Annotated in this window: 47 protein-coding genes, 9 pseudogenes and 1 riboswitch (2 of these 57 running past the window's edge); of the genes and pseudogenes, 37 read left to right on the top strand and 19 right to left on the bottom strand. The window is 64.1% G+C overall.

Annotated elements, in window-relative coordinates; all coding sequences use genetic code 11:
- From groL to ABFB10_RS05230, 8 genes and pseudogenes are all read left to right on the top strand, one after another.
- A pseudogene (gene groL / locus ABFB10_RS05265) lies at window positions 1-1,182 on the top strand (chaperonin GroEL) (it extends 463 nt beyond the left edge of the window).
- Between the two features lie 487 nt (window positions 1,183-1,669).
- Entirely contained in the window at window positions 1,670-1,981 is a 312-nt protein-coding gene (locus ABFB10_RS05260; RefSeq protein ID WP_347165700.1) for a hypothetical protein, read from the top strand.
- Window positions 1,982-2,037: 56 nt separating this feature from the next.
- A pseudogene (rnhB, locus tag ABFB10_RS05255) lies at window positions 2,038-2,668 on the top strand (ribonuclease HII).
- A gap of 89 nt (window positions 2,669-2,757) precedes the next feature.
- Window positions 2,758-3,855 carry a site-specific DNA-methyltransferase gene (locus ABFB10_RS05250; RefSeq protein WP_347167938.1) on the top strand — a complete coding sequence of 366 codons (1,098 nt, stop codon included), beginning with the start codon at window positions 2,758-2,760 and terminating at the stop codon, window positions 3,853-3,855.
- 186 nt (window positions 3,856-4,041) lie between these two features.
- The gene (locus ABFB10_RS05245) at window positions 4,042-4,944 is read left to right on the top strand and encodes a DMT family transporter (RefSeq protein WP_347165698.1); all 903 of its coding nucleotides are present in this window, start codon (window positions 4,042-4,044) and stop codon (window positions 4,942-4,944) included.
- A gap of 756 nt (window positions 4,945-5,700) precedes the next feature.
- Window positions 5,701-5,751: pseudogene (locus ABFB10_RS05240) on the top strand (hypothetical protein); the annotation flags it as partial.
- 138 nt (window positions 5,752-5,889) lie between these two features.
- Complete coding sequence (locus ABFB10_RS05235; protein WP_347167937.1) at window positions 5,890-6,504, top strand: methyl-accepting chemotaxis protein; 615 nt, start codon at window positions 5,890-5,892, stop codon at window positions 6,502-6,504.
- On the top strand, window positions 6,425-6,979 hold the full coding sequence (locus ABFB10_RS05230) for a methyl-accepting chemotaxis protein (RefSeq protein ID WP_347165697.1): 555 nt from the start codon (window positions 6,425-6,427) through the stop codon (window positions 6,977-6,979). Before ABFB10_RS05235 ends, ABFB10_RS05230 begins: the two co-directional genes overlap by 80 nt.
- A 140-nt stretch (window positions 6,980-7,119) precedes the next feature.
- Here ABFB10_RS05230 and aroC read toward each other — a convergent pair whose 3' ends face one another.
- Window positions 7,120-8,220 (bottom strand): chorismate synthase, encoded by a 1,101-nt coding sequence (gene aroC / locus ABFB10_RS05225; protein ID WP_347165696.1) that lies wholly within the window; start codon window positions 8,218-8,220, stop codon window positions 7,120-7,122.
- Window positions 8,221-8,315: 95 nt separating this feature from the next.
- A riboswitch (TPP riboswitch) is annotated at window positions 8,316-8,470 on the top strand.
- Between the two features lie 44 nt (window positions 8,471-8,514).
- Here aroC and ABFB10_RS05220 point away from each other — a divergent pair.
- From ABFB10_RS05220 to ABFB10_RS05210, 3 genes and pseudogenes are all read left to right on the top strand, one after another.
- On the top strand, window positions 8,515-9,492 hold the full coding sequence (locus ABFB10_RS05220; protein WP_347165695.1) for a thiamine ABC transporter substrate-binding protein: 978 nt from the start codon (window positions 8,515-8,517) through the stop codon (window positions 9,490-9,492).
- Window positions 9,468-10,975, top strand: a pseudogene (locus ABFB10_RS05215) (thiamine/thiamine pyrophosphate ABC transporter permease ThiP); the annotation flags it as partial. The gene ABFB10_RS05220 and the pseudogene ABFB10_RS05215, both read left to right, overlap by 25 nt.
- Window positions 10,967-11,665 (top strand): thiamine ABC transporter ATP-binding protein, encoded by a 699-nt coding sequence (locus ABFB10_RS05210; RefSeq protein WP_347167936.1) that lies wholly within the window; start codon window positions 10,967-10,969, stop codon window positions 11,663-11,665. The pseudogene ABFB10_RS05215 and the gene ABFB10_RS05210, both read left to right, overlap by 9 nt.
- A 238-nt stretch (window positions 11,666-11,903) precedes the next feature.
- On the opposite strand, the gene ABFB10_RS05205 is transcribed toward ABFB10_RS05210, so the two are convergent.
- The 3 genes and pseudogenes from ABFB10_RS05205 to petA form a co-directional block, all read right to left on the bottom strand.
- Entirely contained in the window at window positions 11,904-12,680 is a 777-nt protein-coding gene (locus tag ABFB10_RS05205; protein WP_347165694.1) for a cytochrome c1, read from the bottom strand.
- An 18-nt stretch (window positions 12,681-12,698) separates the two neighbouring features.
- A pseudogene (gene petB, locus ABFB10_RS05200) lies at window positions 12,699-14,040 on the bottom strand (cytochrome b).
- 12 nt (window positions 14,041-14,052) lie between these two features.
- Window positions 14,053-14,652: a ubiquinol-cytochrome c reductase iron-sulfur subunit gene (gene petA / locus ABFB10_RS05195; protein ID WP_347165693.1), complete on the bottom strand. Its 600-nt coding sequence runs from the start codon at window positions 14,650-14,652 to the stop codon at window positions 14,053-14,055.
- Between the two features lie 282 nt (window positions 14,653-14,934).
- Here petA and ABFB10_RS05190 point away from each other — a divergent pair, with 282 nt between their 5' ends.
- Window positions 14,935-15,519 carry an outer membrane protein gene (locus ABFB10_RS05190; RefSeq protein WP_347165692.1) on the top strand — a complete coding sequence of 195 codons (585 nt, stop codon included), beginning with the start codon at window positions 14,935-14,937 and terminating at the stop codon, window positions 15,517-15,519.
- A gap of 168 nt (window positions 15,520-15,687) precedes the next feature.
- On the opposite strand, the pseudogene ABFB10_RS05185 reads toward ABFB10_RS05190, so the two are convergent.
- From ABFB10_RS05185 to ABFB10_RS05175, 3 genes and pseudogenes are all read right to left on the bottom strand, one after another.
- Window positions 15,688-16,294: pseudogene (locus ABFB10_RS05185) on the bottom strand (glutathione S-transferase).
- A gap of 100 nt (window positions 16,295-16,394) precedes the next feature.
- Entirely contained in the window at window positions 16,395-17,318 is a 924-nt protein-coding gene (locus tag ABFB10_RS05180) for a tyrosine recombinase XerC (RefSeq protein WP_347165691.1), read from the bottom strand.
- A gap of 83 nt (window positions 17,319-17,401) precedes the next feature.
- Window positions 17,402-18,109, bottom strand: coding sequence for a DUF484 family protein (locus ABFB10_RS05175; RefSeq protein WP_347165690.1), 708 nt, complete (start codon window positions 18,107-18,109; stop codon window positions 17,402-17,404).
- A 194-nt stretch (window positions 18,110-18,303) separates the two neighbouring features.
- Between ABFB10_RS05175 and ABFB10_RS05170 the strand changes: the two genes are divergently transcribed.
- A complete protein-coding gene (locus ABFB10_RS05170) occupies window positions 18,304-18,621 on the top strand; it encodes an antibiotic biosynthesis monooxygenase family protein (protein ID WP_347165689.1) in 318 nt (105 codons plus the stop codon).
- Here ABFB10_RS05170 and ABFB10_RS05165 read toward each other — a convergent pair.
- Window positions 18,563-19,342 (bottom strand): response regulator transcription factor, encoded by a 780-nt coding sequence (locus ABFB10_RS05165; protein WP_347165688.1) that lies wholly within the window; start codon window positions 19,340-19,342, stop codon window positions 18,563-18,565. The two genes, ABFB10_RS05170 and ABFB10_RS05165, sit on opposite strands and share 59 nt — an antisense overlap.
- Before the next feature lie 337 nt (window positions 19,343-19,679).
- Here ABFB10_RS05165 and ABFB10_RS05160 point away from each other — a divergent pair, with 337 nt between their 5' ends.
- From ABFB10_RS05160 to ABFB10_RS05140, 5 genes are all read left to right on the top strand, one after another.
- On the top strand, window positions 19,680-20,231 hold the full coding sequence (locus tag ABFB10_RS05160) for a hemerythrin domain-containing protein (RefSeq protein WP_347165687.1): 552 nt from the start codon (window positions 19,680-19,682) through the stop codon (window positions 20,229-20,231).
- Window positions 20,232-20,417: 186 nt separating this feature from the next.
- Entirely contained in the window at window positions 20,418-21,398 is a 981-nt protein-coding gene (locus tag ABFB10_RS05155) for a family 8 glycosyl hydrolase (RefSeq protein ID WP_347165686.1), read from the top strand.
- Between the two features lie 114 nt (window positions 21,399-21,512).
- Complete coding sequence (locus ABFB10_RS05150) at window positions 21,513-21,656, top strand: hypothetical protein (RefSeq protein ID WP_347165685.1); 144 nt, start codon at window positions 21,513-21,515, stop codon at window positions 21,654-21,656.
- Window positions 21,657-21,762: 106 nt separating this feature from the next.
- Window positions 21,763-22,686, top strand: coding sequence for a biotin/lipoyl attachment domain-containing protein (locus ABFB10_RS05145; protein ID WP_347165684.1), 924 nt, complete (start codon window positions 21,763-21,765; stop codon window positions 22,684-22,686).
- Window positions 22,686-24,665, top strand: a complete 1,980-nt coding sequence (locus tag ABFB10_RS05140; protein WP_347165683.1) for a glycosyltransferase — start codon at window positions 22,686-22,688, stop codon at window positions 24,663-24,665. Before ABFB10_RS05145 ends, ABFB10_RS05140 begins: the two co-directional genes overlap by 1 nt.
- Window positions 24,666-24,670: 5 nt before the next feature.
- Here ABFB10_RS05140 and ABFB10_RS05135 read toward each other — a convergent pair whose 3' ends face one another.
- From ABFB10_RS05135 to ABFB10_RS05120, 4 genes are all read right to left on the bottom strand, one after another.
- Entirely contained in the window at window positions 24,671-25,123 is a 453-nt protein-coding gene (locus tag ABFB10_RS05135) for a hypothetical protein (RefSeq protein WP_347165682.1), read from the bottom strand.
- Window positions 25,124-25,302: 179 nt separating this feature from the next.
- Complete coding sequence (locus tag ABFB10_RS05130; protein ID WP_347165681.1) at window positions 25,303-26,508, bottom strand: cache domain-containing protein; 1,206 nt, start codon at window positions 26,506-26,508, stop codon at window positions 25,303-25,305.
- Between the two features lie 309 nt (window positions 26,509-26,817).
- Window positions 26,818-27,201, bottom strand: coding sequence for a hypothetical protein (locus tag ABFB10_RS05125; RefSeq protein ID WP_347165680.1), 384 nt, complete (start codon window positions 27,199-27,201; stop codon window positions 26,818-26,820).
- Between the two features lie 348 nt (window positions 27,202-27,549).
- On the bottom strand, window positions 27,550-28,416 hold the full coding sequence (locus tag ABFB10_RS05120) for a LysR family transcriptional regulator (protein WP_347165679.1): 867 nt from the start codon (window positions 28,414-28,416) through the stop codon (window positions 27,550-27,552).
- A gap of 105 nt (window positions 28,417-28,521) precedes the next feature.
- Between ABFB10_RS05120 and ABFB10_RS05115 the strand changes: the two genes are divergently transcribed.
- Window positions 28,522-29,196 carry an RraA family protein gene (locus ABFB10_RS05115; protein ID WP_347165678.1) on the top strand — a complete coding sequence of 225 codons (675 nt, stop codon included), beginning with the start codon at window positions 28,522-28,524 and terminating at the stop codon, window positions 29,194-29,196.
- A gap of 249 nt (window positions 29,197-29,445) precedes the next feature.
- Window positions 29,446-29,880, top strand: a complete 435-nt coding sequence (locus ABFB10_RS05110) for a response regulator transcription factor (RefSeq protein ID WP_347165677.1) — start codon at window positions 29,446-29,448, stop codon at window positions 29,878-29,880.
- A 159-nt stretch (window positions 29,881-30,039) separates the two neighbouring features.
- Here ABFB10_RS05110 and ABFB10_RS05105 read toward each other — a convergent pair.
- Window positions 30,040-30,492: pseudogene (locus ABFB10_RS05105) on the bottom strand (aldolase/citrate lyase family protein); the annotation flags it as partial.
- 449 nt (window positions 30,493-30,941) lie between these two features.
- Here ABFB10_RS05105 and ABFB10_RS05100 point away from each other — a divergent pair.
- The 8 genes and pseudogenes from ABFB10_RS05100 to catB all read left to right on the top strand — a co-directional run bounded on the left by ABFB10_RS05100 (window position 30,942) and on the right by catB (window position 39,228).
- Complete coding sequence (locus ABFB10_RS05100; protein ID WP_347165676.1) at window positions 30,942-31,667, top strand: proline iminopeptidase-family hydrolase; 726 nt, start codon at window positions 30,942-30,944, stop codon at window positions 31,665-31,667.
- Window positions 31,664-32,494 (top strand): carbon-nitrogen hydrolase family protein, encoded by an 831-nt coding sequence (locus tag ABFB10_RS05095; protein ID WP_347165675.1) that lies wholly within the window; start codon window positions 31,664-31,666, stop codon window positions 32,492-32,494. The genes ABFB10_RS05100 and ABFB10_RS05095 overlap by 4 nt, the downstream gene beginning before the upstream one ends.
- Before the next feature lie 123 nt (window positions 32,495-32,617).
- On the top strand, window positions 32,618-33,472 hold the full coding sequence (locus ABFB10_RS05090; protein WP_347165674.1) for an alpha/beta hydrolase: 855 nt from the start codon (window positions 32,618-32,620) through the stop codon (window positions 33,470-33,472).
- The gene (locus tag ABFB10_RS05085) at window positions 33,469-34,560 is read left to right on the top strand and encodes an ABC transporter substrate-binding protein (protein ID WP_347165673.1); all 1,092 of its coding nucleotides are present in this window, start codon (window positions 33,469-33,471) and stop codon (window positions 34,558-34,560) included. Before ABFB10_RS05090 ends, ABFB10_RS05085 begins: the two co-directional genes overlap by 4 nt.
- 167 nt (window positions 34,561-34,727) lie before the next feature.
- Window positions 34,728-36,353, top strand: coding sequence for an ABC transporter permease (locus tag ABFB10_RS05080; protein ID WP_347165672.1), 1,626 nt, complete (start codon window positions 34,728-34,730; stop codon window positions 36,351-36,353).
- Window positions 36,346-37,419 (top strand): ABC transporter ATP-binding protein, encoded by a 1,074-nt coding sequence (locus ABFB10_RS05075; RefSeq protein WP_347165671.1) that lies wholly within the window; start codon window positions 36,346-36,348, stop codon window positions 37,417-37,419. Before ABFB10_RS05080 ends, ABFB10_RS05075 begins: the two co-directional genes overlap by 8 nt.
- 10 nt (window positions 37,420-37,429) lie before the next feature.
- Window positions 37,430-38,059, top strand: a complete 630-nt coding sequence (locus ABFB10_RS05070; protein WP_347165670.1) for a GntR family transcriptional regulator — start codon at window positions 37,430-37,432, stop codon at window positions 38,057-38,059.
- A gap of 532 nt (window positions 38,060-38,591) precedes the next feature.
- A pseudogene (gene catB, locus ABFB10_RS05065) lies at window positions 38,592-39,228 on the top strand (type B chloramphenicol O-acetyltransferase).
- A gap of 538 nt (window positions 39,229-39,766) precedes the next feature.
- Here catB and ABFB10_RS05060 read toward each other — a convergent pair.
- The 5 genes from ABFB10_RS05060 to ABFB10_RS05040 all read right to left on the bottom strand — a co-directional run bounded on the left by ABFB10_RS05060 (window position 39,767) and on the right by ABFB10_RS05040 (window position 45,217).
- The gene (locus ABFB10_RS05060) at window positions 39,767-40,741 is read right to left on the bottom strand and encodes an AAA family ATPase (protein WP_347165669.1); all 975 of its coding nucleotides are present in this window, start codon (window positions 40,739-40,741) and stop codon (window positions 39,767-39,769) included.
- Between the two features lie 41 nt (window positions 40,742-40,782).
- A complete protein-coding gene (locus tag ABFB10_RS05055) occupies window positions 40,783-41,469 on the bottom strand; it encodes a hypothetical protein (RefSeq protein ID WP_347165668.1) in 687 nt (228 codons plus the stop codon).
- Window positions 41,470-41,586: 117 nt separating this feature from the next.
- Entirely contained in the window at window positions 41,587-43,056 is a 1,470-nt protein-coding gene (locus ABFB10_RS05050) for a hypothetical protein (RefSeq protein ID WP_347165667.1), read from the bottom strand.
- Window positions 43,053-43,625, bottom strand: coding sequence for a hypothetical protein (locus tag ABFB10_RS05045; protein WP_347165666.1), 573 nt, complete (start codon window positions 43,623-43,625; stop codon window positions 43,053-43,055). The genes ABFB10_RS05050 and ABFB10_RS05045 overlap by 4 nt, the downstream gene beginning before the upstream one ends.
- Before the next feature lie 467 nt (window positions 43,626-44,092).
- Complete coding sequence (locus ABFB10_RS05040; RefSeq protein WP_347165665.1) at window positions 44,093-45,217, bottom strand: AAA family ATPase; 1,125 nt, start codon at window positions 45,215-45,217, stop codon at window positions 44,093-44,095.
- 1,026 nt (window positions 45,218-46,243) lie between these two features.
- On the opposite strand from ABFB10_RS05040, the gene ABFB10_RS05035 reads away from it, so the two are divergent.
- The 6 genes from ABFB10_RS05035 to ABFB10_RS05010 all read left to right on the top strand — a co-directional run bounded on the left by ABFB10_RS05035 (window position 46,244) and on the right by ABFB10_RS05010 (window position 53,562).
- A complete protein-coding gene (locus ABFB10_RS05035) occupies window positions 46,244-47,641 on the top strand; it encodes an ATP-binding protein (RefSeq protein WP_347165664.1) in 1,398 nt (465 codons plus the stop codon).
- A gap of 90 nt (window positions 47,642-47,731) precedes the next feature.
- Window positions 47,732-48,292 (top strand): hypothetical protein, encoded by a 561-nt coding sequence (locus ABFB10_RS05030; protein ID WP_347165663.1) that lies wholly within the window; start codon window positions 47,732-47,734, stop codon window positions 48,290-48,292.
- 85 nt (window positions 48,293-48,377) lie between these two features.
- Window positions 48,378-50,489 (top strand): Z1 domain-containing protein, encoded by a 2,112-nt coding sequence (locus ABFB10_RS05025; RefSeq protein ID WP_347165662.1) that lies wholly within the window; start codon window positions 48,378-48,380, stop codon window positions 50,487-50,489.
- Window positions 50,467-51,444: a PD-(D/E)XK motif protein gene (locus ABFB10_RS05020; protein WP_347165661.1), complete on the top strand. Its 978-nt coding sequence runs from the start codon at window positions 50,467-50,469 to the stop codon at window positions 51,442-51,444. Before ABFB10_RS05025 ends, ABFB10_RS05020 begins: the two co-directional genes overlap by 23 nt.
- Complete coding sequence (locus ABFB10_RS05015) at window positions 51,431-51,667, top strand: hypothetical protein (protein WP_347165660.1); 237 nt, start codon at window positions 51,431-51,433, stop codon at window positions 51,665-51,667. The genes ABFB10_RS05020 and ABFB10_RS05015 overlap by 14 nt, the downstream gene beginning before the upstream one ends.
- Window positions 51,610-53,562, top strand: coding sequence for an AIPR family protein (locus tag ABFB10_RS05010; protein ID WP_347165659.1), 1,953 nt, complete (start codon window positions 51,610-51,612; stop codon window positions 53,560-53,562). Before ABFB10_RS05015 ends, ABFB10_RS05010 begins: the two co-directional genes overlap by 58 nt.
- Before the next feature lie 63 nt (window positions 53,563-53,625).
- Here ABFB10_RS05010 and ABFB10_RS05005 read toward each other — a convergent pair.
- A pseudogene (locus ABFB10_RS05005) lies at window positions 53,626-54,735 on the bottom strand (DNA cytosine methyltransferase); the annotation flags it as partial.
- Here ABFB10_RS05005 and ABFB10_RS05000 point away from each other — a divergent pair.
- From ABFB10_RS05000 to ABFB10_RS04990, 3 genes are all read left to right on the top strand, one after another.
- Window positions 54,688-55,011, top strand: coding sequence for a hypothetical protein (locus ABFB10_RS05000; RefSeq protein WP_347165658.1), 324 nt, complete (start codon window positions 54,688-54,690; stop codon window positions 55,009-55,011). The pseudogene ABFB10_RS05005 and the gene ABFB10_RS05000 sit on opposite strands and share 48 nt — an antisense overlap.
- A 125-nt stretch (window positions 55,012-55,136) precedes the next feature.
- Window positions 55,137-55,622, top strand: a complete 486-nt coding sequence (locus ABFB10_RS04995; protein WP_347165657.1) for a very short patch repair endonuclease — start codon at window positions 55,137-55,139, stop codon at window positions 55,620-55,622.
- A 458-nt stretch (window positions 55,623-56,080) separates the two neighbouring features.
- Window positions 56,081-57,490, top strand: partial view of a TniQ family protein gene (locus ABFB10_RS04990; protein ID WP_347165656.1) — the 5' portion only. Its footprint extends 459 nt past the window's final position; only the first 1,410 of its 1,869 coding nucleotides appear in the window; the start codon lies at window positions 56,081-56,083; the stop codon falls past the right edge of the window.

Genomic DNA, 57,490 nt, shown 5'->3' with positions numbered 1-57,490 from the left:
AGGCCGAAATCGGTCGTCAGATCGCCGACGCGATGCAGAAGGTCGGCAACGAAGGTGTCATCACCGTCGAAGAGAACAAGGGCCTCGAGACCGAGACCGATGTCGTCGAAGGCATGCAGTTCGACCGCGGCTACCTGTCGCCCTACTTCGTGACCAACCCCGACAAGATGGTCGCTGAACTCGAAGACTGCATGATCCTGCTGCACGAGAAGAAGCTGTCCTCGCTCCAGCCGATGGTTCCGCTGCTCGAGCAGGTGATCCAGTCGCAGAAGCCGCTGCTGATCATCGCCGAAGACGTCGAAGGCGAAGCACTGGCGACCCTCGTGGTCAACAAGCTGCGTGGCGGCCTGAAGATCGCAGCCGTCAAGGCACCGGGCTTCGGCGATCGCCGCAAGGCCATGCTGCAGGACATCGCGATCCTGACCGGCGGCCAGGTGATCTCGGAAGACCTCGGCATGAAGCTCGAGTCCGTGACCATGGACATGCTGGGCACCGCCAAGAAGGTCACCATCACCAAGGATGAGACCACCGTTGTCGACGGCGCAGGCGAGAAGGCCGAGATCGAGGCACGCGTGTCCCAGATCCGCACGCAGATCGAAGAGACCACCTCGGACTACGACCGCGAGAAGCTGCAGGAACGTGTGGCCAAGCTGGCGGGCGGCGTTGCCGTCATCCGCGTCGGCGGCATGACCGAAGTCGAAGTGAAAGAGCGCAAGGACCGCGTCGATGACGCCCTGAACGCGACCCGCGCGGCACGTTCAGGAAGGCATCGTGGTCGGTGGCGGCGTTGCCCTGGTTCAGGGTGGCAAGGCTCTCGACGGTCTGACCGGCGCCAACGCCGACCAGAACCGCGGCATCGACATCGTGCGCACCGCGCTCGAAGCGCCACTGCGTCAGATCGCGCAGAACGCAGGCGTCGACGGTTCCGTCGTGGCTGGCAAGATCCGCGAATCCGGCGACCTGAAGTTCGGCTACAACGCCCAGACCGACGAATATGGCGACATGTTCAAGTTCGGCGTCATCGACCCGGCCAAGGTTGTCCGCACCGCGCTCGAGGATGCCTCCTCGGTTGCCGGCCTGCTGATCACGACCGAAGCCATGGTTGCCGACAAGCCCTCCAAGGAAGGCGCAGCCGCCGGCGGTGGCATGCCCGACATGGGCGGCATGGGCGGCATGATGTAATCACCCTTCCCTCTGGGAAGCGTGAGGGTGGCTCTTGCGAGCCACGCCGCAGAAGCCAAAGCAAAGGCGCCCCCGGGGCGCCTTTGTCACGTTCGGGGGCATGGGCCGCGACCACACTGGCATCCCGGCCCGATGGGAAAACGCCCGGCCCGCCCGGCGGGATGTCGGCGACGGACACCGGGGAAGGGCCGTCGTCGGCACCGGCCCCGGCACCGGTGGCGCGGCCACGGTGCCACCCATAGGTCTAGATCGCGTGCAGCGCGTCGGTGGTCGCGTCATGGCCCATGGCAGGCTGCCTTCGCCCTGAACGGCAGGCGCAGGATAGCGCGCCATGTCCGGGATGCGGCCAGGTCGGTGATTTCAGGCAGGGCAGGGGGCGGCCTGCGGGGGCTTCACGGGCGCGCCATTGCGGGCAGGGCGCCTTTTGCTGTCGCTTCCCGGGGCAGGGTCGCGGTAGGGTGCCGCCGTAGTGCTGTCAGGGACCCCCATGAGCCGACGCGACCCCAGAAAGGCCCTGGCCCTCGCCATTCCCGGACCGATGCGCCAGGCGCTGGTGCGCACGACCGCCGCGCATCTGCCGCTGGCCTACCTGCTGCGCCAGAGCCTGCGGCGCGCATTGGATGCGGGGCGGGGCTGGGAGACGACGGTAGAGCCCGGCGGCACCCGGGCGATCCTGCTGCAACTCTCTCCGGAAGAGCAGGCGCGTCTGGATATGTGGCGGACCGCCCGCGATGTTCCGGCGGATGTGGCAATCCTGTCGCTGGTGCAGCGACAATTGCAGGACGAGGGCCTGCTCTGACGCATTCCGGCAACCGAATCCTTGCGACTCGGCAGGCTTTGCGCTTTCACCGCCGCATGGCACTGGGACTGGACCTGGAAGAGGCGCTTTGGGCGCAGGGCGCGACGCGGGTCGCGGGCGTCGACGAGGTCGGGCGCGGGCCGCTGGCCGGGCCGGTGGTGGCTGCGGCGGTGGTGCTGAACCGCGAGTCGATCCCCGAGGGGTTGAACGACTCCAAGAAGCTGACCGCCGGGCGTCGTGCCTTCCTTGCGCCGCTGCTGCGGCAGTCGGCAGAGGTTTCGGTCGGTGTCGCCTCGGTCGAGGAAATCGACCGGCTCAATATCCTGCAGGCCAGCCTTCTGGCGATGCGCCGCGCGGTCGAGGGGCTGCCCCATGCGCCGGACCACCTGCTGATCGACGGCAACCGGGTTCCACCGGATCTGAGTTGCCCGGCGACAACCGTCGTGGGCGGCGACGCGCGGTCCCCGTCGATCGCGGCGGCCTCAATTGTGGCAAAAATCTGGCGGGATGATGTCATGCAGGAGGCGGCGACACAGTGGCCGGGATATGGTTGGGAGACAAACGCCGGATATCCGACAAAGTGTCACAAATCTGCCCTCCGAGATCTGGGGGTGACCCCTTTCCATAGACGTTCGTTCCGTACCGGTGCGCGATATCTTGTGGCAAGGTGAAATCGCAAGTGACTGATTCAATTTAATAATTGACCGCGATTCCCGCATGAATCATCCTCTACTCAACCAATGAGTGCCAAAAAGGCACCGGGACTGAGGCAGATGATGAAGACAAAGACCAAAACGGGCGCAGCAACCACGCTGCCGCTCAACCAAATTGTTGCGGGTGACTGCATCGAGGTGATGAACAGCCTTCCCGAAGGCTCCGTCGACCTTATCTTTGCGGATCCGCCCTATAACCTTCAGTTGCGGGGTGATCTTCATCGCCCCGACAACTCTCGCGTGGACGCGGTTGACGACCACTGGGACCAGTTCAGCAGTTTCGCGGCCTATGACAAGTTCACCCGGGACTGGCTGAAGGCGGCGCGCCGCCTGCTCAAGCCCGACGGGGCGATCTGGGTGATCGGCTCTTACCACAACATCTTCCGGGTCGGCTCCGCACTTCAGGATGCGGGCTACTGGATCCTGAACGATGTGGTCTGGCGCAAGGCCAACCCGATGCCGAACTTCCGCGGCAAGCGCTTCACCAACGCGCACGAGACGATGATCTGGGCCTCGAAGGGCGAGGGCGCGAAATATACCTTCAACTACGAGGCGCTGAAGGCCCTGAACGAGGGCATCCAGATGCGCTCGGACTGGGTTCTGCCGATCTGCAACGGCGGCGAGCGTCTGAAGAACGAGAACGGCGACAAGGCCCATCCGACGCAGAAGCCCGAGTCGCTGCTGCATCGCGTGCTGGTCGGATCCACCAACCCCGGCGACGTGGTGCTCGATCCCTTCTTCGGCACCGGCACCACAGGCGCCGTGGCCAAGATGCTGGGCCGTGACTTCATCGGCATCGAACGCGAGGCCGCCTATCGCAAGGTCGCGGCAGAGCGCATCTCGCGCGTGCGGCCCTTCGAGAAATCCGCGCTGGAGGTCACGCAGTCCAAGCGGGCCGAACCGCGCGTGCCCTTCGGCCAGCTGGTCGAGCGCGGCATGCTGCGCCCCGGCGAGATGCTGATGAACGCCCGCGGCCAATCCGCCAAGGTGCGCGCCGACGGCACGCTGATCGGCGACGACATCAAGGGCTCGATCCATCAGGTCGGCGCCCATCTGGAAGGCGCACCCAGCTGCAACGGCTGGACCTACTGGCACTTCAAGCGCGAGGGCAAGGTTGTGCCCATCGACGTCCTGCGCCAGCAGATCCGGTCCGAGATGTAAGCGCGCCTCCCGCAACCCACTACAAAGTTCCTGAACGGACACCGCCGGTGCCCTTGCAGGCTTATGCCGCGGGCACCCTACTGGCCCCGTCTGCGCTGGTCGCAGGCGGGGCATTTTGCCTGTGGGCGCAGGACGGCCCTGAAAAACGCGCTTTCGTCCGGCGCCGTTTGAAAATATGCCTTTGGCATGGATATGCGCGCGATCTTGATGGGGCTGGCCTTCGCGGCCATGTGGTCTTCGGCATTTACCTCGGCGCGGATCATCGTCGCCGCCGCGCCGCCACTGGGGTCGCTGGCCCTGCGCTTCCTGATCTCGGGGCTGATCGCCGTCGCCCTAGCAAGGGCAATGGGCCAGACATGGCGCCTGACGCGCGGCCAGTGGCGGGCGACGATCCTCTTCGGCATCTGCCAGAATGCGCTGTACCTCGGCTTCAATTTCGTCGCCATGCAATGGGTCGAGGCCTCGCTGGCGGCCATCATCGCCTCGACCATGCCGCTGGTGGTGGCGCTGGCGGGCTGGCTGGTGCTGCGCGAGCCGCTGAAGCCGGTGGCCATGGCGGGCCTTCTGGCGGGGGTCGTGGGGGTGGCGATCATCATGGGCACCCGGTTCGGCGGCGGCATGGACCCGCTGGGCGTCCTGTTCTGCACCATCGGTGTCATCGCCCTGGCGGTGGCGACGCTGTCGCTGCGGGGCGCGACCTCTGGCGGGAACTTCATGATGGTGGTGGGGCTGCAGATGCTGATCGGCTCCGCCGCGCTCTGGCCCTTTGCGCTGGCGCTCGAGGTGCCGCACCAGCCCGAGATCCTGTGGTCGGTCGAGCTGGTTCTGGCCTTCCTCTATACCACGCTGGTGCCGGGGCTGGCGGCAACCCCGGTCTGGGTGATGCTGATCGACCGCATCGGCGCGGTGCGCGCCGCGACCTTCCATTTCCTCAACCCCTTCTTCGGGGTGGCCATCGCGGCGCTGCTGCTGGGCGAGAAGCTGCACGCATGGGATGCCCTGGGCGTTGCTGTCATTGCGGCGGGCATCCTTGCGGTGCAACTGGCCAAGGTTCCCGCGACAGCGCCTAAAACTGTCGGAAACCCTTAGGCATTTGTGACCCTGCCTCGGTAGGGTTTGTTTACCTGCTCTGCCTATTTCCTGACCCCGAAGGGTCGGGCGCGTGGTCCGGCCCCGGATGATCGAGGTCGAGATGAGCAGGTTTTCCATCCGGGCGCAGGTTTTCTTTCTGACGGGGGTATTCGTTGCGGCACTGGCTGTCACGGGCATGACATCCTGGCTGGTGAAACGCGACCTTGCCGCCAGCTATGCGCTTCAGGCGGCGACCAGCGCGGAAAACGCGCAGCTGATGGCGGTGATCCAGGATCTCAATGCAGCCGAAACCCACCTGCTGCTTTTCGCCCTGGGCGACGAGGCTGAGTGGCAGGGTTTCGAAGCAAAGCTGGCCTCGGCGCTTGGGGCGCTGGACAGCGGCGCGGCGGTCTTTGATGGCCAGTCGAATCGCGCCCGGGCCGCGCTGCGCGCGGAACTGGCCAGCCCGGCGCCGCCGCTGCGGGATCTGGAACAGCATTACGACAATGCCCACAGCGAGGCGCTCTTCGGGCAATACCAGTCGATCCGGAACGCCTTCCTGCCGGCGCTGGCCAAGACCCGCCACAAGATCACCGATCTCGGCGCCCGCCTGCGCGCGCGCGCCGAAACGGCCACAGCCCGGGCGCAGGCCAAGGGCCAGCGGGCAGACCTGATCCTCGGGGGCGTCTACATCGGCTCGATCCTTCTGGCGCTGGGGCTGGCCTATGTCGCGGGGGGCTGCTGTCGCGTCCGGTCCGCGCTGTCGCGGAGGCCGTGTCGCGGCTGGCGGAGCGGGATTTCGCCGTCGAGATCACCGGCACGCAACGGCGCGACGAGGTCGGCCAGATCGCCAGCCGGGTTGCGGCGCTGCGCGATCAGCTTGCCGCCGCCGACGCGGCAGAGGCCCGCGCGAAACGGGAAAACGGCCTGCGGGTCGATCTCTTCCAGGCCCTCGGGCTGGCCATGAGCCAGCTGAAATCCGGCGATCTTTCGCACCGCATCAAGGTGGGGGACTGGGGGGACCTGGGCGAGAGCTATGCAAAGCTCTGCCATGATTTCAACGCGCTGGCAGAGGCGCTTCAGGGTCTCGTATCCTCGTTGCGCGGCAGTGCCGAGACGGTCGAGACCAGCGCCGCAGACCTGTCCGGCATGGCATCCGACATGTCGCGCCGGGCCGAGACACAGGCCGCAACGCTGGAGCAATCCGCCGCCGCGCTGGACGAGCTGTCCGAAAGCGTGCAGGCAGCGGCGGCGCGGGCGAAATCCGCGGACGAGGCGGTTTCCGACGGGCGTCGCCGCGCCGAAGAGGGGCGCGAGATCATGGAGCGGGCGACTTCGGCCATGGCCTCTATCGCGAAAAGCTCCGAGCAGATCACCCAGATCATCGACGTCATCGACGACATCGCCTTCCAGACCAACCTGCTGGCGCTCAATGCGGGGGTAGAGGCGGCGCGCGCGGGCGAGATCCGGCAAGGGCTTCGCGGTTGTCGCCTCGGAGGTGCGGGGGCTGGCGCAACGGGCCGCCGCCTCTGCGACCGAGATCAAGGACCTTGTCTACGGCAGCACGCGGCAGGTTGAGGACGGCGAGGACCTTGTCAGGCAAACCGGGGAACGGTTGAGCGCCATCGTCGAAAGCGTCAGCGGCGTGTCCGAAATGGTCTCTGACATCGCCGCATCGGCGCTGTCTCAGGCCGCCGGGGTCAGGGAAATCAACGTCGGCGTGGCGGAACTGGACAAGGTCACCCAGCAGAACGCGGCGATGGTCACGCAGGCCAGCACGTCAAGCCGGCAGCTCAGCGCCGAGGCGACCCGCCTGACGGACCTGCTGGAGGCCTTCGGCGCCGGGCGCAGCCCCGCCGCCGAAACCATCCCGGCGGCCGAGCGCGACAGGCTCTTGCATGGCAGCTGGGAAGGCGAGGAACCCGCCCCCGAGCCGATGCTGATCGAGGAGGCGACGCTGTCCGGCACGGCATGGCCCGAGGCAGGGCCGCCCGATCCGCCGATGCCCCGGCGGGCGTTGGGGCAGGACGGGCCGGTCTGGGACGAGTTCTAGCGCAGCCGGTCTGTGGCCAGCGCCGCTGACGTGCTGGCCCGGTGGTGTTGAAGGCCCCGGGTTGACGCGGACACAGGCAGCCCCCCGAGGGGGCGGAAGGTGCCGAAGGGGGCAGGCGCTTTTGCCGAAGGCCCGGTGCGTCAGCCGATCACGCCGCCTGCATCGCCGACCTGACCACGGTGCAACAGCAGGTGGTCGAGGATCACGCAGGCCATCATCGCCTCTCCGACCGGGACGGCGCGGATGCCGACGCAGGGGTCGTGGCGGCCCTTGGTGACGATCTCGGTCTCTTCGCCCGCCACGGTGATGGTCTTGCGCGGGGTCAGGATCGACGAGGTCGGTTTGACGGCAAAGCGGCAGACGATTTCCTGCCCGGTCGAGATGCCGCCAAGGATGCCGCCCGCGTGGTTCGAGCTGTAGACCGGGCCATCGGGGCCCATGGCGATCTCGTCGGCGTTCTCGACGCCTGTCAGGGTGGCCGAGGCGAAGCCGTCGCCGATCTCGACCGCCTTGACGGCGTTGATCGACATCATCGCGGCGGCGATATCGGTATCCAGTTTGCCGTAGACCGGCGCACCAAGGCCTGCGGGCACGCCGCGCGCCACGACCTCGATCACGGCCCCGACCGAATTCCCGTCCTTGCGCAACTGGTCGAGATACGCGGCCCAGTCCTCGGCAGCCACGGCATCCGGCGTCCAGAAGGGGTTCTGGTCGATCTGGGCGCGGTCAAAGCGGCTGCGGTCGATGGCCTTCGGTCCCATCTGCACCATGTAGCCCTGCACCTCGATCCCCGGCGCCAGATGCGCCAGCGCCGCGCGGGCAAGCCCGCCCGCGGCGACCCGCGCCGCCGTCTCGCGCGCCGAAGAGCGCCCGCCGCCGCGATAGTCTCGCAGCCCGTATTTCTGGAAATAGGTGATGTCGGCATGGCCGGGCCGGAACTTCTGGGCGATGTCGCCATAGTCCTTGGACCGCTGGTCGGTGTTCTCGATCATCAGCTGGACCGAGGTGCCGGTGGTCCGCCCCTCGAACACGCCTGACAGGATCTTCACCGCATCGGGTTCCCGCCGCTGCGTGGTGAACTTGTTCTGCCCCGGCTTGCGCTTGTCCAGCCATTGCTGGATCTGCGCCTCGTCGATCGCAACGCCCGGCGGCACGCCGTCCACCGTTGCCCCCAGCGCGGGACCGTGGCTTTCGCCCCATGTGGTGACGCGAAACAGATGTCCGAAGGTGTTCAGGCTCATGGCGGGCTCCCCTTGATCGGGCAGGGGTTACCGCGCGTCGTGCCGCGCCTCAAGGGGTTTCCGGCTTGCCACTGTCCGGCCCCAGCCCTAGGGTGCCGCTTACCTCGGGGTGGCAGGGCGCCGGCCTCGACCCGGCGGGTCCGTTCCGCCGGTCTGGCCAAGCAAGACCTGCCTGAGATTTGCGTAAGCGCATCAACCCGTTGAACCTGAACCGGTTAACACCGGCGGAGGGAAGGTGAGCGCCGCGCGACAGCGGCCAAGCTGATCCCTCTCGCCGCAAATCTGGAGGATGCCATGAAGGCACCGATATTTGCCGCGGGACTGTTTCTTGCCACGGGCGCACTGGCGCAAGACAATGTCCTGACCGTCTATGCGGGCGACTACGTCGTGTCCGAATGGGGCCCCGGCCCGCGCATCGAGGAGCTCTTCGAGGCGCAATGCGGCTGCGACCTGCAATTCAAGCCCGGCGACCTCTTGCCCCGGCTGATGCTGGAGGGCGAGCGGACAGAGGCCGACGTGGTCTTTGGCCTGAACACCGACGTGACCAAGCAGGCCCGCGAAAGCGGCCTTTTCGCGCCGCACGGGGTGGACCTTTCGGAGCTGATCCTGCCCATCGACTGGACCGACGACGTCTTCCTGCCGTTCAACTACGGCCACACGGCTTTTGTCTACAACGCTGAGCTGACCCAGCCGCCCGCCTCTTTCGACGCGCTTCTGAACGCGCCCGACGATCTGCGGCTTGTGATCCAGGACCCGCGCACCTCGATCTCCGGCCTTGCGCTGGTGCTCTGGGTGCAGTCGGTCTACGGCGACGGGGCGCAGGCCGCCTGGGAAAAACTGGCACCGAAGATCGTCACGGTGACAAAGGGCTGGTCGGAAAGCTACGGTCTGTTCACCGACGGCGAGGCGGACATGGTGCTGTCCTACACGACTTCGCCCGCCTATCACATCATCGCCGAGGAGGACACGACCAAGAAGGCGGCGATCTTCCCCGAAGGCCACTACTTCATGGTCGAGCTGGCCGCCAAACTCGCGGGCACCGACCAGCCCGAACTGGCGCAGCAGTTCATGGACTTCATCCTGACCGAGGACTTCCAGTCGATGATCGCCACCGGCAACTGGTCGATCCCCGCAGCCCTGCCCAAGGAGAAGTGGCCCGAGGGCTTCCAGCAACTCGACCTACCGGAGAAGGTGCTGTTCTATTCCGAGGACGAGGCGGCGGATCTGCGGGACGAGGCCATCGAGGCATGGCGCGCCGGTCTGTCGCAGTAGTCGCGGGCGCGGCCCTTGCGGCACTGACGCTGGGGCCGATCGCGCTGGTGCTTTGGCGCGCCGGGGGGCTGGGCGCGCTTGGCCCCGGCGACTGGCTGGCGCTGCGCTTCACGCTGGTGCAGGCGGTGCTTTCCGCCGGGGTCTCGGTCGCGCTGGCGGTGCCGGTGGCCAAGGCCTTTGCCCGCCAGCGTTTTCCGGGGCGCGGGCTGCTGGTGGCGCTGATGGGGGCGCCCTTCATCCTGCCGGTGATCGTCGCGGTCATGGGGCTGATCGCGGTCTTCGGGCGCAACGGGCTGGTGAACGGCGTGCTTTCGACGCTGGGCCTGCCGGTCTTCGACGTCTACGGGCTGCATGGCGTCGTTCTGGCGCATGTCTTTTTCAACCTGCCGCTGGCGACGCGCATGCTGTTGCAGGGCTGGCTGGCGATCCCGTCAGAGCGGTTCCGGCTGGCCGCCTCGCTGGGCCTTGGGCCGCGCGCGCGGGCGCGGGTGCTGGACTGGCCGATGATCCGCCGGGTCGCGCCGGGGGCCTTCGCGGTGATCTTCGTGATCTGCCTGACCTCCTTTGCCGTGGCGCTGACGCTGGGCGGGGGGCCGCGCGCCACGACGGTGGAACTGGCGATCTACCAGTCCATGCGCTTCGACTTCGACCTTGGGCGCGCGGCGGCGCTGGCATTGGTGCAACTGGCGCTGGGGCTGGGCGCGGGTGTGCTGGCGCTGAAAGCCAGCCGCGGGACGGGTTTCGGCACCGGGCTGGACCGGCCCCTGCCGCTGTCGGCGGGGGGCTTGGCACTCGGGCGTGGGACGCGGGTTGGCTGATCCTCGCGGCGGCCTTCCTGCTGGTGCCGCTGGCCACGGTCGTGCTGCGCGGGCTGCCGGGGTTGACCCAGCTTGGCCCCGACACATGGCGCGCGGCGGGGCATTCGCTGATGCTGGCGCTGGGATCGACCGCGCTGTGCCTGCTCTGGGCCTTGCCGCTGGCGACGCGCCGGGGCGAGTTGTGGGCGCTGTCCTCGATTGCCATCTCGCCGCTGGTGCTGGGCACGGGGCTGTTCCTGATGCTGCGGCCCTATGTGAACCCTTTTTCGATGGCGCTGCCCGTCACGGGGCTGATCAACGCGTTGATGGCGCTGCCCTTCGCCCTGCGCATCCTGACGCCAGAGGCCGAAGCGGTGGCGCGCGACTATGGCCGCCTCAGGGCCAGCCTGCGGATGACACCGCTGGCCCGGCTGCGGCTGGTCTGGCTGCCGCGCCTGCGCCGCCCGCTGGGCTTTGCCGCCGGGCTGACGGCGGCGCTGGCGATGGGAGACCTTGGCGTGATCGCGCTGTTTGCGGACCCGGACCGGGCGACGCTGCCCTTGCAGGTCTACCGGCTGATGGGGTCCTACCGGATGGAGGCGGCGGCGGGTGCGGCGCTGCTGCTGCTGATGTTCAGCCTCGGGCTGTTCTGGATCTTCGACAGGGAGGGCGCGTCGGTGCTGAGACTTGAGGACATCCGCCTGCCCATGGACCGGGGCGACCTGAGCGCGGATCTGGCGCTGGCCCCCGGCGCGCGCGTGGCCGTTCTGGGGCCGTCGGGGGCGGGCAAGTCGACCTTGCTGGACGGGATCGCCGGGTTCCGGGCGCCGGTCTCGGGCCGCATGACATGGGAAGGCCGCGACCTGACCCGCACCCCGCCCGAGGCGCGGCCGGTCTCGATCCTGTTTCAGGACGGCAACCTCTTTCCGCACCTGAGCCTTTTGCGCAACCTGACGCTGGCGCTGCGCCCCGATGGCCGCCGCCCCGGCGCCGAAGAGCGCGAGCGTGTCACGGGCGCGCTGAGGCGCGTCGGGCTGGAAGGCATGGCCGATCGCCTGCCGGGCACGCTGTCCGGTGGCCAGCAAAGCCGCGCGGCGCTGGCGCGGGTGCTGCTGATGGCGCGGCCCATCCTGCTGCTGGACGAACCCTTCGCGGCGCTGGGGCCGGGGATGAAGCGCGAGATGCTGGCGCTGGTGCAGGAGGTGGCCGAGGCACTGGGCGCGCTGACCCTGATGGTCACCCATGACCCCGAGGACGCCCGCGCCTTTGCCCGCGCGGTGGTGCTGGTGGCCGGGGGCAGGGCGCATCCGCCGGTGAAGACCGGGGCCTTCTTCGACAACCCGCCAGAGGCCTTCCGCGCCTATCTGGGCCAGTAGTCCGCCATTGCGCTTTGTCCGGCAGGGGCGGCGGACAGGATGAGAGCGGCAGGCTCCGCTCAACCGAGCGGGGCCGACAGGCCCGCCCGGCAGGGCGAGAGAGGCAGGGCGCTACCAGCAGGGAAGGACCGGCGAAGGTGCCGCAGGGCAGGACCCACCGGCACGCCCCCCAACAGGCCCGAACACGAAAAAGCCCCGCCGGATTGGCGGGGCTTTTCCTGTTTCGAAGCAGCGGAGCTTAGTCCTTGCGGTGCTTGATCGGGTACCAGAGGCGCTTGTTGACGAGGTACAGCAGCACCGACAGGACGACGAGGAAGAACACGCCGACGAAACCGGCCTGCTTGCGCTCCATCATCTTGGGTTCGGCGGTCCACATCAGGAAGGCCGCAAGGTCGGCGGACTCGTGGTGCAGGTCGTTGGCGTGGCCGTCGTCAAAGTCGACGTCCTCGCCCGCCAGCGGCGGCGCCATCGAGATCCAGCCGCCCGGGAAGGCGGTGTTCTCGTAGAGCGTTGCGCCTGCCTCGGTCTTGGTCTCGCCGGTGTAGCCGGTCAGCAGCGAGGCGATGTATTCCGCGCCGCCCATGCCGTTGAACAGCTGGCTGAGGCCGGTGCCGTAGGGGCCGTGGAAGCCCGCACGCGCCTTGGCCATCATCGACAGGTCCGGTGCGCCGACGCCGTTGTTTTCCGGGAAGTGGTCGGTCGGAACCGCCGTGCGGAAATCGTCCAGCTCGTCGTCGAAGACTTCGAACTGGCTGGCGTAGGCGATGACCTGCTCTTCGTTGTAACCCAGCGCTTCGAGGTCGCGCAGGGGAACGTATTTCAGGCCGTGGCAGGCCGAGCAGACCTCGGTGTAGACCTTGAGACCGCGCTGCAGCTGCATCTGGTCATAGGTGCCGAAGGGGCCTTCGAACGAAAACGCGAAGTCCTCGATGTGGGCTTCCCCTCCGGCGGCATAGGCGCCGCCGGTCATCAGGCCAAGGGCCGTCAGGGCCGAGAGGGTGAGTTTCCTGAACATCTCAAACGGTCCTTTCTCTTACTCGGCCGGGTTGACGGCGGTCTTGGTGCCGCCGGACTTCGCGTAATGCGCGTCGAAGTCGGCCTCGATGGTGTCGGGCTGGGCCAGCGGTTTCTCGATCACGCCAAGCAGCGGCAGGATCACCGAGGAAGTAGGCGAACCAATAGGCCGAGGCGATCAGCGAGAAGGTCGCATAGGGCTCTTCCGCGGGCATGGCACCCAGCCACATCAGCGCGAAGAAGTCGATGACCAGCAGCCAGAACCACCACTTGAACATCGGGCGATACCGGCCCGAACGCACCGAGGAGGTATCCAGCCAGGGCGCCAGCGCCATGACCGCGATCGCACCGAACATCGCCAGCACGCCGAAGAACTTGGCGTCGATGATGCCGCCGGTCACGAAGGACGCGATCTGCACGACCCAGACGTCACCGGTGAAGGCGCGCAGGATGGCGTAGAAGGGCAGGAAGTACCATTCCGGCACGATGTGCGCGGGGGTCACCAGCGGGTTCGCCTCGATGTAGTTGTCGGGGTGGCCCAGGTAGTTCGGCATGAAGCCGACGATGGCGAAGAAGACGGCCAGGATCACCGCAAGGGCGAAGAGGTCCTTGATCACGTAGTAGGGCCAGAACGGAACGGTGTCCTTCTCGGCCTCGGCCTTCGAGCCGCGACGCACTTCGACACCGGTCGGGTTGTTGTTGCCCGTGGTGTGGAAGGCCCAGATGTGCACGGCAACCAGCGCCGCGATCACGAAGGGCAGCAGGTAGTGCAGCGAGAAGAAGCGGTTCAGCGTGGCGTTGTCCACCGCCGGTCCGCCCAGCAGCCAGGTCTGGATCGGCTCGCCGACCAGGGGGATGGCGCCGAAGAGGCCGGTGATCACGGTCGCGCCCCAGAAGGACATCTGACCCCAGGGCAGAACGTAGCCCATGAAGGCGGTGCCCATCATGCAGAGGTAGATCAGCATGCCGATGATCCAGGTGATCTCGCGCGGGGCCTTGTACGAGCCGTAGTAGAGGCCGCGGAAGATATGCGCGTAGACCGCGACGAAGAACAGCGAGGCGCCGTTCATGTGCAGGTAGCGGATGAAGTGCCCGCCGTTCACGTTGCGCATGATGTGTTCGATCGAGGCGAAGGCCAGATCGACATGCGGCGTGTAGTGCATCACGAGGATGATCCCGGTGATGATCTGCAGGGCAAGGCAGAAGGTCAGGATGATGCCCCAGATCCACATCCAGTTCAGGTTCTTGGGTGTGGGGATCATGATGGTGTCATAGAGAAGACCAACCACCGGAAGGCGGGTGTGCACCCACTTCTCGATGCCCGACTTCGGTTCGTAATGATCGTGCGGAATACCGGCCATTGTGCGCGCTCCTTAACCCAGAAGGATGGTCGTATCGTCGAGGAACTCGGCAGGCGGAACCGGCAGGTTCTGCGGCGCGGGTCCGCGACGGATGCGGCCAGCGGTGTCGTAGTGCGAGCCGTGGCAGGGGCAGAACCAGCCGCCCTGGCCGCTGTCCAGCGCGAAGTCGCCGGCATTGCCGATCGGCACGCAGCCAAGGTGGGTGCAGACGCCCATCATGACCAGCCAGGGGCTGTCGGCGCCCGGCTCTGCGCCCGGCGGCAGCAGGCCGCGGTTCGCATCCGAGGCGTCAGAGCCCGCGGGAATGTTGGCGTTGCGGGCATCTGTATCGACCAGCTCGGACATCTCGACGCCCTTGGCGGCCTCGATTTCCTCGGGGGTGCGAAGGCGGATGAAGACCGGCTTGCCCAGCCACTTGACCGTCAGCTGCGTGCCTTCGCCGATGCCCGAGACGTCGACGCGGATCGTCGACAGGGCGCGCACGTCGAGTAAGGGGTTCATCTGATTGACGAGCGGCCAGACCGCCGCGCCCGTGGCGACTGCCCCGGCGCCTGCGGCGGCATAGTAGAGGAAGTCCCTACGGGTGCCTTCGTGGGTATCTGCGTTTGACACGAGGTTCTCTCCGTTTTTCTTGGGGCGCGTGAGACCCACAACAAAACCTGTAGCCGCAGAGAGATTCTGCGACCCGTTCCGGTGCCGGTGTGTAACGGCACGCTTGTATGTGGTAAAGAACACAAAAGCCTCGCTTTGGGCGCAGCGCGGATGTGTCGCGGTTGAAACACCCCCATGCGAGTGATTATGTCCGCGTGACACTCACTGGAGCGCCCTTCATGCGCAAACTGATTCTGACTTCGGCGCTTGTCGCCGCCTGCGCCGCCCCCGCGGCGCGCCGAGATGGAACTGTCGTTCTATTCCGGCTGGCAGACCTCGCCGCACAGCCGCGCCACCGGCACCTTGCCGGGCGGCGGCGACTACAATGCGCTGATCGGCTGGGAAGGCAATTCCTTCGAGATGCCGCCCTACTACGGCGTGCGCGGCACCTGGTGGCGGAGCGAGACGCTGGGCTTCGGTCTCGAATTCACCCACGCCAAGGTCTATGCCGACAAGGGCGACCGCGAGGCTCTGGGCTTCTCGGCGATGGAATTCACCGACGGCCACAATATCATCACCGCCAACGTGATGCGCCGCTGGCCGAACCAGTGGGGCGCCGCGACGCCCTATGTCGGCGGCGGCATCGGCTTTGCCATGCCGCATGTGGACGTGGAGCATCCGAACGGCAAGACCTTCGGCTATCAGGTCACCGGACCGGCGGCACGCGCCACGGCGGGTGTGAGCTATCCGATCAACGACCGCTTCTCGGTTTTCGGCGAATACCAGTTCACCTATTCGTGGAACGAGGCGGATCTGGACGGCGGCGGCTCTTTGAAGACCGACATCAAGACCAACGCGGTCAACTTCGGCCTGTCGCTGAACTTCTGACCGGGCGGGGCGCGCGCGCCCTGTGATGTGACGCCGGGGCGCGGGCCTCGGCGCACGCGCTGGCCTGATCGGGTGAGCTCGGCGGGCGGGCCACAACTCAGGCAGCACGCGCAGGGCGCGACCCATACCGCCCTGCGGTTGGGTGGGTGTGCAGCCCACCCCCTGTTTTCAGCCCTGCGGCGCGGTTGCGACCATCGAGGGCCGGGCCGCGAAGCCTTCGAACCATTTCGCCAGCGTGGCGTGCCCGGCGCGCCAGTCGCGGTCGCCGTGGCGGAAGTCGATATAGGCCAGCGCGCAGCCGACCGAGATATGCCCCATGGTCACCGGTCCGGACAGAACGCCCATCCACATGGCCTCCAGCGCGCCCATGGTGCGGTCGGCCTTGGCCCATTGCGCCTCGATCCAGTCCTCGAACTGCTTTTCCTGCGGGCGCAGGCGCATCTCGTAGGACATGGCAACGGTCGAGATCCATGATGCCGTCGCCGGTGGCCTCCAGCGTCAGCACGTCCCAGAGCCGCGAGGCGGGGTAGAGGTTCGCCCCGGCCCGGTCGTCGAGAAAGCGGCAGATCACCCGGCTGTCATACAGCGTCGGGCCGTCGTTTCGTTCCAGCGCCGGAATGCGGTAGGTGGGATTGGCGGCCAGCACGCGCGGGTCCGGGTTCAGCGCCGTCGTGGTCACCTTGACCATCTCGACATCGTCCTGCTGCCCGGTCTCGTGCAGGGTCACGCGGACCTTGCGGACAAAGGGCGATGCGTCGGATTGCAGCAGTTTCATGGGCCGTTTCCTCCCGGGCTTTGGCGCGCGCACAGTCGGACGGGGACCGGGGCGCGTCAAGAGGCGGCGAAGGCCGGTGACGGGGCCGGACCGGACCGCGTCACGCCTTGGGGTGCGTCGCCTCGTAGACCTTCATCAGGTGGACCTCGTCGACCGCCGTATAGGCCTGCGTGGTGGACAGCGAGGCATGGCCCAGCAGTTCCTGTATCGCGCGCAGGTCGCCGCCCGCGCCCAGCAGATGCGTGGCAAAGCTGTGGCGCATGGCGTGCGGCGTCGCCGTGGCGGGCAGGCCAAGCTGCATGCGGGCCTGTTCCGTCGCCTTGGCGATCAGGCGCGGGTTCAGCGGCCCGCCGCGCGCGCCGCGAAACACCGCCGCGTCCGGCTCCATGGGGTAGGGGCACAGGGCCAGATAGCTCTCTACCGCGCGCCGCGCCACCGGCAGGACCGGCACGATGCGCTCTTTGCGGCCCTTGCCGAGGATGCGCAGCGACTCGCCCAGCGGCAGGTCGCGCCCGGTCAGCCCCAGCGCCTCGGAGATCCGCAGTCCGCAGCCGTAAAGCAGGGTCACCACCGCCATGTCGCGCGCGCTTTGCCAGGTTGTCTGCGACTGCATCCCGACGGTGTCGATCATCGCGCGGGCGGCGTCCTCGGTCAGCGGGCGGGGCAGTTTCTTCTGGAACTTCGGCGCCCGGGCGGACAGCACCGCCGTCGGCTCGAACCCTTCGCGCTGCGCCAGCCAGCGGTAGAAGCTCTTCACCGCCGACAGCTTGCGCGCGACCGACCGGGCCGCCAGCCCCTCGCGGCGCAGATGCGCCATCCAGGCCCGCATGTCCGGGGTGGTGACGCGCGCCAGCGGCGCCAGCCCCTGCGGTTCGGCGTGATGGGCGGTCAGGAAGGCGACGAATTCCACCGCGTCGGCGCGATAGGCCTCCAGCGTGTTGGCGGAGGCGTTCCTGAGCGCCTTCTGGGCGTCGAGCCAGCCGGACAGGGCGTCACGGGCGGCGGGGGAAATGGTCAGGGTCATGGCAGGGTCCTTAGCGCGCGGCGCGGTCCAGAGCGGGTCCCCCGAAACCGGGCGCGGGGCAGGGCGCGCCCGGGTCGTGCGTATCAGCCAAGCCAGCGGCGCATGGCGCGCTCGAAGACACCGGCGAAGAAGGCCAGCAGGTCGGTGCCCTGCTGCGGCGTGAACTGGTGCGGATCCTCGGACCCCATGACCAGCAGGCCGGGCAGGCGGCCCGGGCCGAAGTCCAGCTTCAGGCAGGCCTCGGAGCGGATCCAGCTGCCGTCCTCGCCGTAGATGCGGGGGTCGCCGCGTTCGACCTGCCGCAGCGTGACCGTCCGCACCGGGGCCGAGCGGCCCTCGGATACGAAGCGGTCGGCAAAGCCCGGCGCGGCCACGGTCAGCACCTCGCCGAGACGGTCGACCACGGTGTCGTTGCCGTCCTGCGCGGTTTCCAGCACAAGGCGGATGCGGTCGACGCGCAGGATCTGCGCGACCTCGCCGCCAAGGTCCTTCAGGAAGGGTTCGAACTCCAGCGGGTCCAGCATGCGCAGCACGGCGCGGTGGATCTGGTTGGTCCCGGCAAGGTTCTCGTAGGCGGCGGCGATGACCGAGCGGTGCGTATCCTCCAGCCGGTCGAGCCGGGTTTCCAGCCGCTCCATGGCGATGCCGCGCAGGTCGACGATATTGCCGCCCATGGCGCGCTCGTTGGCCGAGATCAGCGCCTGCATCAGGTCCTTGTCGTCCAGAATCATGTCCGGACGCGAGATGATCGACTCGCGAAGGGACTCCTCGATTCGCTTGGTACTGGTCATGTCGGTCCTGTGTGCTGCGCTGCTCGCCCCGGCGACATTGTTGCGCCGGCTACCATTTTTGGTTTCATCCTGTTTGGCCCCCGCTGCGGTCCCCTGTCAAGGCAATCCGCCCGGCGGGGCGGACGGCGCCACGCAGGCGCGGAGGTTTGGACACGCCCGCGTTTCGTGGCAATGTGGGCGGAGGAGGAGCCGCCATGCCACAGATTTCAGCCCAGAGCAGCCACCAGACCGTCCTGACCACCTTCGAGACAAGCCCGGGCAATTGCCAGGACCTGCTGGAGGCCCTGCAAGAGGCTTATTCGGGCTTCATCTCGCAGCAGCCCGGCTTTATCGCGGTCGGCCTGCATGTGAACGACGCCCAGACCCGGATCGCCAATTATTCCCAGTGGGAGCGGCGCGAGGATTTCCTTGCCATGCTGCGATCCGACCGGATGCGAGAGACCAACCGGCGGCTCAACACCCTGTGCCGCAGTTTCGAACCGGTGCTCTACGAGGTGGCGGCGACCTTCTGACGCCCGCGCGGCTGCCCCGCCGACAGGCGGTCAGGCGGCGATGACGGCGTCCTGAGGGCGGGCGGCAAGGCGGAACCCGGCGCCGCGCACGGTTTCGATGTCCGGGCAGTCGGCCACGGCGGCCAGTGCAGGCGCGCAGGTTGCAGATATAGACGTCGAAGACCCGCGGATCGGGCTCTTCCTCCAGCCCGTAGATGTGGCTCAGCAGCGCGGCGCGGGTCACAAGCCTGCCGGGACGCAGGGCGATGTATTCCAGCAGCTCGTACAACTTCGGGCTCAGCTTCATCGGGCAGTTCAGCACATAGGCCTGACGGCGGTTCAGGTCGAGCCGCAGGGCGCCGTAGTCGATCTGCGGCTGGGGCAGGCCATGGGCGCGCCGCGCCACCGCCTCCAGCATGACCACCGCCTCTTCGAGGGGCCGGTCGGTGGCGATGACCGTGTCGGCCCCGGCCTCCAGCCACAGGGCGACCTGCGCGGCAGAGGCCCCGCGCGCGATCAGGACGATGGGCATGCCGGCCGCCGCGCGCCGCAGGATCGGCAGCGACAGGCCATGCGGGCCGATCTGGCCGGCGCCGAGGATCAGCAGGTCGGCGCCGCCAAGGCCGAGGAAATGCGGGATGTCCTCGATCCGGTCGGTCCGCGTCAGCAGGGTGCCGGTGCCGAGGATCCGGGCGGCGAGGCTCATAAGGGTCCAGTCGGTTTCTGCGATCAGGTAGCGCATTCGTCGATCCTCACGCTCTGAGGCGGGGCCAGCGGCGACCCGGGCGGGCCACGCGCATGGCGGTCTCGGGTCCGGGGTTCCGGCCTTCTGGCGGTGCGGACCGTTGCGGCGCATTCTGTCGCTGGGCCAGAGGGGTAGCGGCGAAATGTGGTCAGACTGTGACAGCCCCGCTGCGCGCGCCCTCTGTAGGGGGCAGAACATCCGGCGCATTTGACCGGCTTTGTCCGTGTCGCTCTTGTCTGCCGGGCCGACAGGAGGCCCGGTCTTTGTGCGCCAGCCGCAAGAGCCTGTGCGCGGGCGGCGTTGACTTCATCCGCGCCCTGACCACCTTTGCGCCATGACCGACGATCTTGACCTTCTCAGCCGCGAGGGCCTTCCCGAGGCGCTGCGCATCCTTCTGGCCGACTACCCGCGCACGGGCTGGCAGGCGCATCCGAATTTTGCCGGGCTGGTCGAGTTCTGGCTGGACCGGCACATGATGTTCCGCCGCCTCTGCGACGCGCTGCGCAGCGATGCCGAGCAGGCGGTGGACGGGCGTCTGGACCCGCAGGCCATGCAGGGGCGCCTGTCGCGCTACGGCGGGATGCTGGTGCAGCAGTTGCACGGCCACCACCAGATCGAGGACATGCATTATTTTCCCGTGCTGGTGAAACGCGAGGCGAGGCTGGAGCGCGGCTTCGAGATCCTCGACCGCGATCACCACGCGCTGGACGGGCTGCTGGAGCGGTTCACCCGCTCTGCCAACGGTGTCCTGCAAGGCCGGACCGAAGCCGGGGCCTTCCAAGAGGAAGTGGTGTCGTTCGAACGCTTCCTGAACCGCCATCTGGAAGACGAGGAAGAGCTGATCGTTCCGGTCATCCTGCGCGACGGTGCCGAGGGGCTGCACTAGGGGCGCGCGCCCCGGCGCGATGCGGCTGTTCGGACGGCGGTTCGACACTCAGACGTCAGCGGCCAAACATTGCGTTTGAAACGTGGAACTTCAGCCGGACGCGTGGCAGCATCGGGATGGGGACGGGTCCCGCAGGGGCGGGTCGTCAAAGGCGCCACCGGGTTGCCGCATATCGTCGAGGGCCAAATGAAAAGACGCAATGTGATACTGGCCTTGCCGAGTTTTGCCGCCCTGCCAAGCTGGGCACAGCCGCAGGGGGATGCCTGGAGCCAGTGGAAGGCGGCGTACCTCGCGGACGACGGGCGCGTGGTGGACAATGGAAACCGCGGGATCAGCCATTCCGAGGGGCAGGCCTACGGGCTTGTGCTGGCGCAGGCCCTGGGCGACCGCGCGGCCTTTGACCGGATCGAACGCTGGACCCGGGCCAACCTTGCGGTGCGGTCCGATGGGCTGCTGGCCTGGCGCTGGCCGGTGCGGGGGCCGGACGACCTGAGAGTGGCGAGCGACGGCGACCTGCTGCGCGCCTGGGCGCTGCTGCGCGCCACCCGGGATTCCGGCTGGCGGGACCATGCGGACAAGCTTGCGCAGATTTGCCGGGCCCTTGTCGCAGAGTGCCTGGTCCCCGACCCGCGAGCGCCCGACGAGCTGCTGCTGCGGCCCGCGCTTCACATGACGGCCACGCGCGACTCCGTCATCGTGAATCCCTCGTATTACATGATCCGGGCGCTGATCGAGCTGGGCGAGGCCACGGGCGCGGACGAACTCTTGCGCACGGCGGCCCATGGCGAGCGTCTGCTGCAGGATCCGGACGCCCTGCGGGACTGGATCAACGTCACGCCGCAGGGCATCGAACCCGCGCCGGATCTGTCGACCGCCTTCGGCTGGGACGCGCTGCGCATTCCGCTTTACCTTTTCTGGTCCGGGCGCGCGGACCATGCCGCACTGGAATTCGCCGGCACCCGTTTCGCGGCGGCCACCCTGGACCGCCATGTGGCGACGGTGACCGACCCCTCGGGGAGGATGCTGGAGCAAAGCGATGCGGCGGGCTTTCGGGCCGTGGCGGATCTTGCGGCAGGCAGGCCGCCGACCGCACCGCGCCCCGGTCAGGGGTATTATGCCGATACGCTTGCGCTTCTGGCGCAGGTCGCCTGGCGCGAAGGGGGATGATCGCCACCCCGTAACGCCTTGGTGCCCGCCACAGATTCCCGAAGAAGGGGTCGCTTTCCAATCCGATCAGCAATACAACCCAAGGCAGAGTAACTGTGGGAGGGGAGACCCAGCATGAAATTGCTACGTCTGATGCTCAGCATCGTGCTGATTGCGGGTGCCCTGTGGGTCATTGTCATCGAGCAAATGGCCGGGGCGAGTGCAAATGCCTTCGTCAATGCGCCGATGGTGACCATTCGCGCCAATACGTACCGGTGATCTCAGCCTGCCCGACACTCCTTTCGGTGCGCGGGTTCACAAGGGAGAGATCATTGCCACGATTGACGATCCGCTGGTCGATACCGTTCGGCTGAACGACCTGCGGATGGAGCGGGCGTTCACCGAGGCAGAGATTGCCCGCATCGAGGACGACCTGAACAGCACCCGGGACATGCAGAACAGCCTGTTGGCGCGTTCGGAAACGTTCCGCGCCGCGCGGCTGAAGGAACTGACCACCCGTCTCGAACATGCCCGCCTGCGGCTTGCCATCCTTGAGGGCGGCGATCTGCCGGAGAACATCGATCAGGACGTGCTCTCGCTGGTTGGCGAACTGCCGGGCCGCATTCCCATGGAGCCGGGGCTGGCGCCCCTTGTCCTCGATCACGCGCGCGAACGCGTCGAGGTGCTGGAGATCGCCCTCGCAACAGCGCAGGACGGTGTGTTTCTTGGCGACGGCTACAACGATTCACCCAATGCCGAGCAGCGCGCAACAGAGCTGGAAGGCGCCATCCTGCAGCTTGAGAACGCGCTTGCAGAGGCGAAAAGCAGACTGAACGCGATAACCACGCGAAGCCAGCGCGAGAACCTGCGTGTGAACACCGCCAATGGCGGTGAAATCGCCTCGCCGGTCAACGGGCTGTACTGGGAGCTTCTGCAAGCCGATGGCGTCAACGTCCAGCGGGGCGATCCGATCCTCAGGCTGGTGAACTGTGACGCAACCTTTGTGTCGCTCTCCGTGACGGAACGGATTTTCAACTCGCTGCAAATCGGCGAGCCCGCCTCGTTCCGCCTGACCGGCAGGGAAAAGGTCTACGAGGGCACGGTGGCCCGTCTGGCCGGTGCGGGGGCGGAAAGGATTTACCAGAACCTTGCCGTGTCGCCTTCGACGAAGCACCTCGAACGCTATGACGTATCCCTTTTGGTGCCGGAGCTGACCGCCGACAGCGAGCGCGGCTGTTCTATCGGTCGCACCGGGCGTGCCTTCTTTGACGAGCGCCCCCTCGATTGGGTCCGGGCCCTGCTGAACTGATGCTGCCCTTTCCGCATCTCGGGGAACTGGGCTCTGCCGCCATGCATCTGCTTCTGGTGATCGGTGTCGGGTCTTTGATGCCCTTTGTCATCGATTCCCGGCGGCCCCGGCACCGCGCGCTGCTGCTGGGCATCGCGGGTCTGCTTGCCCTGCGGTACATGTGGTGGCGCGCGACACAGACGCTTGCGCCTGCCGAGCTCAGTTTCGACATGGTTGGAAGCTGGCTGCTTTTTGCCCTCGAAGCCTTTTCGGTTCTGGGGTCCTTGAGTGCCTTCGTGATCCTGTCGCGCTACAAGCTGCGCAGCAAGGAGGCCGACGCCCATGCTGGTTGGTGGGGAGAGCGGGATCCGCGGGTCGCGATCCTGATTGCGACCTACAACGAAGACAGGGACGTGCTGGAACGAACCATCGTCGGCGCCAAGTTCCTGCGGCATCAGAACAAGGAAATCATCGTTTGCGACGACAATCGGCGGGATTGGCTGCGCGACTTCTGCGCCGAGCTGCAGGTGCGTTACATGTGCCGCCCGACCAACGAGGGCCAGAAGGCCGGGAACATCAATCACGCGCTGGACCGGTTGGCCGAGGATGCGGTTCCGCCTGACTTCGTCGCCGTGCTCGACGCCGATTTCGTCCCGCACCGGGGCTTCCTGTCGCGGTCCCTTGCGCTGTTTCACGACCCCGAGGTCGGACTTGTCCAGACGCCGCAGCATTTTTTCAATCAGGATCCGATCCAGCACAACTTCAATCTGGGGCGGTCCTATCCCGACGAACAGCGGTTCTTCTTCGACCACATGCAGCCCTCGCGCGATGGCTGGGGCATTGCCTTTTGCTGCGGCACATCCTCTGTGGTCCGCTGGACCGCGCTGCGCGAGATTGGCGGGTTCAACACCGAGTCCGTCACCGAGGACTTCATGCTGACGCTGGCGCTGCAAAACGCGGGCTGGCGGTCCGTCTACCTGGCAGAGCCGCTGTCCGAAGGGCTGGCACCGGAGGGCCTGAAAGAATACGTCACGCAGCGCGCGCGCTGGTGCCTTGGCCTGATGCAGATTGCACGGTCGTCGCTGGGACCGCTGTCGGCCAACAACCTGCGCCTGCGCGACCGCTGGAGCGTGGTGGATTCGATCCTCTACTGGACAACCACCTATCCGTTCCGCATCGCGGCCATCGTATTTCCGCTACTGTACTGGTTCTTCGACGTCGTCGTCGTGAATGCGCGGTTGCCCGATGTGATCAGCTATTTCGGCGCCTATTACCTTTGGGTCCTGTTCACGCTGAACTTCCTGACCCGTGGCATGGTCGTGCCGATCCTGAACGATGTCAGCCAGCTTCTGGGGGCGATCCCGATCACCCGCGCCGCCTTCACGGGATTGTTCAAGCCGCATGGGCACCCTTTCTCGGTCACGGCAAAAGGCGGAGACCGGTCACGGGTCGTGGTGCAGTGGCGCCTGATGATGCCGTTCCTGATCGGCTTCGTTCTGACGCTTGCCGGGTTGCTTCTGGGCATCGTCTTCGACCACTACGCGACCTTTTCCGCCGGCGACGGAAAATGGGTCATCCTGTTCTGGAGCCTGTACAACCTGGCCGTGCTGGCCGTGACCTGCCTTGCCTGCATCGAGCGCCCGCGCAAGGAACTTCATGTCAGCGACAGGCCGGAACGCGCGGTCTTTTGGAAGGACGGGGAGCAGCACGACCTGTGGATCACCTCGCTGACAATGGACACGGTGCGCATCCGCGGCCTGAAAATCCCGGTTCAGGCGCGCGGTCAGCTGCTGGTCGAGGACATCCCCGGGCCGATTGAAACCTATGCGATTGCCGAAGTGTCGGACGGTCTGCGCCTTCAGCTCCTGCCGACGGATGCGCAACGGGAAGCCTTGTTCGTGAAGTTCTACGCGGAAGGCCACGAGCCCGGGGTGACCGAGGTCAGGCTCAAGCGGCTGACCCGGGACATCGTTCGGGGCTTCGGTATCTGGCGCAGCTGACGCGCCTAGTAGGTGTTGACGGACAGCCCGACGAAGACCTGCTGCGCGTCAAAGCGGTAGCCCGCGCGAAGGCGGACAGGCCCCTCGTCGTCGAGGCGATAGTTCACCGCGACGGCCTGCTCGGAATAGGTCTCGCTGCCACCCGCCGTCAGGTCGACCGACAGGCCCGACGCATTGCCGAACTGGGCCAGCGCGAACCAGTCGTTCTGGTAGGTATTGTACTGGGCCGACAGGAACATGAACCCGAAGTCGGTTGGCTGATAGCGCTCCACGATCACCTTGCCGCCCAGCGACCAGCCGTCCGTGTCGTCACTGCGGCCAAGGCTGGGCCCGATCTTGACCGTCGCGATGCTCTCTAGGACGAAATCGCGCGTGACATGGAGGCCGGCGCTCCAGCCGCTGTCATAGGTCGAGTAGTTGGCGCCGAAGCTCATCTTGCCGCGTGTGGTCGCCAGCACGGAATCCGACGTCTCCGGGCCCAGGTCAAACTGCAGAAAACTGCCATCGGCCCCTGCTTCGAGGCTCGACAGGCAGAGCAGGGGAAGGGCCAGTACGATCGGTCTTGTCATGTTGGGCTTGGTCCGTCTGATGTATCGGGGGAAGGCGGGGGTGGCCCGCGCCGCGTGTCGGGGTCCGCTCATTTCTGTCCGCTTGTCTGCTTGGGCTGCCACGTGGCGTCCTGCGGTTGGTCCGGGGCGTCGCCCTCGTTCGTACTGGGGCCGCCGCCACCCTCCCCGCCATCCCGCAGGGAAGGGGTGTCCCGGCCCGCTTTCCGTTTCTGAAGCAAGGCCAGGGTGCCCTGAATTCGCGTAAGGGCCTGTGACAGTGTGATCGCCTCGCGAGAGCTTCGGCTCTCGCGGGGATAGCTGAATTCGCCCTCGGCCATGGCCGCGGCGGTGCCGACCAGATCCTCGATGGGACGCAGGACAATACGGGCAGCGATCAATGTCACGATCAGCACGAAGCCCGCCGCGAGTGAGACGGCAAGCACAGAGGTCCTTAGCAGTTGCGGCATCACGTTGATCAGGCTGCTGGTGTCCAGCACGGCAAAGACCCGCCAGCCGAAGTCGGGCAGATCGTCGCTGATGAAGTTGGGAGAAAACGCATATAGCCCGTCCGTCTGGTCGAGCAGGTAGAAGTTGCCGGCCAGATCGCGACCCAGCCCGGCCTGCGCCACGGCGGCCTCGGGAAGGCTGCGCGCCACGTCCCGGGTATCCACCAGCGTCTCGCCCTCGCGATTTTGCACGACCACGTCGATTTTCAGCTGTTCACGCGCAAGCGTGAGAAAGTTCTCGACCCAATCCATCCGCAGGCTGTAGACCAGCACGCCCGTGACCTCACCGCTGTCCTTGTCCCGAACCGGGGTCGAGAGATTCAGCAGGGACTGCTGAAGGGAATTGCTGGCATAGACATTCCCGACACTGGGATGGCGGAGGCCCTCGCGGTACCAGCGGCGCTGGCTGACGTCCTCTCCTTCACGCGCACGGCCCGAGCCGGACAGAATGCGACCGTCCAGATCGGCGACACCCGCCCAGGCGACCTGTCCCCCGGCCTGCGGCACGGCATCCATGAAGTCATTGGTCTCGGACTTGCTGGCATTGCTGATATTGCCTGCCACGGCGTGAAGGCTTCCCCATTCACGCTTCAGGGCCGTGTTGAAGCTGAGGGCGACCGCGTCAGCGCCGCGCAGGACCACGTCATGCCGCAGGTGTTGCTGCGCCAGGGTGCTGCGTTGCGTGACGATAAAAGCCACGAACAGGGCGGCACAGAGCACGGATAGCAGAAGGGCTGTCGCGATCCAGGTGATGGCACGGGGCGACGGGTTTTTCTGTGCTCTGCGCATTCTGCGTTTCCTCCTTGACGCCTGCCTAGAAAGTCCCGCCCTAAATCAACCCTGGGGCGAAACTTTGGAGTGAGGCAAATCTGTGTAAAGGCGTTCCATTCTGAAGTGGGGATATGACGGGCCGGCACAGGCCGAGATCGGGTTGGCCATTTTCTTGCGGCACCAAAGACCCTTGTTCAGAGGCGTTGCGTGGCTGCCGCCCCTGTACCCTACATCGATCGGCTGTGAGGTTCGAGGCCAATGCTGGCGCGTTCTGCAATTTTAAGCTGATTGTGCATTTGCGGCCTCTGCGGCCACCGCCACGTCCTGTCACGGGGCGTCGACGTGCCGGTTCTGGCGCGAGAGCCGATTGTGAAAACCCGCGCGCCCGCCGGCCTTTCTGTGCCCGGTCCGTCTGCGCGATGTCAGAGCCAATGTACCATAAGTTTGCACAGCCGGATGGTTCCGGATCGCAGTGCCTTGTATATTCACCAGCCACTTCAATGTGTTGCCGGATGTCGTTTTTTCGCCGCAAGGCATAGGCATGCACGATGACCTGCCACCTGCCAGGTTATGATGAAGGCTGCGCCAGACATGGGTTGTCGCTTCCGCGATCCAGCGAAGCTCCGCATGAAGCGCCGCCGCGATCTCGTCGATATGATGCGCCGAGCGCAGGTCGAATGTATCGGCACCGTCGCGGCATCCTTCCAGCATCGCGCGGTCTTCTTTGGAAAGTCGGGTTGGCTCGACTTCCATCAAACGGCGGCGGTGGGTCAGCGTCGCGAGCGAAGCTTGCGGGCACTGTTTTGCTGCGCTGACGGCTTGCGTGGTCCTGGGCTTCCGTGACGAACTTGTCCCACAGGGCATCCTTCCATGCCTTCGAAAGGGGCACGGCATCAAACCGTGGGAGCAAACATCTAGCCCCCGGGGGCGCCTGAAAATCTGGGCAAAACGCTCCTGACCGGTGAGGGGGCCGACGTTTTCATGCGCGGCCAATTGGAGAAAAAGCCCCCCTGAAGTAAGGCTTGAGTGCATCTTTGAGCCGCAGGAGCCCGGAGGCGGTTATCGCGGCGGCATGGCACGACACGCGAATGTCAGGGCGTCCTGGGCCGGGGGAGAGAGGGTCTCGCGGCGGTAGGCCGCGCATACTTCCAGCGGGGCAGGGCGGCGTTCAACGGTGATCCGGACCAATTGGCCGCTTGCCAGTTCCTGCTGGACCGCATGCTCCGGCACAAGTGCCAGGCCCATGCCGTTCACCGCAAGGCGTATCATCATAAAGAGGCTGTCTGAGTGGGCGAAACGATGGTGCCGTCCTGGGCCGAAGGCCGGGGTACGGGTGCTGTCGTGAATCGGGGATTCCCAGTTGTAGCCGATGATGGGGGAGCGGGAGAGGGCCTCGTCGTCGAGCCTGTCGCCATAGCGGGAAGGGGCACCGACCCAAATCATGGGGAACTTCCCCAGCGGGGTTAGCTTCAGGTCGGGGTGCGGCGTATCGGTCGAGAGGATCGCAAGGTCGAGCTGACCGGTCGCGAGGTGCTTGAGCAAGGTCGCGCTCTGGTTCACTTCGATCTCCAGCCGCAGGGCGGGATGCTGCGCCTCCGGGTGGTCGACCAGGGCCATCAGCCAGGTGGCGGCCACAGGCCCGTTGGCTCCTAGCCGCAGTCGGCTCGCCCGGGATTGCGGTGCATTTTGGAAGGAGAGGTCGTCGGTCAGGCGAAGCACCTGGCGTGCGTAGTCCAGCAACTCTTCGCCCTGCGGAGTAAGGCAGAGGCCCGCATCGCGCAGCATCAGGGGCACGCCCAGCTCGTCCTCCAGCCCGCGGATCCTGGCCGAGACGGTGGGCTGCGAAATGTTCAGCACCTCTGCCGCCTTGCGGAAGCTGCCGAGGCGATTGACCCAGTAGAAGGTGCGCAGGCTGTGGATCTGCATGGGGGCTCCGCATTGATCGAAAAATTCTATCGGATGGATCAGTCAATTCAAGTGGACCGCTGATGCTTGTCTGTTGCGTGATAGGGAAAACGAGTTGGAGATCCCATGACCTATTCACTTGCCGCCATGCCCACCGCGATCTCTGCCGAAAGGCTGAAACGGCTGGCCCGGTTCGAAACCGTCCTGCTGGGGCATTTCCTGGATCGCGGGGTGATGGAGCCGGGGGTCCGGCCCGTGGCGCCGGTGCCGCGTCTTGCGGGCACCGCGGTGACGCTTTGCCTGCCCGGGCTCGATTCCACGCTGTTGCACCATGCCGCAGGTCTGCTGAGGCCGGGGGACGTGCTGGTGATAGACCGGCGCGGCGACAGGCAAGCGGCCTGCCCGGGCGGTGGCGTGGCCCGGGCGATCCGCAATGCCGGGGCGGTCGGGGTGGTGATCGACGGCTGCCATACCGATACCCGGGAGCTGGCCGAGCTTGGCTTGCCGGTCTTCAGTCGCGGGGCGGCGGTGCTGACCACGCGATTGACCGGGCAGGGTGGCGCCCTGAACTGTCCCGTCTCGGTCGGCGGCGTGCCGGTCCTTGCTGGCGACGCGATCCTCGCCGACGATCTGGGAGTCGTCAGCCTGCATGCCGCAGAGCTGGACGGCGTGCTGGCGCAGGCCGAGGCGCTTCAGGCGCTGACCGATCGCACCCTCGCCGGTGTGGCAGAGGGCCGTCCCATCGGAGAGATGTCGGGTGCAAGTGCCATGGTCGCCGCCCGGATCGAGGCGATCACCTGATGGGCGCGGCGGGGTCACAGGTAGACCAGGTCTTCGCCGCCCTCGGGGCCGGGGTGCGGGGGCTGGTCTATGACTACTCTCCGCTTCCCTTCAGCCCGGACCCGGCACGCTTTGTCCTGCCGGAGTTGATCGAGGCCCGCGGCAGCGCCGAGCAGCTGGTGGCCGACTGGTGTGGGCGGTCGCTTTACCGGGCCGATCCGGTGCAGGGGCGGGCGGCGCGCATGCTGCAACCCTTTGCCTGGAGCTATCATGCCGGAGAGCCCTCGCGCATCGCCGACGACCTCGAGCGGTACGGAGGTGGGCGAGGTGCGCGAGCGGCTTCTGTCCTGGGGGCTGGGGCGCGGCATGACGATGCCGTTGCACCTACCCGGGCGCGGCTTCGCCACGCTGACGGCCTTCGTGGAGGCAGAGGTGGGGGAGGCGGCGCTGGCGCAGTTTGCGGTGATGGCCCTTGGCTTGCAGGACCGGATCGGCGCCGCCCCGGCACGGGGGCCGCTGTCCCCGCGCGAGGCGGAGTGCCCGGGACATACCGCCGACGGGCTGTCGGCCAAGCAGATCGCCCATGTGCTGGGCCGGTCCGAAAGCATGGTGGTGAAGCACCTGCAGGCGGCGGCGGCCAAGCTGGGCGCGCGCAACCGCTCTCATGCGGCGGTGCTGGCCACCCGTCAGGGCTGGATCACCTGAACCGCCCGCTGGGCTGCCTCGCGCAGCAGGCCGACGTCGGAGGTGGAAGAGACCGAGGAGATGGCCCCGCGCGAAGAGGTCCCGCGCGGTTTCTCCGGGCAGGCAGGCGCCCCCCAGCATCTTGCCGCTGGCCAGGATCGCCGCCTCGGCCCGGCGCAAAGCGCCCGCCAGTTCAGGCGAGGCGAGGTCGCCGAAGGTGCCGTAGTCCGACGTCAGGTCCAGCGGGCCGAGAAACAGCAGGTCGATGCCGGGCACGGCTGCGATCTCGGGGATGGCCTCCAGCCCGGCGCGGCTTTCGATCATCACGGCCAGCAGCAGTCCGGCGTTCGCCCGCGCCGGGTGCTCTTTGTCGGTCCCGTAGGCTGCGGCCCGCGACACGGTGAATTGCGCCCCGCGGCGGCCAAGGGGCGCATAGCGGGCGGCCTCGGCGATGGCGCGGGCCTGCGCGGCGCTGCGCACGTCGGCCACCATCACCCCGTCGAAGCCTGCATCCAGCAGCGGCTTTATCGCTCCGGGGGATCCGTCGCGGGCGCGGGCCATGACGAAGGCGTCCGAAACAGAGCGGATCGCGCGCAACTCGTGCAGGGCGCCGGAAAGATCGAGCCGCCGCATGTTCGCGGTCGACGATCAGCAGGGGCAGCCCGGCACTGGCCATCACCTCTGCCACGTCCGGGGCTCCGAGGAAAAGGAAAGCGCCCGCAAGAGGCGTGCCGCCCAGCAGGGAGAGGCGCAGGGATCTGTCGGTAAGAGGCATCGTATCGCACCGTTTTCGCGGCAGGCTAGTGGCAGGGCCGGGGCGCGACAGCCTGCAAGATCTTGCAGCTTACGCGGCGGCGGCGGGTTCGCGAAGGATCTGGGAATGGAACGAGGGAGGGCAGCATGCCGCAGGAGATGATCAGCCAGGAGGGCCATTGCCCCTTTCGGGGACACCGGACCTGGTATCGCGTGACGGGCGACCTGCGCGTCGGCCCGCCGCCGCTGGTCGTCGTTCACGGCGGGCCGGGCTGCACCCATGACTACGTCGATGCCTACCGCGCCATCGCCGAAACCGGTACCGTGCCGTGGTGCATTATGACCAGTTGGGCAACGGGCGCTCCACCCACCTGCCCGACGCAGGCGCGGATTTCTGGACGGTGGAGCTGTTTCTGGAAGAACTCGATACGCTGCTGGATTACCTGGGTCTGCGCGACCGCTATTGCCTGTTGGGGCAAAGCTGGGGCGGGATGCTGGCGGCGGAACATGCGGTCCTGCAGCCGGAAGGCCTGCAAGGGTTGGTGATCGCCAATTCCCCCAGCTCTTTCCCGACCTGGGTCGAAGAGGCGCTGCGCCTGCGCCGCGAGCTGCCCGGCGGCGTGCATGAGGCCCTGCTGGCCCATGAGGCAACTGCCGATTTCAGCCATCCCGATTACCTCGCCGCGACCGAGGTTTTCTACCGCGCCCATGTTTGTCGTGCGGATCCCTGGCCGGCGGAGGTGGTGGCCACATTCGATGCGATCGAAGCCGATCCGACCGTCTATCACACGATGAATGGCCCGACCGAGTTCCATGTCATCGGCACGCTGAAGGACTGGACCATCGAGGACCGCCTGCACCGGGTCAAGGCCCCGACGCTGGTGTTGACCGGGCGGTTCGACGAGGCGACGCCGCGCGCCGCCGAGGCCTATGCCCAGAAGATCCCGGGCGCCCAGTGGGTGATCCTCGGAGGGTCCAGCCATATGCCTCATGTAGAAGAACCCGCGCTTTGCATGCGCAGCGTCTCCAGCTTCCTCGACGAGGTGGCCGCATGACACGCTTTGCCGCCATCCAGATGTGTTCGACGGTCGATGTCGCGGCCAACAATGCCGAGATCGACAGGCTGGTCCGGGAGGCCGCCGCGCAGGGCGCACAGGTCGTCAGCCTGCCGGAAGCCGCCAATCTGCTGCTGCGCGATCAGTTCGACTACCCCGCGACCTGCCGCACCGAGGCAGAGGACAGCACGCTGGCCCTGTGCCGCGCACTGGCGACAGAGCTGGGGATCTGGCTGCACACAGGCTCGCTTCTGCTGCGGCAGGACCAAGGCGCGCGAATTCATAACCGGGCGCACATGATTGCTCCTGACGGTCGTGTCACCGCCCGCTACGACAAGCTGCACACCTTCGATGTGGCTCTGGGCGGGGCCGGGGATTTCATCGAAAGCCGCGTGGTCGCTCCCGGAGAGCGGGGCGCCATCACCTGCGAGGCGGCGGCACACAAGCTGGGGCTGGCGATCTGCTACGATCTGCGGTTTCCCTATCTTTTTCGGGCACTGGCCAGCGCCGGGGCAGGGGTGCTGATGATCCCTGCATCCTTCTCGCCCATCACCGGACCGCTGCATTGGGAGCCGTTGCTGAAGGCGCGCGCCATCGAAACCGGCTCTTACGTGGTGGCGGCGGCGCAATGCGGCACCCGTGACGGGGTGACGACCTTCGGCCAGTCGCGGATCATTTCTCCGCTGGGAGAGGTATTGGCCGCTGCCGAGGACGATCCGGCAGTGATCCTGGCCGAGATAGACCAGGCCGAGATCGAGGCAACCCGTAGGCGCATTCCTGTCCTGCGGCAGACCCGGCAGCTGGAGGGCGTGACTCATGAAGCCTGAAACCCAAGACGCAAGGGCGCGACGAAGCCGGGAAATTGACAAGGCTAAAATTGGCGCCAATGTAGGCGGCAAAAATGTTGCGGCACCGCAAAGCCCCGAAATCAACTGTCTGAAGGCCTCTGAATGACACTGCCCGCTGCTTCCAATCCCCTGACGACCCTTGATGCACGGCTGGACGGGCTGCCGGTGCGCGTGCTGCCGCAGGGCAGTTGGCGCTACGTTTTGCGTCCGGCCCGGCAGCCCGGCGCGCCGCTGCTGATCGCCGCACATGGCAGCGATCGCGACCTGCGCGGCCTGCTGGAAGGACTGGACCTGGACGGGCAGGTCAGCCTGCTGCTGCCCTACTTTCCCGAAAGGGTGGAGGGGGCTGATGTGGCGGACGACTACAAGTTCCTGCGCGGCGGCAGCGAAGATTACCTCAAGCTGATGGACTCGATCCTGGACGACGCGGTGCGGCAGCTCGGACAGGCGCCCCGGGCGCTTTGGCTCTTCGGGTTCTCGGGCGGCGCACAGTTCGCGCAGCGCTATGCGCTGGTGCGGGCCGGTCGTCTTGACGGTCTGATCCTGGCCGCGCCCGGCGGGGTCACGCTGCTGCGCGAAGACGTGGCCTGGTGGCCGGGCCTGAAGGGCATAGAGGACGCCCTTGGAGAAGCGCCGGATCTCGCGGGTCTGGCGCAGCTGCCCACCGCCATCCTGATCGGGGCTGACGATCGCGCGGCAGGGTTGGTTTCGCGCGCGCCGGGCACCCGCTTCGGCTCTGCGGATGCGGATCTGGCGGGGCTGTCCCGGCAGGACAAGGCCCGCAGCCTGAAGGCCGACCTGGCGGCCCATGGCACCCCGGTCACCTACACGGAAATTGCCGGCGTGGGGCACAAGCTTGCCCCCTGCGCCGGGGCCGCCGCGCAGATCCTGCGCGGCTGGCTCGACGAAACCCAAGATGCAAGCCAACCTCGAACAACCAACAGGAGTGACACATGACCCGTTACTGGATCGCCGGGGCTGCGGCCCTGCTGGCCGCCGGCGCCGCTCAGGCGCAGGAGGCCCCCGCTGGCTACCCCGCCGACTACGCAGAACTGATTGCCCAGGCCGGGACCGAAGGGTCTCTGCTGATCTACACCAACCTGTCGAACACCAACCTCGGCCCGGTGGTCAAGGCCTTCAACGAGGTCTATCCCGGGATCGAGGTCCAGTCGGTCGAGATGGGCCCCTCCGAGGCCTTCTCGCGCTACGAGGCAGAGATCGGCACCGGTGTCGACAGCGCCGACCTGGTCATCGCCAATTCGATCCCCGACTGGATCCGCGCGGTCGAGGCAGGCACCCTGGCCGACTACGCCTCGCCCGAGCAGGCCAACCTGCCGGCCTGGTCCTACCCCGAACCGGGCCTCTATACCTTCTCGGCTGACCCGATGGTGACGGTCTACAACAAGATCACGGTGCCGGAAGAGCTGCAGGTCAGTTCGATGGAAGAGTACTTCGGCAATATCGTGGCCCATCCAGAGGTCTTCGAGGGCAAGGTCGGCACCTATGACGGTCGCTATGCCTTCGGCGGCTCCATCGGCTATGCCTTCGCCAAGTTCCACGGTGATGCGGCCTGGGACTGGTTCGCGTCTGCCGGCCCGTTGACCCGCCCGGGCGGCGGCGCAGGCGGGATGATCGAACGCACGCTGACGGGTGAGCTTTCGTCTTCCTTCTTCGTGTCCGGCCCGGTGGTCTTCGGCAAACTCGACGATGGCATCGGCCAGGTGCTGGGCTGGACCTTCCCCTCTGACGGAACGCCGGTGTTCCTGCGCGGCATGGGCATCACCGCCGAGGCTCCGCACGGTGCCGCCGCACGCGTCTTCCTGGACTTCGTCCTGTCGGAGGCGGGCCAGTACGGGGTGGCTGACGGCAAACTGACGGCCTATCGCCCGGGCGTCCAGCCCGAGGGCGAGACCACCTTCTCGCTTGATGATGTGATCGAGGCGATCGGTGGAGAGGAGAACCTGATCCTGGTCGACTACGACACCGAGATGGTCGCGGGTTTCGAAGCCTTCAACGCCCGTTGGGGCGAGGCCTTCAAGATGTGAGCTGCACGGGGCCGGCGCAGCGCTCCCCGCGCCGGCCTCGTCCTGAAAGGAAGTACCCATGGCCCACCTGTCCCTGACCGAGGTCCGACCCGGACCCGGGCGCTGCGGCGCCCTTCGACCGCGCCCGACTGGCGCAATGGCTGATCTTCGGGATCACCGCCGCCCTGATGCTGGCACCGGCGCTGCCGATCCTGCTGCAGGTCTTCGTCGACCGACCGCTCTATTCCGATGGCTGGCAGTTAACGCTTGAAAACATCGGCCAGCTTGTCAGGGATGAGCGGATCGACCGCATTGCCCTGACCACCGGTCTCTTCGCGCTGTTCAGCGTGGTCATCGCCGAGGTCCTGGGCATCGCTGCCGCCCTGCTGATCGGGCGCACCGACATGCCGGGCCGCAAGGTCATGGGCGATGTGCTGATGTGGCCGCTCTACCTGTCGCACCTGATCTTCGCCCTGGGATGGGTGGTGATGTACGGCCCCTCGGGCTTCATCACACAGTCCATCGCGCAATCTACCGGGGGCGCGCCGTGGAACCTCTATTCCATCGCGGGCATGTCGGTTGTGGCCGGTGTCAGCCGGGCGCCGCTGGCCTATCTCTACTGCCTCTATGGCGCGGTGCGCTCGGTCGACTCGACGCTGGAAAGCGCGGCACGGACCGTCGGGGCGGGGCCCCTGCAGGTGCTGCGCAAGGTGACGCTGCCGCTGATGATCCCCTCGATCATCACCTCCACGGCGCTGAACCTGGTGATCGCGGTGGAAACCCTGTCGATCCCGCTGTTCCTGGCGCGCCCGGCCCGTATCGATACCCTCTCGACCTTCCTCTACGGCGAGGGCATCGCCGCCTCGAACCCGAACCACGGGCTGGTCGCGGCCTCGTCGCTGCTGCTGATGGCGCTGGTTGGCTCGACCCTGATCGTGCAGCGCCTGCTGCTGCGCCAGGGCCACCGCTACGAAACGGTCAAGGGTAAGGGCACCCGCCCGATGACGCTCGGCCTCGGGCGCTTGCGCTGGCCGTTGGCTGCGGTCTTCGCCACGCTGCTGCTGGCCACGGTCGTCGTACCGGTGGCGGGGATCATCCTGCGCGCCTTCACCTCTTTCCTGTCGCCCCTCGTGCCGATCACCAAGGTCCTGACCCTCGACAACTTCGCCAAGCTCTTCGCGGATGAGGCAAACGTGCGGGCGATCTGGAACACCGTCGAAATCTCTCTGCTCTCGGCCAGCCTTGGCACGCTGCTGGCGGTGGCAGTGGCGCTGGTGATCCAGCGCTCGGATTTCCGCTTCTCCGGCACGCTTGAGGCGCTGGCCTATTCACCGCGCATCGTGCCGGGCATGATCACCGGCCTCGGCGTCTTCTATGCCGCCGTCCTCCTGCCGCCCATGGGCTGGCTGCGCGGAAACATCGGCATCATCGTCGTGGCCTATGTCATGGCGACCCTGCCGCTGGCCCTGGGCGTCATTCAGCCCGCCATCGTGCAGATCGGTCGCGACCTGGACAAGGCCGCCCGCACGGTCGGCGCGGACTGGCTGGGGGCCATGCGCATCGTGCTGCTGCCACTGCTGAAACCCGCGCTTCTGGGCAGCTTCATCCTGCTCTTCGTTTTCCACCTGAAGTCCTACATCATCGCCATCTTCCTGATGGCTCCGGGGCTCGAGGTGATGGGCGTGTCGATGCTGTCGCTCTGGACCAACGGGGACGTGGGGCCGCTGGCTGCCTTCGCCTCCTTCCAGATCGTGCTGGTCGCCGTGCTGCTGATCCTCGCCCGCGTCCTCTTCAAGGTTAAGATCTATGACTGAACTTGTTCTCTCCGACCTCTCGCGCCGCTACGGCCAGGCGCTGGCCATCGACGGTATCAACCTGACCGTGCAGGAGGGCGAATTCCTGACCCTGCTCGGGCCCTCTGGTTGCGGAAAGTCCACGACGCTGGCCTCTGTCGCCGGTCTCGATCAGCCGACCGGGGGGCGCATCACCTTCGGTGACCGCGTGCTGGCCGATGCCGCCACGGGCGCCTATCTGCCGCCCGAGGCACGCGGCTTCGGTGTGGTCTTCCAGAGCTATGCGCTCTGGCCCCACCTGACGGTTGAGGACAACGTCGGGATGGCGCTGAAGCTGCGCAAGGTCCCGGCGGCCGAGCGGGCAAAGCGCACGTCCGAGGCGCTGGAACTGGTCGAGCTGGGCCCGCTGGCCAAGCGCTACCCGGGCGAGCTGTCGGGCGGGCAACAGCAGCGCGTGGCGCTGGCCCGTGCCATCGTCTTCCGCCCGCCGCTGCTGCTGCTCGATGAGCCGCTGTCGAACCTCGACGCGCAGCTGCGCCAGCAGGCACGGGTCTGGCTGAAGGACATCCAGCGCGAACTGGGCCTGACCACGATCTACGTCACCCACGACCAGGACGAGGCGCTGGCCATGTCCGACCGCATCGTCGTCATGCGTGGCGGCAAGGTGGTTCAGCTCGGTACGCCGCAGCAGATCTATACCGATCCTCGGCATCCCTTCGCGGCCAGCTTCATCGGCAATGCCAACCTGCTGGCGGTCACTGGTTCGGCGGTCTCCGAACCGGGGGCCTGCACCGTGACCCTGCCCGACGGGCAGGCGATCCGAGCCCGTACTCCCACGGGCGATCTGGCGGCCGGAGACCAGCTTCTGGCCGTGCGCCCCCATCTCGTCAGTTGCACCCCGTGCGAAAATGCGTCTGAAATCAACGTGGCGTTCGGGGCTGAAAGCTATCTTGGCGATCACTTCGAGCAAGAGGCCCACGTGGCCGGCGCGGCGATCCGGTTGAACGTTGAAACGCCGCAGCCGTGCGGGGCGGGGCGGATCTGGATCCGGCAACAGGATGCGGTGGTTTTCACCGCGGATCAGTGAGGGCAGGGCGGTGAGCAAGCCAGAGACCATCGTCGCCGCGGATGTGACCGAGCGGTTGCGCAACGACATCCTGCTGGGCGCGCTGCGCCCGGGGGAATGGCTGCGCCAGATCGACCTTCAGGACCGCTACCGATGCACCCGCGCCTCGGCGCGCTCCGCGCTTGCGACGCTGGCAGCGGGGCAGATGGTGCAACATGTGCCCAACCGTGGTTTCCGCGTGGTGCAGCCCTCGACCGAGGTTCGCGAACAGATCACCGAAATACGGCTGATGCTGGAGCTCCCGGCGGCGGAGGCGATTGTCGCCTCTGCCACGGAGCAGGACGTGGCAAGCATTCAGGAGGCCGCGGAGGCCTTCGACGCGGGGGTGGACCGGTTGCCCTATCCTGAGATGAGGGCCCTCAACCATGCCTTTCATCGCGCCCTCGTCGCGCCCCTGGCCAACCACCTGCTGGCCGATACGATCAACGACCTGCGCGAACGGGATCTTCCTGGGGACTGGTCCAGTTGGTCGATAGGCGCCAATGTCCGCCGATCCAGCCAGGATCATCTCGATATGGCCAGGGCAGTTGCAATCCGGGACGCAGAGGCGCTCCGGCAGTTGACAGGACAGCATCTTACCCGGTGGCAGGATCCTTCGTGATAGCGCGTCCTGGCTGGCCGAAGTCGCGAAGCGGTGCGTGTGTGACGCGTTGGGGGCCCAGATCGGTGAACAACAACATGCGCCGCAATCGAAGCGTCTGGTGCCCTTGAAGCGCAGATGGCGTAGACCGCGCCCAAGCCCTAGGATGACTTCGTTTCGGGGACTGGTCGCGCTTTGTGCCGGCCCCTCGGGTGCCCCCTTTGCGCAGGAAGCGGGCTTTGCAAAGTTGCGGTGCCCGGCAAGATCCCGGTCGATCTGTGCCGCACGCGCAGTGTGAAAATCCGACTTTCGCAAGGCGTGAGGCCACGAATGAGGTCGGGCCTCACCCTTGGCGCCATTGAACGGGCTTGCGTTCGGGGGCGGAAACGCTAGGTCTGACGACAGTTCGACATGGCAAGAAACGCAATGAAGTCAGCGGAACGAACCAACTGAATAACGCCCTGCGCCAAAGCGCCGGGTAATCGTGCGCCGCAAGTTGCGGTCGCACTCTGTTCGCATGGTCGCGAACGACAAGATTATTCAGAGGTTTCAAATGGAAAACTACTTCGAGAGCCCGTTCCGGGGGATCACCTTGGACAAGCAGGTCACCAATCCAAACATCCTGGTCGGACGCTATAGCTACTACTCCGGCTATTACCACGGTCACAGCTTCGAGGATTGCGCCCGCTATCTCCTCCCTGAGGAGGGGGTTGACCGTCTTCTGATCGGAAGCTTCTGTTCCATCGGATCGGGCGCGGCGTTCATGATGGCTGGCAATCAGGGTCATAGAAATGACTGGGTCAGCACGTTTCCATTCTACTGGATGTCAGATGTCCCTGCCTTCGAGGGCGCTGCGAACGGCTATCGCCCGTACCGGTGACACGGTGGTCGGAAACGACGTTTGGATAGGATCGGAAGCTATCGTTATGCCGGGCGTCCGGATCGGCGATGGGGCCGTAATTGGCACGCGCGCAGTGGTGACGCGAGATGTTGAGCCTTACACCATCGTCGGCGGGAACCCGGCAAAGGAAATCCGAAAGCGTTTCAGCGCGCACCACATCGACCTCTTGCTTGAATTGAGGTGGTGGGAGTGGCCAGAAGACCGCCTGCAAACCGCGATGCCTATCCTGACCAGCGGCGATATCGAAGCGCTACATGGGTTTTGGAGAACCCATATCTGCACCCCGTAGGCCTAGGCACTCGCTATGTTTTCTATAGCGAGTGCTTACCACCGACGGCTATGGGCCCACAGCTGACTTGCGGCGATGCGGCAACTGAGGAGCGGGGAAATGCCCCTGACAGTGACGCCTGGCCGCCCGATCACGACTTGCCTGCCGCACCTGAAAAAGATGGCCCTGCCCACTGCGGCCCAGTCCGGCCCCCCGACTCAATGGTCATCGCCGTAACGCAGCTTTCCCGAACCGGTCATTCATGCAGGCCGCAGCATTTTGAACGGTCCGAGATTGGCTGTGCGGGACCTTGCTACCCTTCGCTGCGGGCGCATCATCTCGTTGGCAACATGCCAATGTACCATAAGTTTGCACACCCAGTTGATTCTGGCGGCTGTGCTGCGCAAAAATATCTTATGTATTTCAGATGCTTGCCGCAGGTCGTTCTTCACCGCAAGGCATAAGCATGCACAGTTGACACATAAGCATGCAGGGCGGCGGCCAAAAAAAGGGCCCGCACTGCGAGCCCTGAAACGTCCAAACCCGTATTGGCCTGCCGCTATTCGTCCAGCACCATCTCCGTGAGTTTGTCGCTGTCGATCATGTCGCGATAGTCGGGTGCGGTGAAGGGGCACAGGCCCTGAGGCAGTCGGGAGTTCTGGGCGTAGGCCTCGGAAAACGTTTTGACCGTGGCGGTCTTCTGGTTGCGAAGTCTGCACAAGCCAAAGGCGCGGATCAGCAGCTCGATGACGAGGCCCCACCTGGAGGCGCAGGCAAAATCGAGGCGCTGCAGAAAATCGACATCAAGGAGATCGTCGACATCGATATCGGCGCGTTCGGCATAGGTGTATACGAGCTTGTTCAGTTCGAGCAGGTCCGGATCCCTTGTCGGATCAGCGAACCTGTCCAAGTGAATCTCATCGAAATGAATGTGGGAGAGGAGATGGGCGATCTGCTCTTCAGAGTTCACATGACTGGCCAGAATCGGCACGCCTGACAGGATGAGCATCAACGGCCATTCCGGTTCCTTCATCAGCGCCTTGAAACGGTCGAGGAGCTTTTCGTTGGACTTTGCGCCCGACGTAAAGGCGTGTTGGCATTCGTCGTAGTAGAGGCCGATGACGCCCTGTTCGCGGCATTGATGGCGAACCATGTTCCAGAGTTCACCCTGGGTGCGCCGGGGGTTCGCGGGGTAACCGAGAGCTTCGAGCGTCTTGTGACCCAGATCCTTCCAAGTGATCGACCCATCCAGCTTGCAGTAGATAATCTTGCCAACCTTCCCGTTGGGCATTTCCGTCATGCTTGCGTTGAATTTCTCCACAAGCCGGACGGTCTCCGAGGTCTTGCCGACCCGCGATTCCCCAGTCACCAGCAAGCCGCGTGCTTCGAAATGCCCGCCGATGGAGGCTTTGACATAGTAGTCGTGCAGGCAGTTTTCGAAAGCATTGCGGAGCGTTGCCGCGCGCGGGAAGGTATAATGGCCGCGCTGCAGAGCAACCGATGCGTTGACGCGGTTCTGGTCGATGAAACCCATGGGTATCCTTGATTTGCTGGACGTCGTTGAGAGGGCGGCAGTTACAGGAGCTCGCCCTTCTGGGCGGGGCGGCCGAGCCTGACAGGGGTTTCCGAAGACGGTTTCTCTGCCTTGGGCTTCGATGTCCTGGCTGGTATTGCAGGCGTAGAGGTCGGCTCCGCAGGCTCGTGATCGATGAGGCTTGCTCCGCCGAGAGGAAGGATCCCCGGGCCCGAGATCGCGGTGGCCGAGGTACCCGGCGCGACCGTGTCGATCGGCACGGGCGTGGTGACCAGCCGAGATGCGGCAAACAGGCTCTTGGCCTTCTTGCAGGTTTCGGCCTGAGTGACATAGCTCCTCGGCAAACGCCGTTCGACGCCGATTTTCTTGAGCTGATCATGCCTCTCGAGGCGAACCTTTGCGATCCGGTCTTCGTAGAGTGTTGTCACCTCGGGGTTTTCACGCCGGTACTGCGTCATCAGCTCTAGGAATTCGGATGCGGTCAGATCGGCGAAGACGGTCGTCTGTAGTGCAAGCTTGTATGTCTCTGGATCACGCGGGATCACTGCGGTCGCAAAGCTCAGATCGTCCGGATCGATATAAACGGTGACCTTGCCCTTATGGTGTTCGCGGGCGGCCTGGAATTCGTCTGACCCATAAAAGAGGCCTTCAAGCACCCGCACACCCTCATCGTTGGGCTGCAACTTGAATGGCCAGCCCAAGTGGACGCGACGGAGATCTTCATCCAAAAGACGAAATGTCTCCCTGGTCTCATTCAGTTCTTTATAGACCTCGTACCGGTCGCCGCCCTCCCATCCCGACGCCCGTGTGTTTCAAGGACGGGTACTCGTCGATGAAAAACCTGGTCAGGATTTCATAGAGGAGATCGATGTCAAGGACGCCTGATTTTTGGCGTCATATCCGGGTAGCTCTCCTGCTTTTCGCCCAGTGTAGCCGTGAAGCAGTTTCAGCAAGACGGATTCGGTGGTGCCGAACATCCGCTCGACATACGGCTTGTCGGCGGAGGCGTGGGCGCGCACGTCGGTATTCGCCGATGCGATCCCCATGAGCGCGGACTTGACCTCGGCGTTCCGCAGGCCGGTACCGTTGTCGTTGCGCACCATGCCGAGCCCCATGGCCGGCATAGTCTCGCCCTCGCAATCGTAGATGTGCCTCTCGCGGGTCTTGTCGCGTGTTGCCATCCGCAGCAGCTGCATCGTGGCTTCCGCTTTGGGCTGGTCGCTGACAACCCAGGCCAGCGGCATGCGTGTTGCGACATCGATCATGACAAGGATGCTGAGGCGACTGCGGATCTCCTCATCCGCCCATTCCATAGCCTTCTTCATATCTTGAGACAGCGTATGCCAATAGCCTTTGGCCTTGGCCGAGGTAATCAGGGACGCCCGACATTCGTCCATCTCGCAGAATTCGCCGATCATGAGCGCCCGCACGTCAGAACTGCCGCGGCCACGCTTGTTGCGCGCGTGGCGCTCGCCCTTCGTCGCGACCATGTATTCGGTCGGCGTGAGCAGCTCCTTGCGGTGACGAAGAAGGGATTGATGGGATGGGACCGGGAGCGCGGGGAGGTCGTTGAGCGCCCGCTGCCGGTTTTCCCTGTTGATCAGCGCTGCAAGGTAGCCATGCACGTTCGCCACCGACGGTCCCTTGAGATCCAGACCGATCTCCTCCCACGCCTCTGTCATGAGTTCTTTCAGACGCAAGGGCAGACGCGGTGTCTCGTTGCCTTTGAGGTGGTCAAGTGTTGCCAGTCCAGCGATGACATCATCACCGTCCTGGAGACCCTGATAGATCCCGTAGTACTTCTTCAGCGTCCGCCCTTTGTAGAGAAACCAGCTCTTCTGCTGGCCGCCCTTCAAGGTGGCTGCTCCAAGATGCACGCGCTCGCCAAACAAGGTTTCGACGAGCGGACGCAAGAACTTCCTGTTAACGGGGTCGTTCAAGGTGCCGATCGAAATCCGGAACTCCTCATCGCCCTGGACAATGGTCCGGTGCCGATGGAGCTCATCGATCGCCCTGCATATCGCGTAGTGGAAGCGGCCATAAGTCTGTTGCTCATCGGAGAGTTGAGCCGCGACGCTCAGCCCACCCAGCCTGAGCTTGGCACTTCCCTCCGGCAACAGCTGCGAAGGGGCGAAAGTCACGGCGCCGGATTTCATCAATTCGACGAAGGACGAGAACACGAGGATACTCATCTGGCCGCCCATCGGGTCCGCCAGCTCATAGCCTTGCGAACCGACCTTGCGGAGCAGGAGGTCGCGCCCCTGGACCACGATTTCGGTTCCGGCTTCGAAATTGTAGCGAGGCGCGATCGTCATGACGCAACCTCGATGCGCGACCATTCCGCGACCACATGGTCAAGGTTTGCGGTCAAGGCGCCGCGTGCGATCAGGCGGTAGCAGGATTTAAAGACCGTCTTCTGCGGCAAATCGAGCAGCGGAAAAAGATCACGCATCAGCCAGAGCGAACGATGGTTGCAGGCGGTCCAGAGCACGATGTCGTCGATTTCAGGATCGGGTGTCTGGATGGCCTCATGCAGCCGGAACAGGTTCTCCCGTCGCTGCCGCGAGTAGCGACCAGCATCGACGATGCTCATGCTATCTGCAGCGCTCGAGGGTGTCGCCGCTAGGATCGCTTCGATATCGCGCCGCGTCCGAGGCTTTTGCAGGCTGTCGGAGTTGCGAACGAAGATGAGCATGCGCCGTCCATCCACGAAAGTGGCAAGCAGGTCATGCGTATAGCTGGGACCTTTGCGATCTCCAGGACGCAGATAGACCTTCAGCGGCTGGAATTGCAGATCATAGAGGAGAGGCGAGAGCAGCAGCTCGTGGGCGACGGCGGCCTCTAGCCGCGCTTTCAGCGATGCCGACCTCAGGCCGGTGATCATTGGCCGCGGTCCGGTAGGTCATCCACACCCGATGCGAGCTCGAGCTCCGGAAGCCGGGATTGCGAACGCCGGTGAAAGGCAGGACACCGTGGATCCGCCCGAGTTTGATCTTGGACTGCCTCGGCAGCTTCGCCGGCGAATAGTTCCAGCTGTCATGATCAATAGTCTGATCGGCAGACATGACTTCTCCGTTCCCGGAACAGCGTTGCGCCGGGTGCATTTTTGTTTCTTTTCAAGAGGACATGCCACTCTTGCCACGCTCAACCGCTGTCGGTAGCGTGACAGATGTGATGATGCGGCAGTACCTCTGCTTCTGGTGCCCGTCCTGGGCGAAATTCCGTGCTGCCCCGCCCGGGAGTGCTTGGGTGGGCCATGCGTTCATTTTCCGCGAAGTCGGCGAAAATCCCAATTGAAAACGGGTCGCCAAGCCTTCATGAATGTGGAAAACTCAATTAACCATCTGATATTTAATGGATAATCTGATCCACTCCAGTTAATGGAGCATCGTACCGGCCCTGTTGGTCCGAGCCCAGCTCCAGCATCCGTTTGACAATCCGGATGTTGATCTGATGGCCCGCCTCGAACGCCTCAGCCAGCGCGGTCGTGATGGCCGCTGTGATGAGCGGGGAAAGCTGCCGCTTCGCGGCCTCGCGCAGGACGAGGTCATTGATCTGCCCCTGCGTGGGAGAGGGCACGCTGACGACGCGGATCCGTGACAAAAGCGGTTCCGGCAGGCCACGCAAGCTATTCGAGGTAAAGACCCAGTTGATGAACGACATGTCGAACTGATTCTGGAAATAGGGGCAGGTCCACCGGCTTGCCGTCAGGTCTTCGAGCAGCGGCAGGAGGGCATTTGGAAGGCTGAAAGCCCGTCCCCTGTCGGACACGGGCGTACCGGATTTCTCAATTTCGTCGATGATGACGAGCGGATTTGCAACCTGCCGCATCAGCATCAGACCCACGAGCCGACCGGGGCCGGCATCTGCCCAGCCGCGTTGGCTTCCTATCAGTCCAAAACTGGCATTCTCGCCTGTGGCGTCGAGGGTCATGTCCGGCGTTTCTAGCAGCTGCGCAAGACGACGTGCCCATGCGCTTTTGCCAATGCCCGGCGGGCCATCGAGAAGAACTGGCGCAAACCGAGCGCCAGGCCTGCCACTTGAACGATTATGATGAAGGCTGCGCCAAACATGGTTTGTCGCTTCCGAGACCCAGGGAAACTCCGCATGAAGTGCGGCTGCGATCTCGTCGATATGGTGGGCCGATCGCAGGTCGAATATCTCGGCGCCATCGCGACAGCCCTGCAGCATGGCACGGTCTTCTCGCGACAAGCGCGTTGGCTCGACCTCCTTCAGATGGTTCCGATGGATCTTCTGCGCCCACCGCCTGATCCGGATCTCGAGCGCTTTCGGGAGCTCATTCTGTGGGTAACGCCATATTTCATTGTGGGCAGCGCGCTCTTCCTGGGGGATGCCTTCGGAAATCTGCCGCTTGTCCTGCAAGGCGGTGTAGAATTCCTTGAGACGCTTGATGATGGCGGCCTCGTCGAGTGCCGGATCGGGCTGTTTGCTCAGGATGAAGCGGATTTTGGGCATGGATGGGGGCTTTCGTCATAGCTCCGCCAGCCGCCATGACGGCGGACATGCGGGCAGAGCCTCGGATTGGAAGGAAGGCTGAGTTCGCTGTGCGCCGAACATCTCTCTGAGCCGGAGGCTGGCCGGCCAGGAAGAATTCAGTGTCAGCTAAGGCTATGTAGCGCAGGTATCATCGGGCACTCGCAGAGGACAGACATGGGAGGGACGCACCATTCCATCGGGAGTGGACGATTATTCGGCGAGCCCATGCCATAGCACTCAAATCACCGCAAGTGATTCTAAGTCGATGATATAATTGCGAAAAATGGATTTGGCTTTTCGCAAAAACGAGACCGGCTGACCGGCAGGTGTCCTGGGCGGCTCCCGCACTTAGCCAAGAGCATGAGCCATGTGGCTCACCATTTATTATTGCCGCGCTGCCGCAAACTTGACCGAGGCTGTAGGTCCCGTAGGGGCCGTTCGGCATGCCGCCCATGAATGATTGATCAGCGATGCCATTGATACCTCGCCTAGCCAGGTAGGCAGAACCTTCACGATTGCTCACCTTGCAGCCTGAGTGGCGCATTGCAGCACTGACAGACCGGGCGCTTCGCCTTCAACTCCTCGAGGAGATGCAGCGGCGCACTTTCCACAAACCTCTTAACCCGTTCAGGGTCGACATGGGCCAGACAGACACATTCCCGGTAGACGAGCCAGCAATGGATGGACCCTACGAAGCTGATCGCCATGCCAGCTATGCAGATCAACGGACCGATCATGCGCTTCCCTTTCTGACTGAGGATGCCGTCATACTGAGAGCATGCCTGTGGCAAAATACTCGCGGTAGCAGGTGTCAGGGTCAAGCTCGTGCCGTTCGTGTGAGTCTGGCTGAGGCTCACATTCCAATTGGCTCACGGCCATCGCAACGCTCCAAAAGGAAATGCTTTTTCATCTTCAACTTACGTGTGCCGTGTGTTCACATTGAAATGCAACGGCTCGCGAGAGGGAGGGCCATAGCGAAAATGTGTTGCTCAAACGCAGAGAAGTATGGTTGTGCGTACAAAAAAACGACAGGCAGACGCGACTCCGTACGCGGCATCACTGATCGAAGGTATGAGGGATTTCGGTTATACCTTGGAAACTGCAATGGCAGATGTCATCGACAATTCGGTGACTTCCAAGGCGACCAAGGTCGAAATTCTCGCAGAAACGGCGACAGATGATCCGTGGATCGCAATCGTCGACAACGGGACAGGCATGACCGAACCCGAGTTGATTGAAGCAATGCGGCCTGGGACGAAAAATCCGCTTCAGGAACGCGAAGGTCATGATCTCGGACGGTTCGGGTTGGGCTTGAAGAGCGCGAGCTTTTCGCAATGCCGCCAGTTGACCGTGATCTCCAGGAAGGATGGTCATACATCTGCCGCGACATGGGATCTCGACAAGGTTGCGGAGAGCAATGACTGGCGCGTAGACCTCGAGGATGACCTGACAGATATACCCGCTGCGGACAGGCTGCCGAATGCCGGTACCATTGTGCTTTGGCGCAAGCTCGATCGGCTCTCGACGAACTTTCGGAATGATGTTGCAAAGCGCTCAGCTGAAATCAACAAGGCTATCTCGGGTGCGGAGCGCCACTTGCGGCTCTGCTTCCATCGCTACATGGAGGGCAGCAAACCCGCTCTGCGGATACTGCTGAACGACCGAAAGCTCTTGCCGATAGACCCCTTTGCGACGGATCACCCGGCAACGCAGACGGATCCCGAAGATATCTTGCCGTTGCTCAACGGCGAAGTGGTTACCCAGTGCTTCACGCTTCCCCATCACAAAAAGATGTCGAAGACGGCTTGGGAAGACCTCGGTGGCCCCGAAGGCCATCTAAGGTCCCAAGGCTTCTACATCTATCGTGAGCGCCGTCTCATCATCGCCGGCAGTTGGCTGGGCCTCGCACGGCAGACAGAACTAACGAAACTGGCAAGGGTGCGTGTCGACATCCCGAACACCATGGACTCGGACTGGAAGATCGACGTTCGCAAGGCATCGGCCCAGATGCCGCCAGTTGTGCGCGAACGATTGCGGAGGATCGTTGAACGGCTCCGGGGAACATCGAAGCGAACCTACCAGCGCCGGGGCCGAAAGCTCGTGTCCGATGAGTATCTGCCGCTCTGGAACCGCGTGCAGAGGGATGGTGGCATCGTCTACCGCCCCAATGTCGAGCACCCCTCGATCACCGGTTTCGCCGCCGCGCTGCCTGAAGAGTTTCGGCATGGGTTCAGGACCTGCATCAGTCTTCTGGGCAGCGGCTTGCCCATTGCTGCATTGCACGCGGACATGCTGGGCGGCGCCGAGGATGTGACCCAAGACGCGGCAGATTTCGCGGATTTCGCCGACTCGTACCGAGATCGCCATCAGGGCTTTGCTGCATTCGAACATGACAGGAAATGACGTGGTGCGAGCTCTATGCTCGACCGAGCCGTTCATCCACCACAAGGACGCGATTCGACGGCTTGTCGAAGAAATACAGGGAGAACCCTCGTGACCGCAGAGCTCAAGCATCTTGATGATGTCGTTTCGCAATCACTGGCGCATCAGCGCAAAAGCGGCACCGAACTGCGGACGTTCATAACTACGATGAACGGGGCGTTGAACGTGAATGCCGGGCCGGATGCCCTCGAGCAGCTTGCACGTGACATTGAGGAGCGTTTCGGCATCACCATGGGGCTCGGGGCGATGGTCGATGACGAGAGCTTTCGCCCCTGGCTGGACGAGGCCAAGGCGTCCATCGACCCGTTCTACTGGGACCGTTACAAAAAGCTGCTGCACAAGAACGGCCTGCCACAAGACGTCATCACCACCACTGACGAACTAACTGACCGCATCCTCGGTCGCTTGGGCAATCCGGGACTCGATGAGAAATGGGATCGCCGGGGGATGGTTGTCGGCCACGTCCAGAGCGGCAAGACGGCGAACTACACCGGCTTGATTTGCAAGGCGGCGGATGCGGGCTACCGACTGATCGTCGTGATCGCGGGAATCCACAACAATCTGCGCAACCAAACCCAGGAAAGGATCGACGAAGGCTTCATCGTACCGTGATACCGGGCGGCTGGCAACGCAGGGCAAGAAGGGGAACCGCGCCATCGGTGTCGGACTGTTTGATGACCGCCATGTCCCGGTTGGCTTGACGAATACACTCGCCGACTTCCGAAAGGACACGGCGTCCACCAACACCAGCCAGATCGATTCATACAAGGTGCCGGTGGTTCTGGTCATCAAGAAGAACCACAACACGCTGCGCAACCTGTTGGACTGGCTGCGCGAGAACAGTGCCGGGGGCGACGATCAGATGATCGACCAGCCGATGCTGCTGATCGATGACGAGGCCGACAACGCTTCGATCAATACGAAGTATTCGAAGGACGAGATCACCAAGATCAATGGGCAGATCCGCGATCTGCTGAACATGTTCCACCGCAGTTGCTACGTGGGTTACACGGCAACGCCCTTCGCCAACATTTTCGTCGACCCGGACCAGTATGACGAAGCGCTCAAGGAAGATCTTTTCCCGAAGCACTTCATTGTGGGGTTGGATGCGCCGTCGAACTACTTCGGCGCGAAGAAGATTTTCATCGACGGAATTCCCGATGATGGCGACCCTGTCTGGCTGCGCTACATCACTGACAACGAAGACGTTCTGCCGATGAAGCACCGCATCGACCAGACGGTCGATGAATTACCTGAAAGCCTGAAAGAGGCCGTGCGAGCGTTTCTGATCGCGCGGACAATCCGGAATCTGCGCGGCCAAGCTTCGAAACACTGCTCGATGCTTGTGAATGCAAGCCGCTTCACGGATGTGCAGGGTCTGCTGCGGAACCGGTTGCACCAATACGTCGGCGGCATTCAGGACTCGCTGCGTGTCAACGGTGCGCGTGGTGACGCCGCTTTGCGCGACGCGATGATTGCGGATCTGCATGAGACTTGGGAGAGGGAGTATTTCGACGCCGAGCCGGACTGGTCCAAGGTGCTTGCGGCCATGCTTGAAGCGGTCGCGGCGGCGAAGGTCGTCGAGGTGAACAGCCGCGCCAACGGCCTCGACTATACCGGCGAGTCCAACGTTGGCCAGACAGTCATTGCCGTTGGCGGCTTCTCGCTGTCGCGGGGTCTCACGCTCGAAGGCCTGACGGTCACCTGGTTCCTCCGCAACACCATGATGTATGACACGCTGATGCAGATGGGCCGATGGTTCGGCTATCGTGGCGGCTACGAGGATCTGTGCCGCATCTGGATGCCTTCCGATGCGATCGACTGGTATGCTCACATCGCCGAAGCGAGCGAGGAACTGCATCTCGAGTTGAAGAAGATGGAGAAGGCCAAGGCGACGCCTTCCGACTTCGGCTTGGCCGTGCGCAGCCACCCAGCATCGCTCTTGGTGACTGCCCGCAACAAAATGGGGTCAGGCCAGAAACACATCCTGATCGGCCTGTCCAACGCTTGGGTTGAGACCGCAAAGATCACGGCCAAGCCAAAGGAACTTGCAGCGAACCATGAAGCCGCTGTGCGCCTGCTGGAGGGCATGGCCGCACGAGGACTTGGACCGGCGGCAGCTGACAAGGTGAACGGTGGGCATCTTCTGAAGGACGTGCCGGTCGAATTGATCGACCAGTTTCTGCTCGCCTGGCGCAACCATGAACAAGCCTTCCTGACCCAACCCGGGCCGGTTCGCGGCTACATACGCGATCGGCAAGATGACGAACTGAAAGAGTGGGACGTTCTTGTCACCGACGTGAAGAGCGAAGCCGACAACTTTGATATCGGCGGCTGGACCGTCGGACCGCAGATGCGCCGTATCGGTTACGCCGACCTCGGCGATCATCTTCTGTCCATGAGTGGCAAGCGCGCCCGCATTGCTTCCCGTGGCGTAGAGCGTATCGGGGTCGATGAGGAAAAGGCCAAGCAAGCTGAAGCAGCATATCTGGCCGCTGAGAAACTCGATGGAACGGACGAGGAAAAGCGACCGTCATTCCCAGACCGGATCTATCGCCAGGTCCGCGACAAGCCACTGTTCGTGCTTCATGTCGTGCAGGTGCGCCAGCCTGAGGAAAAGGACATTGATCAGTTGCGTGACAAGAGCGTGCTCGACCGGCTGCCCGAGCGTCCCGTGATCGGTTGGAGCATCAGCCTTCCCCCGTCCGCCAAACCGAATGATCGGGTGGAATACATCATCAACATGGTGAAGTTCCGCGAAATCTACGGCTCCGAAGAGGATGACGATGGCGCATATGAGGACGATTGAGGGACCGTGGGCCAGCCTCGCCGAGAACGAGGCGCGGCGTGTCGACAGCAAGGGGCGGTTCGACTTCTTTTGGGTGAGGATGCCTGACGGGGCTCCGGGTTTGGTGCTGCGCCTCTCGGCTGGCGTCGAAGAGGTGCGCCCATTGCCGAAGCTCAAGCATGTCGGCGTTTTCTACCGGGTCGTCGAGGGCGCCAACCACCTTTGCATCACGCTGTCCGAATTCGCCCATATCGACCTTTTCGAAACACTTTGTCGGGACGTGGTTTCAGCGGGTGAAGAGGCCGCCGATCTCCAAGGGGCACTCGACCGCGCCGTTCGGCGGGCCATGCGCTGGCACCATCTTCTGCGGGGCGGCAAGCAGGGAATGCCGCTGGAAGTGCAACGTGGCCTAGTCGGCGAACTTGCATTTCTGCGCGAGCTCGTCGCTGTCATCGGTCCGAGCAAGGCGGTGGAAGCTTGGAAAGGGCCGGATGACAGCGCGAAGGACTTCGAGCTTCCCGGCATGTTCGTCGAAGTCAAGGCGCGGAGGAGCGCGGCCCATCCGAAGATCCGGATTTCGTCCGAGGCCCAACTGATGGACATCGTCGGAGCCCAGCTGTTCCTTCGCGTCCAGGATGTGGACACCGCACTGGATGCCGAGGGTGACAACTTGAAGGATCATGTGAACAGAACGGCGAAGCTGTTCGAAGATGATGTTGCAGCGCTGGACGTGTGGGAGCAGCGCATCGCCGAAAGCCCCTATGCGGAAGACGCCGTCGAACCGGAACGTCGCTGGCACCTTGGAGCGGCACGGCTGTTTCAGGTCGTCGAGGGCTTCCCGAGGATTGTCCCGCCCCTGCCAGCAGGGACCGAAGAACTGGCCTATTCGATACGCCTCGACGCCTGCACCGGCTTCGAGACCACAACAGATTTGAAGACATTGCTATTGGGGGAGACACGGGATGTCGGAGCTTGAGGAATTCCATCAGAGTCTGATCGCAGATATCCAGGGCAACGCCGATGCGATGGGCGCCTATGTCCAGGAAGCTTTCTTTGAAAAGGTTGGAGAGATCCTCAACGAAGCCGGCGAGATCGAGGAAGCCGACTACTGCCACTTCGCTGGCAAGCGGGGAGGGTCACGTTGCAGGTCAGCGGATACAGCGGCGATCCACGTGACACCAACGGTGAGCTTGCACTGATCCTGACAGACTTCCAGATCACGCCGGAGGTGCGCAAAACTGATGGTAAGCACCTGCAAACGCAGTTTGCGAAGTTGGTGGAGTTCCTGAGACATTCGCGGACGGAGCAATTCCTCGATGACCTGGAAGAAACCAGCAATGCCGCGCAACTGGTCGAGCTCATCCAGACCCGGTGGCCGCTCATCGAAAAGATCAAACTGATCTATGTCACAAATTCGGACAACCGGGCGAAGGCGGACGCCAAACCCGCAGGTGAAATTGGCGGCAAGCCCGTCACTTACAGTTCGTGGGACCTGAAACGCCTTCAGGCATACCTCGAACAGGGCAGAGCCCGCGAAGATCTGACGATTGATTTCGCCGGTGAATTCGGTGGTGCAGTGCCGGTTCTCCGGGCGTCCGGGGCGGATACGGCACTCGAAAGCTATCTCGCGGTCATTCCGGGTGCGCAGCTCGCTCAGGTTTACGATCGATGGGGTGCCCGTCTGCTGGAAGCCAACGTGAGGAGCTTCCTTCAGGCGCGCGGCAAGGTGAACAGAGGCATCAGGGACACCATCAAGGATGATCCCCAGATGTTTTTTGCCTATAATAACGGGCTTTCCGCCACAGCCGAAAACGTCATCTGCGAGAAGACCGAAGACGGTCTGGTGATTACCCGCGCCGAAAACCTTCAGATCGTAAATGGTGGTCAGACTACAGCCTCAATCCATGCTGCCCGCAAGCTGGCTGGCGAAGGTCTTAAAGACATCTATGTCCAGATGAAACTGAATGTCGTTCCTCCGACACTGGCACCGACGGTGGTCCCGCAGATCTCGGAATTCGCCAACAGCCAAAACAAGGTTAACGCCGCGGACTTCTTTGCCAACCACCCGTTTCACATTCGCATTGAAGAACTATCTCGGAAGATCCTCGCGCCGGCTGGAGCAGATGGATACCGGGAGACCAAATGGTTCTACGAACGAGCGCGCGGTCAGTTCGCAGACGAACGCGCCAAGAAGACCTCCGCTCAGAGAAACAAATGGGATGCCGAATTCCCGAAGTCGCAGTTCTTCACCAAGACCGACCTGGCCAAGTTCGAGAACTCATGGAGCGGGCGTCCTGAAGAGGTCTCAAAGGGGGCTCAGAAGAACTTCGCGGAATTCGCCAAGGTGATCCAGAAAGTCTGGGGCAAGAGTGGTGCCCGGGTGGACGAAGTCTGGTATCGTCAATTGATTGCGAAGGCCATCATCTTCCGCAGGCTGGAAAAGCTGGTCTCGGCACAGGAATGGTATGAAGGTGGCTACCGGGCGAACATCGTCACCTATGCCATCGCAAAGGTCGCGTACGACGCCGAAGCCGTAGAGAAGCAAGTCGATCTCCAACGGGTCTGGCGCATGCAGGCCGTACCACCCGCCTTGGAAGAGGCGCTGCTGGTCGCCGCCGCCGAAGCACAGAGCCTGATCACCAGTCCGCCGGAAGGCATCCGGAACATGAGCGAATGGGCCAAGAAGCAGGCCTGCTGGGAGCGTTTCAGAAAAACGAAGCTGGATTACCCGGAAGACTTCAAAGGAATGCTGATAGCTCCCGAGGAAGCGCGCAGTGAGGATGACGCGATCAAGGATGACGTCGAATTGACCAAGAGCGTCGAGGATCAAACTCGGGTGTTCGAACTCGGGCCGAAGTTCTGGGACGAAGCGCGAAATTGGGGGCGGAGCCACAAGCTTTTGACTCCCATGGAATATCAGGTCTTGGGAATCTGTGCGAAAATTCCTGACCGTATCCCCACCGAGAACCAGACCGCAGTTGCAGTCAAGGCGCTCGCCAAGCTGGAGAGCAACGGCTTCGGTATCACTGAAAAGGCGACGGCGGCACGAGTGATCGGCCTTCGTCGCATCGTTTTCACGACAGCAACCGCATGACGTAGCCGTTGCGATTTGATGTGCAAGGTAGGGTGGAACCGCGTTGCCGACCTGATGATACTGCTTCGTGCGTGGGCCGCAGAACCAGTAGTTGTCCGGGAACGTCTGCAAACGTGCTGCCTCGCGCACAGTCAGCGCGCGGCATTGCTTCGGATCCGGATGGATGAAGTAGTGTCCGTCCTTCGAGATGTGGCTGGTCACGGTCGTTGACGGCTTGCCTGCTGCCTGCGTCCGGAAACGGTCGGCGAAGTCTCCGGAGCTGCGATTTTTGTGTTTCGGCTGCAGAAACTCAGGGAACTCGATCAGCTTCGGGGCTTTCTTGAATACATGAGTGTAGGCGGCCGAATACATGTACCGCCCTAGGTCTTCCGGAATGTGGCCGCGGGTCTCGTGCTGGAGTGTTGTGCGCAACCGGTCGTCAGAAAACCAAGCTTGGAGATGATCCGGCATTTTTGACTTCTCGCCCTTCCAACCACTGCTGCGATGGTGAGGCAGATCGTTGGCCGAGGCGATCGCGCGCGCGATTGCTTGTACATCGTCGGGGATTTCACTGGCATTCGCGATGGCGAGGGCCTGCTCACGGACAGCGTGGTGCCAACTGTCAACGCTGTCCTGTCGGCTCAAACCGCTTCTCAATTGCCACATGCCGGTGATGGCCTCACCGACCGTGACCGGCGGCTGGGGTTCCCCCAAGATCGGGCCATCCAAATCCAGACCTGCCGCGATGTCCTTGCGTATCCCGAGGATGATGACACGGTGGCGAGCCTGAGGAACACCATGGTCTTCGGCCCGGATAAGGAAGCTGCGCGCCTCAGCCCGGCTGCCATCTTCGGGTGTCGGTTGAGCTAGGGGGAGCAGTCGATACCCGTCCCCCGAAGCCTCGAGATCATCCAGAACCCTGCTGAAGATGCCCCCGCCATCGACTTTGCTCGATAGCATGCCTTTGACATTCTCCATGACAAAGGCCGCCGGATTCAGGCGATCCAGAATTCGCACGTATTCTCGATACAGGTAGTGCCGCTCATCCTGCTCCGGCACGTAATCAGCCTTGCCCTTGTTCCTTGAACGACCCGCGAGGGAATAGGCTTGGCAGGGCGGCCCCCCGATCAGGATCGTGTTTCCTCCGTGCGCTTCGCGGGCGTGGTCGAGTTCGACAGCCAGCTCATCGAACACGCCGTCCCCACCCAGAACCCGCTGCCTGACCTCCTGTTCCGCCAACTTCCAGTTCGATGGATAGAGTTCCGACCAGTCAGGAAAAGGTGCGCCCTTGTTCAGCGCATTGTAGTATTCCTGAGGAAACTCGTCGAAGGACCGCAGGAAAGCGCGCAATCGCAGCGTCTGGATGGCGTGGTCATCCATTTCGACGGACAGATGGATCTTCATCCCTGCATCGGATGCACGACCAGCCCGCGAGAAGCCCTCACCGAGGCCACCGGGTCCCGCAAATAGATCAATGATGGCAAATTTCCGGGTCATGTCGATCCTTCCTGGACGCGCATCTCTACCAGGTTTTGCTATCAATGCCAGGTGGAAAATGGGGGCCAAATGGCTACATTTCCCTCATGACGGATGTGGTGGACAAGAAAACGCGATCACTAATGATGGCGGGGATCAGGGCAACGAACACGAAGCCGGAGATGCTTGTCCGCCGGGCATTGCATGCGCGAGGCTTCCGATTTCGCATTCATGACAAACGACTTCCTGGGCGACCAGATATCGTGTTGCCGAAATGGAAGGTTGCGATACAGGTTCATGGCTGTTTCTGGCATCGTCACTCCGGTTGTTCCAAGGCCACCAATCCGTCCACTAATGCCTCCTTTTGGGCGGAGAAGTTTCGGGCCAATGTTGAAAGAGACGCTGCTGCGGTCGAGAGGCTCTTGGAGGAGGGGTGGCGCATCCTCGTGGTCTGGGAGTGCTGTCTCGACAAGGCCGGACTGGCAAAGGCAATTGATATGATAGAGGATTTCATCAAGCTTGGCCCCAATCATCCTGTCCACTTCGCTGAAGTGGCGAAGCCAGATGTTGCAGTCGTCGAGGGCTCTGTTGCGCAAATCGCCTGATGGCCGAGGTTCCCGGCGCTTGAGCGCTTCATTGTAGGCTGGCCAGCTCCTGGTCCTGTAGGTCGGGGATGTGGGTCTGCTCATGCACCCGAGCTACCATGCTGGTTTCACGAGATGAATCCCTTACGGAATTTGCGCAACAAAGCCGATCGAAGCCACAGACAGGAAAGAGGACATTGGTGCAAACTCGGCGACGGCCCCCACCGCCGACTTCGGCCTACCCAGCCATGCCACATGATGTCCTGAATGACTGTTGAGTGGTAGCCGCACCGCAGCGTTGACCCTTCCGGTGCAGGTCCGGATTGGGCCGTTCACGTCGGTAGCATGCCTATCAGGCCCCGCATGGCACATGTTTCCATCTTCGCTTGCAGCGAATGGCGACTTCGCTTCCGATCCCGAAACGGCTATGGAGCCGCGTATCGCAACACGTGGGGCGTTTGAGCACACAGGAGGTGTATTTGCCGCGGAAACTCGCCCTTACAGTGGAGCCCGTTGACCGCGAGACGCTCCCGTCGCTGTTTTCGCGCATGGCAATCCTGAATGGAACCGACGCTGCCAACTTCGCCCTCGATCTCGGTACCACCTTTCGGCGTATCCTGGAGCAGGACGAAGAGGCTGTCGCGATTTTTGCAGAACGCGCAGGGCTGTCGGCCACGCAGCTCGCCGAACTGCTCTCCTGGACAGGTGAACGCATCGGAGACGTCCGGATGCGGTTTCGAAAGGAAGTCTTCGTCTCGCGGGCCCTGCGAAACCCGGTCATTCGGGGCTGTCCACACTGCATGCGTGAGCATGCAGCTGATCAGCCCCATCCATTGCGGCACATTGCCTTGCGGGGCGACTGGCTGTGCAGAGGTGTTGATATCTGCCACCAGCACCACCATCCGCTGGTTCCATTGTGGTCCAGCGCGCGCCCCATCGAACGGGATGATATCGGAGCACGATTGGCGGAAATCCTGACAGACCTGCGAGCAGGATCATTCGATTGCGTGCGCATTGATCCTACCGACTATGACCTTTGGCTTGATAGGCGTCTCTCGCAGGGTATCGCTGCGGATGACACATGGTTGGCGTCACAGCCGGTGTTTCCGGCGATCACACTCTGTGAGTTCATCGGTGCAGCCTTGCTGCGCAAACAGGGCGAGGCCCCGGACGATCGGCGCACCAAGGCCACGGGCTTTGCCTATGTCTCGCAAGGCCCTGATGGGGTCCGAGCGGCTCTGGACATCCTCATGCGGTCACAGGACGGCGGCCACATCGTGACGCAGGGCGAGTTGGGTCCGCTCTTCAAACATCTCAAGGGCATCTACCTTGATGACGATGCCTTCGCGGGATTTCGAGGGATCCTTCGAAACTATTTCCTGGAAATATGGCCGTTGGCGCCAGGTGATGACCTTCTCGGGCAGACCGTGACAGAGCGGCGCCTTCACTCCCTCACGTCAGCATCAAAGGAAACCGGCATCGGCCCGGCTGTCCTGGATGATTTCCTGACAGAAGCAGGCGCGTTTGCGCCCAGTGACGCGCGTGCCGATGCCCGCAAGACCTTTGATGCGAAGGCCTGGCAGCACGTCCTTGATGAAATCCCGACACTGGTTGGTCCCATTGCGCTGCGAAAGGCAATTGGCGCGACCCTGGCCGAATTGAACGGGTTGAAGGCAGGCGGTGTCCTCGTCCCGAGGACCAACGTCACAACGATCAAATCGCCTTGGCGGATTGCAGATGGCCAAGCTCTTCTTGAGGAGTTGGGGGCCTATGCGCAGCCGGTTGCCCCAGAGGAGCCAGGGTGGGAGACGATCCAACTCGTTCACAAGCGGCTGGACCTTCCTGTTGGCGAGATCATTGCGGCCATCCGGACGGGGGCTCTGCGCCTT

It is taken from the genome of Ponticoccus litoralis (assembly GCF_039769985.1).
GTDB lineage: Bacteria > Pseudomonadota > Alphaproteobacteria > Rhodobacterales > Rhodobacteraceae > Ponticoccus > Ponticoccus litoralis.
Note: the sequence above shows the minus strand (reverse complement) of the source record. Positions and strands in the feature narration are given on the sequence as shown.

Coding starts and splice junctions, on each gene's coding strand:
- ABFB10_RS05260 (WP_347165700.1), top strand. CDS start 1,670: ATGAGCCGACGCGACCCCAGAAAGGCCCTGGCCCTCGCCATTCCCGGA.
- ABFB10_RS05250 (WP_347167938.1), top strand. CDS start 2,758: ATGAAGACAAAGACCAAAACGGGCGCAGCAACCACGCTGCCGCTCAAC.
- ABFB10_RS05245 (WP_347165698.1), top strand. CDS start 4,042: ATGGATATGCGCGCGATCTTGATGGGGCTGGCCTTCGCGGCCATGTGG.
- ABFB10_RS05235 (WP_347167937.1), top strand. CDS start 5,890: ATGAGCCAGCTGAAATCCGGCGATCTTTCGCACCGCATCAAGGTGGGG.
- aroC (WP_347165696.1), bottom strand. CDS start 8,220: ATGAGCCTGAACACCTTCGGACATCTGTTTCGCGTCACCACATGGGGC.
- ABFB10_RS05220 (WP_347165695.1), top strand. CDS start 8,515: ATGAAGGCACCGATATTTGCCGCGGGACTGTTTCTTGCCACGGGCGCA.
- ABFB10_RS05205 (WP_347165694.1), bottom strand. CDS start 12,680: ATGTTCAGGAAACTCACCCTCTCGGCCCTGACGGCCCTTGGCCTGATG.
- ABFB10_RS05190 (WP_347165692.1), top strand. CDS start 14,935: ATGGAACTGTCGTTCTATTCCGGCTGGCAGACCTCGCCGCACAGCCGC.
- ABFB10_RS05180 (WP_347165691.1), bottom strand. CDS start 17,318: ATGACCCTGACCATTTCCCCCGCCGCCCGTGACGCCCTGTCCGGCTGG.
- ABFB10_RS05175 (WP_347165690.1), bottom strand. CDS start 18,109: ATGACCAGTACCAAGCGAATCGAGGAGTCCCTTCGCGAGTCGATCATC.
- ABFB10_RS05170 (WP_347165689.1), top strand. CDS start 18,304: ATGCCACAGATTTCAGCCCAGAGCAGCCACCAGACCGTCCTGACCACC.
- ABFB10_RS05165 (WP_347165688.1), bottom strand. CDS start 19,342: ATGCGCTACCTGATCGCAGAAACCGACTGGACCCTTATGAGCCTCGCC.
- ABFB10_RS05160 (WP_347165687.1), top strand. CDS start 19,680: ATGACCGACGATCTTGACCTTCTCAGCCGCGAGGGCCTTCCCGAGGCG.
- ABFB10_RS05155 (WP_347165686.1), top strand. CDS start 20,418: ATGAAAAGACGCAATGTGATACTGGCCTTGCCGAGTTTTGCCGCCCTG.
- ABFB10_RS05150 (WP_347165685.1), top strand. CDS start 21,513: ATGAAATTGCTACGTCTGATGCTCAGCATCGTGCTGATTGCGGGTGCC.
- ABFB10_RS05145 (WP_347165684.1), top strand. CDS start 21,763: ATGGAGCGGGCGTTCACCGAGGCAGAGATTGCCCGCATCGAGGACGAC.
- ABFB10_RS05140 (WP_347165683.1), top strand. CDS start 22,686: ATGCTGCCCTTTCCGCATCTCGGGGAACTGGGCTCTGCCGCCATGCAT.
- ABFB10_RS05130 (WP_347165681.1), bottom strand. CDS start 26,508: ATGCGCAGAGCACAGAAAAACCCGTCGCCCCGTGCCATCACCTGGATC.
- ABFB10_RS05125 (WP_347165680.1), bottom strand. CDS start 27,201: ATGCTGGAAGGATGCCGCGACGGTGCCGATACATTCGACCTGCGCTCG.
- ABFB10_RS05120 (WP_347165679.1), bottom strand. CDS start 28,416: ATGCAGATCCACAGCCTGCGCACCTTCTACTGGGTCAATCGCCTCGGC.
- ABFB10_RS05115 (WP_347165678.1), top strand. CDS start 28,522: ATGACCTATTCACTTGCCGCCATGCCCACCGCGATCTCTGCCGAAAGG.
- ABFB10_RS05110 (WP_347165677.1), top strand. CDS start 29,446: ATGCCGGAGAGCCCTCGCGCATCGCCGACGACCTCGAGCGGTACGGAG.
- ABFB10_RS05095 (WP_347165675.1), top strand. CDS start 31,664: ATGACACGCTTTGCCGCCATCCAGATGTGTTCGACGGTCGATGTCGCG.
- ABFB10_RS05090 (WP_347165674.1), top strand. CDS start 32,618: ATGACACTGCCCGCTGCTTCCAATCCCCTGACGACCCTTGATGCACGG.
- ABFB10_RS05085 (WP_347165673.1), top strand. CDS start 33,469: ATGACCCGTTACTGGATCGCCGGGGCTGCGGCCCTGCTGGCCGCCGGC.
- ABFB10_RS05080 (WP_347165672.1), top strand. CDS start 34,728: ATGCTGGCACCGGCGCTGCCGATCCTGCTGCAGGTCTTCGTCGACCGA.
- ABFB10_RS05075 (WP_347165671.1), top strand. CDS start 36,346: ATGACTGAACTTGTTCTCTCCGACCTCTCGCGCCGCTACGGCCAGGCG.
- ABFB10_RS05060 (WP_347165669.1), bottom strand. CDS start 40,741: ATGGGTTTCATCGACCAGAACCGCGTCAACGCATCGGTTGCTCTGCAG.
- ABFB10_RS05050 (WP_347165667.1), bottom strand. CDS start 43,056: ATGACGATCGCGCCTCGCTACAATTTCGAAGCCGGAACCGAAATCGTG.
- ABFB10_RS05045 (WP_347165666.1), bottom strand. CDS start 43,625: ATGATCACCGGCCTGAGGTCGGCATCGCTGAAAGCGCGGCTAGAGGCC.
- ABFB10_RS05040 (WP_347165665.1), bottom strand. CDS start 45,217: ATGCCCAAAATCCGCTTCATCCTGAGCAAACAGCCCGATCCGGCACTC.
- ABFB10_RS05035 (WP_347165664.1), top strand. CDS start 46,244: ATGGTTGTGCGTACAAAAAAACGACAGGCAGACGCGACTCCGTACGCG.
- ABFB10_RS05020 (WP_347165661.1), top strand. CDS start 50,467: ATGGCGCATATGAGGACGATTGAGGGACCGTGGGCCAGCCTCGCCGAG.
- ABFB10_RS05015 (WP_347165660.1), top strand. CDS start 51,431: ATGTCGGAGCTTGAGGAATTCCATCAGAGTCTGATCGCAGATATCCAG.